At 42.8% G+C, this 57,671-nt stretch carries 45 protein-coding genes and 1 pseudogene (2 of these 46 only partly in view); 19 read left to right on the top strand and 27 right to left on the bottom strand.

All coding sequences use genetic code 11. The features are described 5' to 3' along the window. The 5 genes from BVU_RS03580 to BVU_RS03600 form a co-directional block, all read right to left on the bottom strand. Positions 1 to 472: the start of a GumC family protein gene (locus tag BVU_RS03580; RefSeq protein WP_011964866.1), read on the bottom strand. 1,907 nt of this gene lie to the left of the window's left edge; the window shows 472 of its 2,379 coding nt (coding positions 1–472); the start codon lies at positions 470 to 472; the stop codon falls past the left edge of the window. Between the two features lie 41 nt (positions 473 to 513). Next, entirely contained in the window at positions 514 to 1,308 is a 795-nt protein-coding gene (locus tag BVU_RS03585) for a polysaccharide biosynthesis/export family protein (protein ID WP_007219036.1), read from the bottom strand. 24 nt (positions 1,309 to 1,332) lie between these two features. After that, on the bottom strand, positions 1,333 to 2,439 hold the full coding sequence (locus tag BVU_RS03590; RefSeq protein WP_007219035.1) for an MraY family glycosyltransferase: 1,107 nt from the start codon (positions 2,437 to 2,439) through the stop codon (positions 1,333 to 1,335). 24 nt (positions 2,440 to 2,463) lie between these two features. Beyond that, a complete protein-coding gene (locus BVU_RS03595; RefSeq protein WP_005636842.1) occupies positions 2,464 to 3,012 on the bottom strand; it encodes a UpxY family transcription antiterminator in 549 nt (182 codons plus the stop codon). 496 nt (positions 3,013 to 3,508) lie between these two features. Continuing rightward, positions 3,509 to 4,732 carry a tyrosine-type recombinase/integrase gene (locus BVU_RS03600; protein WP_005656940.1) on the bottom strand — a complete coding sequence of 408 codons (1,224 nt, stop codon included), beginning with the start codon at positions 4,730 to 4,732 and terminating at the stop codon, positions 3,509 to 3,511. Between the two features lie 852 nt (positions 4,733 to 5,584). Between BVU_RS03600 and BVU_RS03605 the strand changes: the two genes are divergently transcribed. The 10 genes from BVU_RS03605 to BVU_RS03645 all read left to right on the top strand — a co-directional run bounded on the left by BVU_RS03605 (position 5,585) and on the right by BVU_RS03645 (position 14,361). Next, complete coding sequence (locus BVU_RS03605) at positions 5,585 to 7,420, top strand: DUF3945 domain-containing protein (protein WP_005828772.1); 1,836 nt, start codon at positions 5,585 to 5,587, stop codon at positions 7,418 to 7,420. A gap of 54 nt (positions 7,421 to 7,474) precedes the next feature. Continuing rightward, the gene (locus BVU_RS03610) at positions 7,475 to 7,750 is read left to right on the top strand and encodes a DUF4099 domain-containing protein (protein WP_007219032.1); all 276 of its coding nucleotides are present in this window, start codon (positions 7,475 to 7,477) and stop codon (positions 7,748 to 7,750) included. A gap of 73 nt (positions 7,751 to 7,823) precedes the next feature. Beyond that, the gene (locus BVU_RS03615) at positions 7,824 to 9,584 is read left to right on the top strand and encodes a DNA topoisomerase (protein WP_005828774.1); all 1,761 of its coding nucleotides are present in this window, start codon (positions 7,824 to 7,826) and stop codon (positions 9,582 to 9,584) included. A gap of 311 nt (positions 9,585 to 9,895) precedes the next feature. After that, positions 9,896 to 10,108 (top strand): hypothetical protein, encoded by a 213-nt coding sequence (locus BVU_RS21265; RefSeq protein ID WP_005828779.1) that lies wholly within the window; start codon positions 9,896 to 9,898, stop codon positions 10,106 to 10,108. Between the two features lie 19 nt (positions 10,109 to 10,127). Next, positions 10,128 to 10,337 (top strand): hypothetical protein, encoded by a 210-nt coding sequence (locus BVU_RS22650; protein ID WP_007219029.1) that lies wholly within the window; start codon positions 10,128 to 10,130, stop codon positions 10,335 to 10,337. A 20-nt stretch (positions 10,338 to 10,357) separates the two neighbouring features. Further along, positions 10,358 to 11,428 carry a PRTRC system protein E gene (locus tag BVU_RS03625; protein ID WP_005828784.1) on the top strand — a complete coding sequence of 357 codons (1,071 nt, stop codon included), beginning with the start codon at positions 10,358 to 10,360 and terminating at the stop codon, positions 11,426 to 11,428. A gap of 19 nt (positions 11,429 to 11,447) precedes the next feature. Then, entirely contained in the window at positions 11,448 to 11,669 is a 222-nt protein-coding gene (locus BVU_RS03630) for a PRTRC system protein C (RefSeq protein ID WP_005828787.1), read from the top strand. Between the two features lie 42 nt (positions 11,670 to 11,711). Next, positions 11,712 to 12,839, top strand: a complete 1,128-nt coding sequence (locus tag BVU_RS03635; RefSeq protein ID WP_011964868.1) for a hypothetical protein — start codon at positions 11,712 to 11,714, stop codon at positions 12,837 to 12,839. A 32-nt stretch (positions 12,840 to 12,871) separates the two neighbouring features. Further along, positions 12,872 to 13,573 carry a prokaryotic E2 ligase family D protein gene (locus tag BVU_RS03640; protein ID WP_005828792.1) on the top strand — a complete coding sequence of 234 codons (702 nt, stop codon included), beginning with the start codon at positions 12,872 to 12,874 and terminating at the stop codon, positions 13,571 to 13,573. Then, positions 13,570 to 14,361: a PRTRC system ThiF family protein gene (locus tag BVU_RS03645; protein ID WP_005828794.1), complete on the top strand. Its 792-nt coding sequence runs from the start codon at positions 13,570 to 13,572 to the stop codon at positions 14,359 to 14,361. Before BVU_RS03640 ends, BVU_RS03645 begins: the two co-directional genes overlap by 4 nt. A 22-nt stretch (positions 14,362 to 14,383) precedes the next feature. Here the strand turns inward: BVU_RS03645 and BVU_RS03650 are convergent, their stop codons facing one another. Together BVU_RS03650 and BVU_RS03655 are read right to left on the bottom strand one after the other, a co-directional pair. Beyond that, on the bottom strand, positions 14,384 to 15,106 hold the full coding sequence (locus BVU_RS03650) for an NYN domain-containing protein (protein ID WP_005828796.1): 723 nt from the start codon (positions 15,104 to 15,106) through the stop codon (positions 14,384 to 14,386). A gap of 56 nt (positions 15,107 to 15,162) precedes the next feature. After that, the gene (locus BVU_RS03655) at positions 15,163 to 15,456 is read right to left on the bottom strand and encodes a helix-turn-helix domain-containing protein (protein WP_005828798.1); all 294 of its coding nucleotides are present in this window, start codon (positions 15,454 to 15,456) and stop codon (positions 15,163 to 15,165) included. A 409-nt stretch (positions 15,457 to 15,865) separates the two neighbouring features. On the opposite strand from BVU_RS03655, the gene BVU_RS03660 reads away from it, so the two are divergent. Both BVU_RS03660 and BVU_RS03665 read left to right on the top strand, forming a co-directional pair. Then, on the top strand, positions 15,866 to 16,165 hold the full coding sequence (locus BVU_RS03660) for a helix-turn-helix domain-containing protein (RefSeq protein ID WP_011964869.1): 300 nt from the start codon (positions 15,866 to 15,868) through the stop codon (positions 16,163 to 16,165). Next, positions 16,162 to 16,464, top strand: a complete 303-nt coding sequence (locus BVU_RS03665) for a helix-turn-helix domain-containing protein (protein ID WP_005828804.1) — start codon at positions 16,162 to 16,164, stop codon at positions 16,462 to 16,464. The genes BVU_RS03660 and BVU_RS03665 overlap by 4 nt, the downstream gene beginning before the upstream one ends. Before the next feature lie 281 nt (positions 16,465 to 16,745). On the opposite strand, the gene BVU_RS03670 is transcribed toward BVU_RS03665, so the two are convergent. Beyond that, positions 16,746 to 18,044 (bottom strand): ATP-binding protein, encoded by a 1,299-nt coding sequence (locus BVU_RS03670; RefSeq protein WP_005828806.1) that lies wholly within the window; start codon positions 18,042 to 18,044, stop codon positions 16,746 to 16,748. A gap of 748 nt (positions 18,045 to 18,792) precedes the next feature. Between BVU_RS03670 and BVU_RS03675 the strand changes: the two genes are divergently transcribed. The 3 genes from BVU_RS03675 to BVU_RS03685 are packed head-to-tail and all read left to right on the top strand — an operon-like array spanning position 18,793 to position 20,952. Continuing rightward, a complete protein-coding gene (locus tag BVU_RS03675; protein WP_005828812.1) occupies positions 18,793 to 20,037 on the top strand; it encodes an AAA family ATPase in 1,245 nt (414 codons plus the stop codon). An 8-nt stretch (positions 20,038 to 20,045) separates the two neighbouring features. Continuing rightward, positions 20,046 to 20,588 carry an RloB family protein gene (locus tag BVU_RS03680; protein WP_005640372.1) on the top strand — a complete coding sequence of 181 codons (543 nt, stop codon included), beginning with the start codon at positions 20,046 to 20,048 and terminating at the stop codon, positions 20,586 to 20,588. Positions 20,589 to 20,598: 10 nt separating this feature from the next. Next, the gene (locus BVU_RS03685) at positions 20,599 to 20,952 is read left to right on the top strand and encodes a hypothetical protein (RefSeq protein ID WP_005828814.1); all 354 of its coding nucleotides are present in this window, start codon (positions 20,599 to 20,601) and stop codon (positions 20,950 to 20,952) included. A gap of 192 nt (positions 20,953 to 21,144) precedes the next feature. Here the strand turns inward: BVU_RS03685 and BVU_RS03690 are convergent. Continuing rightward, positions 21,145 to 21,318: pseudogene (locus BVU_RS03690) on the bottom strand (DNA primase); the annotation flags it as partial. A gap of 236 nt (positions 21,319 to 21,554) precedes the next feature. Here BVU_RS03690 and BVU_RS03695 point away from each other — a divergent pair. From BVU_RS03695 to BVU_RS03700, 3 genes are read left to right on the top strand one after another with little or no spacing between them, the layout of a single operon-like run. Beyond that, entirely contained in the window at positions 21,555 to 22,136 is a 582-nt protein-coding gene (locus BVU_RS03695; RefSeq protein WP_005828819.1) for a type IV toxin-antitoxin system AbiEi family antitoxin domain-containing protein, read from the top strand. 59 nt (positions 22,137 to 22,195) lie between these two features. Next, the gene (locus BVU_RS22655; protein WP_250802612.1) at positions 22,196 to 22,477 is read left to right on the top strand and encodes a nucleotidyl transferase AbiEii/AbiGii toxin family protein; all 282 of its coding nucleotides are present in this window, start codon (positions 22,196 to 22,198) and stop codon (positions 22,475 to 22,477) included. Beyond that, the gene (locus BVU_RS03700) at positions 22,363 to 23,016 is read left to right on the top strand and encodes a nucleotidyl transferase AbiEii/AbiGii toxin family protein (protein ID WP_007219022.1); all 654 of its coding nucleotides are present in this window, start codon (positions 22,363 to 22,365) and stop codon (positions 23,014 to 23,016) included. The genes BVU_RS22655 and BVU_RS03700 overlap by 115 nt, the downstream gene beginning before the upstream one ends. Before the next feature lie 703 nt (positions 23,017 to 23,719). Here the strand turns inward: BVU_RS03700 and BVU_RS03705 are convergent. From BVU_RS03705 to BVU_RS03740, 8 genes are all read right to left on the bottom strand, one after another. Beyond that, positions 23,720 to 23,986: a hypothetical protein gene (locus BVU_RS03705; RefSeq protein ID WP_041174402.1), complete on the bottom strand. Its 267-nt coding sequence runs from the start codon at positions 23,984 to 23,986 to the stop codon at positions 23,720 to 23,722. Continuing rightward, positions 23,967 to 24,797, bottom strand: a complete 831-nt coding sequence (locus tag BVU_RS03710) for a porin (RefSeq protein WP_011964873.1) — start codon at positions 24,795 to 24,797, stop codon at positions 23,967 to 23,969. The genes BVU_RS03705 and BVU_RS03710 overlap by 20 nt, the downstream gene beginning before the upstream one ends. Positions 24,798 to 25,030: 233 nt before the next feature. After that, positions 25,031 to 26,068 (bottom strand): alpha/beta hydrolase family protein, encoded by a 1,038-nt coding sequence (locus tag BVU_RS03715; RefSeq protein WP_011964874.1) that lies wholly within the window; start codon positions 26,066 to 26,068, stop codon positions 25,031 to 25,033. A 32-nt stretch (positions 26,069 to 26,100) separates the two neighbouring features. Further along, a complete protein-coding gene (locus BVU_RS03720) occupies positions 26,101 to 27,543 on the bottom strand; it encodes a RagB/SusD family nutrient uptake outer membrane protein (protein WP_011964875.1) in 1,443 nt (480 codons plus the stop codon). Between the two features lie 30 nt (positions 27,544 to 27,573). Next, positions 27,574 to 30,870 (bottom strand): TonB-dependent receptor, encoded by a 3,297-nt coding sequence (locus BVU_RS03725; RefSeq protein WP_005850680.1) that lies wholly within the window; start codon positions 30,868 to 30,870, stop codon positions 27,574 to 27,576. Positions 30,871 to 31,026: 156 nt separating this feature from the next. Then, positions 31,027 to 32,025, bottom strand: coding sequence for a FecR family protein (locus BVU_RS03730; protein ID WP_011964877.1), 999 nt, complete (start codon positions 32,023 to 32,025; stop codon positions 31,027 to 31,029). 60 nt (positions 32,026 to 32,085) lie between these two features. Continuing rightward, positions 32,086 to 32,676 (bottom strand): RNA polymerase sigma-70 factor, encoded by a 591-nt coding sequence (locus tag BVU_RS03735; RefSeq protein WP_005850675.1) that lies wholly within the window; start codon positions 32,674 to 32,676, stop codon positions 32,086 to 32,088. An 895-nt stretch (positions 32,677 to 33,571) separates the two neighbouring features. Next, positions 33,572 to 35,728, bottom strand: coding sequence for an alpha-galactosidase (locus tag BVU_RS03740; RefSeq protein WP_041174512.1), 2,157 nt, complete (start codon positions 35,726 to 35,728; stop codon positions 33,572 to 33,574). 187 nt (positions 35,729 to 35,915) lie between these two features. On the opposite strand from BVU_RS03740, the gene BVU_RS03745 reads away from it, so the two are divergent. Then, positions 35,916 to 36,812 (top strand): AraC family transcriptional regulator, encoded by an 897-nt coding sequence (locus BVU_RS03745; protein ID WP_011964879.1) that lies wholly within the window; start codon positions 35,916 to 35,918, stop codon positions 36,810 to 36,812. Between the two features lie 12 nt (positions 36,813 to 36,824). On the opposite strand, the gene BVU_RS03750 is transcribed toward BVU_RS03745, so the two are convergent. From BVU_RS03750 to BVU_RS03795, 10 genes are all read right to left on the bottom strand, one after another. After that, a complete protein-coding gene (locus BVU_RS03750) occupies positions 36,825 to 38,762 on the bottom strand; it encodes a sialate O-acetylesterase (protein ID WP_229095257.1) in 1,938 nt (645 codons plus the stop codon). 32 nt (positions 38,763 to 38,794) lie between these two features. Further along, on the bottom strand, positions 38,795 to 40,741 hold the full coding sequence (locus tag BVU_RS03755) for a RagB/SusD family nutrient uptake outer membrane protein (protein WP_011964881.1): 1,947 nt from the start codon (positions 40,739 to 40,741) through the stop codon (positions 38,795 to 38,797). A gap of 28 nt (positions 40,742 to 40,769) precedes the next feature. Continuing rightward, entirely contained in the window at positions 40,770 to 43,907 is a 3,138-nt protein-coding gene (locus BVU_RS03760) for a SusC/RagA family TonB-linked outer membrane protein (RefSeq protein WP_011964882.1), read from the bottom strand. Positions 43,908 to 43,987: 80 nt separating this feature from the next. After that, complete coding sequence (locus BVU_RS03765) at positions 43,988 to 46,261, bottom strand: glycoside hydrolase family 3 N-terminal domain-containing protein (protein WP_011964883.1); 2,274 nt, start codon at positions 46,259 to 46,261, stop codon at positions 43,988 to 43,990. An 11-nt stretch (positions 46,262 to 46,272) separates the two neighbouring features. Next, a complete protein-coding gene (locus BVU_RS03770; protein WP_011964884.1) occupies positions 46,273 to 49,215 on the bottom strand; it encodes a discoidin domain-containing protein in 2,943 nt (980 codons plus the stop codon). Between the two features lie 29 nt (positions 49,216 to 49,244). Then, positions 49,245 to 50,267, bottom strand: a complete 1,023-nt coding sequence (locus BVU_RS03775) for an aldose epimerase family protein (RefSeq protein WP_011964885.1) — start codon at positions 50,265 to 50,267, stop codon at positions 49,245 to 49,247. 89 nt (positions 50,268 to 50,356) lie between these two features. After that, positions 50,357 to 51,976 (bottom strand): RagB/SusD family nutrient uptake outer membrane protein, encoded by a 1,620-nt coding sequence (locus BVU_RS03780; RefSeq protein ID WP_011964886.1) that lies wholly within the window; start codon positions 51,974 to 51,976, stop codon positions 50,357 to 50,359. 45 nt (positions 51,977 to 52,021) lie between these two features. Then, the gene (locus BVU_RS03785; protein WP_011964887.1) at positions 52,022 to 55,075 is read right to left on the bottom strand and encodes a SusC/RagA family TonB-linked outer membrane protein; all 3,054 of its coding nucleotides are present in this window, start codon (positions 55,073 to 55,075) and stop codon (positions 52,022 to 52,024) included. A 39-nt stretch (positions 55,076 to 55,114) separates the two neighbouring features. Next, entirely contained in the window at positions 55,115 to 57,142 is a 2,028-nt protein-coding gene (locus tag BVU_RS03790; protein WP_011964888.1) for an alpha-galactosidase, read from the bottom strand. 203 nt (positions 57,143 to 57,345) lie between these two features. Further along, positions 57,346 to 57,671 carry the final stretch of a hybrid sensor histidine kinase/response regulator transcription factor gene (locus BVU_RS03795; RefSeq protein ID WP_011964889.1) on the bottom strand. It continues 3,712 nt past the right edge of the window, so 326 of the gene's 4,038 nt are visible here — the last part of the coding sequence; its start codon lies off the right edge, out of view; it ends in the stop codon at positions 57,346 to 57,348.

The following is a 57,671-nucleotide window of genomic DNA, read 5'->3' on the forward strand; positions in this document are numbered from 1 at the left end:
AAAACTTGTTTTGTGCACCAACTTCTATATCAAAACTTACACTTTTTTTATCATCAAAAAGATAAGTCACCAATATCGGGCTTGATTTATACAACTCTATTCTTTTTAAGCCCCTACGAACAGTATATATCTCATTTAGCCCCAAACGCTTCACCACCTCTGTCATCAGCGTAGGAGATTTCAAAGTGAGCAGTTCGTTGTTGATATTGGTGTTTGATTTAAAAATACCCATATCTGCAAACTCATTCATTGCACTTGCCGAAGAATTGTTCTTGGAGTCATCTTTAACCAAAATGGCTGCTGTCCGGGTATAGACATTAGGAGTACTCAACAAATATAATGATGCCGTTGCCAATGCAACGAATAATGAAAGGGCAAACCAATACCATTTCTGGAAAAACATACCCCATAAATCTTGTAACCGTATAAAGTCTTCGGCAGATTTGCCTACACTCGTTCTATTTTCTATCATTTTGGCTCTCTTTTATAGCTTATGAAATAATATTAACGACATTACTTGAACAGTAAAACTCCCAACGAGGAAAGGAACGAACCGATACTGATCCACAACGATACCGATTTCACGCTGTTCTCATTAATGGTGCTTTGTCCGGCACGCACCTTGTTGGGCTGTACATACACCACATCATTCTGTTTCAGATAATATACCGGTGAATTAAACAGATCTTTCGAGCGGATATCCACCCAATGGGTTACACGCTCGCCGTTTTCTTCACGGATGACAAATATCGCATCCCGCTTTCCGTAGATGCTTAGGTCACCCGCCACGCTGATGGCTTCCAAAAGAGTAATCTGGTCTTTTGTTATGGCATATTTACCCGGAGTTTTCACCTCGCCCAACACAGAGAAATAAAGGTTCATAAACTCAACCGTGACCACCGGGTCGTTTACCAGATTCTCTTCCATCAGCCTTTTCTTTACCAGGGCGGCAATCTGGCTCTTGGTCATACCGGCAATATGCAGTGTCCCGATAACAGGAAAATCAATGTCTCCCTTATCATCCAACGTATAACCGGATATTTCACCACTGTTACTTCCGGTACGCAAATCGGTAGATCCGGCACGGTATTGTACCCGTGTAAGATTAAACAGGGCCGCCAATTGCGGATCCTTGCTGGACACCATAATGGAAATCTGGTCTTTGGGTTGCACGGTAATATCCCGTGCCCCGATAATCGCTTCGGGCTGATTAACTACGATATCTTGAAAATAGACAATTTCTTTGGAGGTATTGCAGGACACCAACAACACGCATAAGAAGCACAATTTAATTAAATGAAATTTCATACCTTATTTTTTCTGTACAGTTAATTATTCTACTTTATGTTTTCGGTTGATTTTCATAGTTATGTAACAATGAATCACCGTCCAAACAGCCACATCCAACAGAAACAAGTTTGTTACGGAAAGGCAATGAATCAAAAAACAATTTCCCAATGCAAAAAGAGCTGCCATAATAACAATGCTTACCATCGCTTTACGTTGGGACATTCCTAAGGCTATAAATTTATGGTGGATATGATTCCGGTCTGGAAGAAATGGATTTTTACCGTTACGCAACCGGTGAATAACCACACGTATCACATCAAGCATTGGTACAATCAAAAAAGAAAAAGCTATCACAATGCTACCGGGAAAGGCACTCTCTTTCACTGGATCGGACATACTCAGACGGATGACCATCACTGCCAGCAGCATCCCGATAGTGAGCGAACCGGTATCACCCATAAAGATCTTGCGTCCCCGATATATCTTACCGTATACGTTATAATAAAAGAACGGCAATAACACACTGAAAGCAGCTAGACTGATAAAGGCATACATCCACCATTGCAAATGGATGAACATGCAGCTGAAAGCGAGGAATGAGATAATACTCAACCCAGAGGCAAGTCCGTCAATGCCGTCTATCAAATTGATGGCGTTCAGGATATAGACGATGACGAATACTGTGAACGGCACTCCTATGTAATAAGGTATGACATAAATACCGAACAACCCGTATAGGTTGTCGAAGCATAACCCGGAAATCACCAACAGTATGCCACAAAGTATTTGCACTACAAATTTGGAACGGTAACGTACACCGATAAGGTCATCCATCATACCTATAAGATAAAGTATGAACAGACAACAGAGCATGGAAAGCAGACGGTTCGTCAAGTCCATGTCGAGTATGTTATAGCCCTGCCAAAGGTTGTAACCGATAATGGCAAGCGAAACCGTAACTGTGATACAAGGGAAAAAGGCGATACCGCCTAACCTTGGTATATGGGCAGTATGCAACTTACGTTCGTCCACTGAGTCGAACAGGCGACGTCGGAAAGAGACCAACGAAATGCGAGGCAGGACCATCGCACTCAATGTCCAGCCGACTATGACTATAAAGGCAAATTCGATAAAATGAAGAATGTCCACTATATGATTCTTTTGATGATTTTCTTAATCTTGCCCTATCCGTTGTAGAAAGGCTTGTGGAATATAGGAAGTAGCCACGGCGCATACGCCTTGGACGGTGACCACCAAACGGCGATTCTTCCTAATCCGGCAGATAACCCCTTCCGCTCCCTTGAACTTTCCGTCAATGACCCGTACACGTTCTCCCTGTTGAAACTTGGAATTGTCCTCCCCGAAATATTCCATTCCCTGCTCGCCGGACGAGGTGACCAGCATGAAAATGTTCATTTCCCGATCAGGAATGGCAAGGGGAAGTCTTTTCAATCCCTTCTGTCTTGTATATAGGATTACCTTATTGGTGAATTGTCGCTGTACTTCCAAAGCACGACAAACGGTTGAACGGAAGAACATAAGCGAATTAATGACCGGACGACGGAGTTTCTTCTTTATGCCGTTACGTTCCATCAAGGTTTCCTCACAAGGAATGTAAGTCTCGATCTTGTCTTTTTTCAATATATCCTCAATCTCGAAAACTTTGTTATAAAATACTTTTAGGGCGAACCAATGTTCGTGTGTGTGTGTTTCTATGTTCAACGAAAAGTAATGTTACCGGGTTGATAAAAAGGATATAATTTCCATTCCTGCACCTTCTGCTTTTTCAAATAAGGAAGATACAGCAATCAAGGTTAATCCGGTTTTTTCCTTCATAGGACTTCCGGAATGCGGGCCGCTCCTGACTACAGTGAGCGGATACCGTAACCCCGTATTCGTACCGTTTCTATGTAAGAGAGGGTACACATGTTGTTTTTTTCTGATAATCAAGAATATACATTGCTATAAAAGTACATTTTTGCTCGGTTTGCTCGGTTTTAGACTCGAAAATACGCTCGAATGGAAAATGCAACGTTCTCCTTTTATTTTATATTCTTATTACGGCACTATTTTGATTCATATTAAATTAGTAATATAAATTATTGATAATCAGCTGTTTGCAAATGGGGGGGGGGGTAAAATAAGGAAATAAAAACGTTTATTTTACTTTTCAGTTTTACTGAGAATCATTACCTTTGCAGTGTGTTTTTACCCTCTCTTACATAGAAATGGTATCGTTCAAACCCTTCAAAATCTTCTCGTTCGCATTATCTATTATGGCATTGTCCAAAGAATCCAAGTAAATAAGCGTAGTCCTTTCGCTGCTGTGTCCCATCCCCGCACTGATGACGGCAATCGGTACGTCGTGGTTGCGTGCGGCGGTAGCCCAGCTGTGGCGTGGCGTATATGAGGACAAAGGTAATGGTTCGCCAAGCAATTTGCCCAACCGTTTCAACTTTCGGTTATGGTAGTTCAATCCGGTCCGATATTGACGGTAAGCCAGCTCCGGCTGTTCATCGGTAAGGATGGGGAAAAGATATGGACTTTCCGGACAAGTCCGCCCATACCGTTCCAATATCGTTACCATACACGGCTCTATGCGGAGTGTCAGGTATTGCCCGGTCTTATGACGATAATAGGTGATTCGTCCTCCACCTACATCCTCTTTTTTCAAATAGGCCATATCCACAAACGCCATCCCACGGGCGCAATAGCTGAACACGAACATATCTCTTGAAAGTGCCAGAGCCGGTGATCCGGATAGGTCAAGCCGCTGTAACTTCCGAATGGTTTCCTCATCCACGGCACGCTTCGATGTGCGAGCCACTCCTGTATAAACCTCACGAAACGGAAAGGTCTGCACCGCAAGACCTTGCTTTACGGCCTTGTTATAGACGGCACGCAGAATCCGCATATAGAACGAGCTGCTGTTTCTCGCTACCTTTTGTTGCCACAACCATGACTCATACCGACACGCCAGGGCGGAATCCAACGATGAAAAAGGAATGTCGTCACCGTCCAGGAAAGCGGAAAAGCTGTTCAGTGCACGCCGGTAATTACGAGAGGTGCCGTATTGGCCATTCTCCCAAAGCGTTTCCATCTCTTTTTTCATGTAGTACAGGAAACCGGGCTCGGAAGGCAGGGAGCGATAGCGGTTGAGTATTTCCGACAAGGTGTATGTTTCTCCGCTACAGTCCAGCTCGCGGATAATCTCACGGATGTCACGCATCTCCTTTTCCGCCCGTTTCCGGTAGGCGGTCAGGACCCTCTCATTGCCGGGGACAGCGACAAGCTCACGTTTCGTCTCATTCCACCACTCGGGAAATATCCTCATGTCGGTGGTAATCTGCCTGTTCTCCTGACGGTGGCAAAGCTGGTAACAGAGCGTGCCGGCCTTACCCTGTACCGTCGACGGACGGAATTTTAATTTAATGGTAGCCATATATAGTCTGTTTTATGATGAATAATAGGTACATAGATACAACCCGTGGGCTATATTGTTGAAGGAAGAAAATATTTAGTCATGGATTCCGCTTCTCCACTTGGAACACCGAATATCACCTGATGCCGATGCCAAACTCTGTAAATCTTCTTGAAAGACAGTCCAAATAGCCTCGTAAAGAATCAAAGTCCGAAAATGAAAAGCGACGTTTTTTCCGTGGAACAAGTCTAGAAATATTTATATCGCATAAACAACAAGACAGTATATGTTTTCTGGGAAATTCGTAAAAACAGACGGATACCAGCGAGTTCCCTATAATCAAAGATAAATCAAAACCGTATTGTCACGGGCGTTCCGGCTTCGCTTTCCATGAGTATTTTCCTTGCGACAAGTCGCGGAAAATACACATGGAAACAAACGCCCGGACAATGGTTTTGATTTCGGGAAAGATTATAGGGACTCACTGCGACCGACGCGACGCATGACCGTGTCATTGATGAAAAAAGGAGGGCCTCCTTTATATCCCTAATAAATTCGGCAGGAAGTACGGGATATATGGGCAGACCTGCAATGTCTTATGAAAAAAACGCCGCCCCATGAGAAGACAGGGACTTCAGCTCCCTCTGCTCTGCATAATCCTCCCTTTGCGCCCGTGCCGGCTTCTTCGCCCTTCCTCCGCATACCATATCCTTGTTTTCACGGCATGTTTCTCTCACGGAAAACTAGTCTTTCGGACATTTGACGACATCTGATGACATCTGATGACACCTTTTTGAAAATCAGTGTTTTATTCGGATTTAGCCCATATTTTTGAAGTGTCAAAGCAATTTATTAACCCCAAAAAGAAAAGGTATGGCACAAGAAAAGAGCCCAAACGAGAAGCCTGGACGGCCCCGGAAACCGAAGGTCATGAACGATGCCCCTTTGGTGGAACAGATCACCGAGCTGATGATGATTCATAACAAGAGCGATCCGAAAGCCGGTGTACAAGTGGTCAGCGAGATCGACAAGGACGGGAAGGTCAAGACGGTTCCAGCGGACGAGAAGAATGAAAACTCATTCCTGAAATTCGACAAGAACTCGAGCATACTCGAAAACTTCATCAAGAATTTCTGGAGCCAGTTCAAGGAACCGACCCATTTCCGCCTGCTCCGCATGACCTTCCACGACTACAAGGTGAACAAGCAGGCGATCAAGGACCTGGCGGAAGGGAAAAAGACGGACGTGGTGAAGGAGTTCCTCAAACGCTACGAGATCCGTCCGAGAGAGAACAAAGAGGAACAAAACATGAATAAACAAGAGACAGCCATGGCAAAAAAAGAAACGCAACCGCAGGAACCCCTGCAACAGAGTGAGGTACAACAAGCATCCCAGCAACAACAGCAACCGCAGGCACAGCAGGTGCCACAAGAGCCGCAAGGCCCGCGCTATCGTTACAATGAGAACATGATCGACTGGGAGGGATTGGACAAGATCGGTATCTCAAAGGCGACACTCGAACAGCAAGGACTTCTTGACTCCATGCTGAGAGGTTACAAGACCAACAAGCTGGTGCCGCTGACACTTAACATTCCCGGCGTGCTGACAGCCAAACTGGATGCGAGGCTCTCGCTCATACCGCAAGAGAACGGGCAGGTGGGGCTGGCCGTTCACGGTATACGCAAGGAACCGCAACTGGAACGCCCTTATTTCGGGTTTAACTTTAGCGAGGAAGACAAGAAGAACCTGCGTGAGACCGGCAACATGGGACGTGCGGTGGAACTCAACCTGCGTGGCAGCGAGTACACCCCCTGCCTGATCTCCATCGACAAAAACACCAACGAGCTGGTCGCCGTCCGGCAGGAACATGTCTACATCCCGCAGGAAGTGAGCGGGGTAAGACTTACGGACGAGGAGATCAGACTGCTGAAGGAGGGACAACCCGTCAAGGTGGAGGGGATGACCTCCAAGGCGGGGAAGGAGTTTGACGCCACGCTTCAATACAGTGCCGAGCGCAGGGGGTTGGAGTTCATCTTCCCGAAGAACCAGGTATTCAACGAGAAGTCCATCGGGGGCGTGCCACTCTCGCCCACCCAGATAAAGATGCTCAGCGAGGGACATACCATCCTGGTCGAGGACATGAAGTTCAAGAACAGGGATGGAGCTTTCTCCGCGTTTGTCACGATAGACCAGACGACGGGACGGCCGAATTACACCCGTCATAATCCGGAAACCGGAGAAATCTATATTCCAAAGGAAATCTGCAACGTGCAGCTGACAGCCGAGGACAAGGAGGTCCTGCGCAAGGGGCAGGCCGTCTATCTGGAAAACATGATCAACCGTAAGGGAGAGGAATTCTCCGCATTTGTCAAGCTGGACATGAATACCGGCAGGACGATGTACTCACGCACGCCGGATGGGTTCAACGAGCAGCAGGCACCACGTATCCCGGCGGAGGTTTACGGCCATGTATTCACGGCGCAGGAAAAGGCGAACCTCCAGGACGGGAAGACCCTCCTGGTCGAAGGACTGAAAAACAACGGGCAAACGTTCAGTTCCTACCTGAAAGTAAACCCTTATTCCGGACAGTTGCAGTATTTCCAAGAGAACCCTGATATTCGCAGGGATACTTCCCGTCGTGCAGCACAGGCGGATACCGCCCAAGGCCAGCAGCAGGAACAAAAGAAGGGCGCAAAACAAGCGGTATAACCCCAATCAGAGAGAAACAAAATGAATTTTACAAACATCAAATCCCCAAACCGTATGAATACGAATCGGAACATCCCTTATAATTATAATGTAAAAGATATTGATTGGCCCGGTCTGAAGGCCGTGGGTATCAGCAAGGAGCAACTGGAAGCGGACGGCAACCTTGACCTGTTGTTGCAAGGCAAGGAGTCGGAAATCATCCCGTTGAAACTCTGTACCCCGGTAATCAGCCTGACCATGGACGCTACACTCAAACTGGTACCCGGTGACAACAACAGGACAATCATGGAAATCAACGGCATCCGTCAGGAGGAATCTCCAAAGAAATAACAAAAAAATAAAATAAGTTTAACCTGTCCCTGTACTGCCCAATCCGGTACGGGGCATCAAAAAGAAAAAGAATATGATCGCAATAGTGACTGACAGGCCCAACGTGGGCAGAGAGATAGCAAGAGTGTTGGGAGCCGGCAGAAAAGAGAACGGTTATATGACCGGGAACGGCTACATGGTGACATGGACATACGGCAATATGCTTTCCCTTGCAATGCCGAAGGATTCAGGAACAGCCCATGTGGAGTGGAAGGACTTTCCTCTGCTGCCGCCTTCCTTCCTGACAGTAAGGCACGTGAAGACGGATACCGGGTGGAATCCCGACATCAATGCGGTGCTCCAGTTGAAAGTGATTGCCAAGGTGCTCAACGCATGCGACACCATTATCGCGGCAACCGATGCCTCCCGAGAGGGAGAGATGCTGTTCCGCCATCTTTACGGTTTTCTGGGATGTAAACAACCCTGCCTCCGCCTCTGGATCTCGTCTCTGACGGACGAGGCCATCACGGAAGGTATGGCGAACCTCCTTCCATGTGATCGGTTCGACAACCTGTTCCTTGCGGCGGACAGCCGTAACCGGGCGGACTGGCTCCTGGGGGTCAATTCAAGCTATGCCATCTGTAAGGCGGTAAGCTTCGGGAACAATTCGCTGGGCAGGGTACAGACCCCCGTACTGGCGGAGATATGCAGACGGTACCGGGAGAGGGAGAATTTCCTGCCAGCCGACAGCTGGCCGGTATTCGTCAGTCTCTGCAAGGACCGACAAATCATAAAACTGCGCCACACGGAAGATTTTCAGGAGTACCGGTACGCGTCAGAACTGTACGGTGACTGCAAGGCGGTACGGAACGCACGTATCGCGACGGTCAGCCGCGAGAGCGAGGACATCCGGGCACCGGCTCCCTACAACCTGACCGAACTTCAGAAGGACGCGAACCGTTACCACAACCTGACAGCCATACAGGTACAGGATATCACCCAAGGCCTGTACGAAAAGAAACTGATCTCCTATCCGCGTACCGCCAGCCGCCTGCTGACAAGGGACGTATATGACACGTTGCCCGCTGTCATGGAAAAGATTCTTTCCCGCAAGGAATTCCGCCAATACGCCAAAATGACGGACTTTGCCGCGCCGCCAAGCGACATCAGCGCACAGGAGACGACAGATCACCACGCGATCATTGTCACCGGCATGCCCCCCGGAACATTGAACAAGGAGGAACAACTGGTCTATACGCTCATTCTCGGCAGGACACTCGAAGCCTTCATGCCATCCTGCCGGGTGGAATATACGACCATCGACGTAGTATGTGCCGCACGGAAGTTCAGCGTCCAAACGTACCGCGTCCTGAAAAAGGGGTGGCTCAGCATCTTCGGGCGGGAACATCTTATCGCAAGGGGGGGTATGCCCTGTTCCGCACTACCGGATTTCTCCCCGGGAGAGCCGGTACCGGTAAGCGGATGCAATATCGTCCGCAAGAGAACACTTCCGGTATCCCCCTATACGGATGAGGAGCTGGTCGGCTATATGGACCGGAGCGGATTAGGGACCGTCTCCACGCGTACCAATATCATCCGCACACTGCTGGAGCGTAAATATATCCGCTATTCAGGCAAATATGTCATCCCCACCCCAAAAGGGCTTTTCTTCTATGAAACGGTACGTGGGATGAAAGTGGCCGACACCTCCCTCACTTCCGGATGGGAAGCGGAAGTGGCACGGATAGAACAGGGAAAACTCACGCAAGAGGAGTTCCTGGGAGGGGTACTGGAACAGGTGAAGGAGGTGACCGGTGAGATATTCCGGATCTATCAGGCTAAAAACAACCCGTAGGATATTACGCCACCGGCACGGGACGATTCTCAAAAGAGCAGGGAGTACAGGCTTTCAATGCCGTACTCCTTTTTTCATGGGAGATTGGATAGTTTTTCCGCTTTTAACCGGCAAAGGTCTTGGATTGCCTCGTTTTTGCCGCAAGGCGGCCCCCTTTGGGGGCTTGGTTGGTCAAAAGAAAATCATCCTCGCTACGCTGCGGTATTTTCTTTTGCCAAGCCTTGCGCAAAAAGGCAATCCAAGGGCCGGAGGCCTATAAAATCGGGAAAACATATCCCGATGGGATTATTCATTCTTAAAAATTTAAAGATATGAAACTGCGACTCATCGAAAACATCTGCAAGCGAGTGGTCTCACTGGTCCTGCTTACGGGAATATGCCTGCTCTACAGCAAGGGAATCATTCCCGTGTACCTGATCGTCCTGTTCCTTTTATCGGGAACAATCATAGGATTCCTCTTCAGGGCATTCCTCCTTGTGATAAAAGTCATCCTTATCCTGTCCGTCATGGGCATGCTTGCATAACTCCTAAAATACAAAAAACATGAGAACCGCGACATCCACCCCCTCAGCCCCGGTCATGCCGGTCGCATGGCCCGTCACAAAGCGCATAAAACCTGTCAAAAAACGGTTCCCCTGCATATTGGACGAACCGAAAACAATAGGCCACTACCTGGAGCCATTAAAGGACATCGCGTCCAATCCCGACAGGCAGAGACTCCTGAAAGAGTTTTTCCAAGAAACTTATGTATAACTTACAAATATTTTACCATTATGTTTTTTCAAACGATCAACCGAATGATTACGGCAGGCACAGACCTGAGTATCAACATCAGACAAGTGAATGACAAACTGACCGTGGCCGTCATGCCCCGGCGTGCGGGACTGAAAGACGAGGCCGGGGAACAAATCGTCCCGCTGGTATTGAACGGTACCCCGGAAGAGCTGGACATGGAATTCCTGGGAGCGATCACCGCGCCCGTACAGAAGGCGCAGGGCATCCTTACCAACCTGGAAACATTCGAGAAACAAGCGGAACAGGCCGTATCACAAAGCAAGGCGGCCAAGTCCGTAGCTGAGAAGGAATCAAAAGAGGTACGCGAGAAACGGGAGAAGATGGAAAAGCTGCTTAAAAAGGCGGAGGACGCCACAGGCGGCAAACGCTATTCCGAGGCGTTGACCTGGCTCAGACAGGCAAAACGGCTGGCCATGCCGGACAAGCAGAAGGAGATTGACGTGAAGATAGCGGAGGTACAGAAAAAAGCGTCCGAGGGCAGTCTCTTCGGAGCGGAACCGGTAATGCCGGAACCACAGCCCGCGCAGGTTATCCAACCGGTGGCGCCGCAACCGGTACCCGGTCATGCCCCCCGATATCAGGGAGGGGAACAGATACGGATGTTCGCACCCGAACAACCGTCCCGCCAATCTCCCCACCAGATTCCGCGGTCGGTACAAGGCACGCGACCACAACAGGTTCCACACGGACAGGCGGCTTCACGACCAGGAGCGGATGGTACACCGGCCGGCTGTCAGCAGCCCGTGAACCGACCGCAGACCATACAATTCCACCAGCCGGTACAGATGCCGCAATCACAGGTATACGACGGTCAATGGCTGCAACCCGTCCCTTCGCAACCGCAAACGGCTTCCACGCAAACCGTTCCCGATAACAAAGGGGAAAGCGAATACGGGGCACGAGCGCAGGACATGGGACAGTACGGCTTCGACAAGGACGACGAGCATGACAGGGAGCTCCTGCGTGAGGACCCTTACGCGGAATATCTCGACTTCCCGGAGGAATACCGCATGAAAGACGAGGCACAAATGGAAATGATATGTTGTTAAACCCTATAAAAATACAATTATGGCACTAGAAATTAAAGGATTGCAGAGAGTTTTCAAAATCAGGAAAGGCTCGTCGGAAATAGAGCTGGCCGATCCGGACAACAGCCTGTCCCCGAACGAGGTGATGGATTTCTATTCCATGACCTATCCGGAACTGACCACGGCGAGCGTACACGGTCCGGAATGCGAGGATGACAGCGTGGTCTACCGGTTCAAGACGACCATCGGAACAAAAGGGTAGATATATGGCAAAGAGAATTTCCATCAAAAAAAAGGAGGATACATGCAAAACGCTATCAGAATCACAAATGGCGGGACTGGCCGTATTGATCATCAGGGCCGCCGACCTCTCGTACATCGGACGGGGTACGATGGGCCGGGAAAAAAGAAGACTGCCGCCACCGGGGAGCGTAACGCTTTTTTGACAGGCAGATTCCTCCCCATCGCGGCGGACTATCTGGTGGAGGACGAAACGGGAGGGGCATGCGTCAACCTGACCACGTCCGAAAACTTTGACTATCTATACCGGTCCGCCCTGCGATATGCCGATCTCATGAATGTCAGGCTCCCTTTCCGCGCGAGGAAAGGGAGCGGTCCCCGCATCAACATCACCGCCTTATACAAGGCCCTGGACGAGACCTTGCCGGAACATGTCAATCTGGAGGAAAGGGCCGGGAGGCTCCATTTCTGCCTGTACAGGTTCCATGACTGGCCGGACCATACCCTGTTCTGGCTACCCGTCGATTTCACGGAGAACCTTCCTGTACCGTTACGGCGTATCGTCCGGGAATTCATACGGCAGTTCGTACGTTACCACGGGTTGAACGCCGTCACGGAAACATGGTATTATGAGCTGGCGGTGGAGGAACTGGATGACTGGAAGAACCGCGATCCCGAGGCTTCCCCTCAGACAATCCGTAAATACAAACGCCTGGCGGAATCCTACCAATCCGGGAAAATCGCAAAAACACTTAAACGAATGGAAGGGAAACCGTTCTGTACCGATCTGGAAGAAAAGGTCCTAAAATACCGGGCGGCAGTGAAGGAGGAACGGGAGCTTTTGGAACTGATACGGGAAGGGATGGGACTGATTACCCCAGGAAATCCGTGCATCATGCAATACGGTTACGATTGGGCGTATGAAAGATCACCGGATTTCCCCCCGATCGACCTGGACTGTCAGATCATGCTGGCATATTCCAACAATGACACCCTTACGGAGAACATGGAATGCTATTTCAACTCGGACTACCGGGAGACGTATGCCATCACCCCGGTCACAAGCATGTACCTGACACCTGAGACGGACAGACTGTTCCGGATGGACGACTATCCGGAGAGACTGTCCGGATGGATGGAACGATTCACGCAATGCATAAACTGGCATTTTAAAGTGCCCGTTTCCCAATAAATAAAGAAACGAAAACAAAAAAAATACAGGATATGAACGAACTTACCAAGCAACTGCAAGAGATAATGGTGCCCAAAGCGGCGCTGATCGCCTATGAGTACCAGGAAGGTCACTACGCAAGCGGAAGTCACTACCTGGAACTACGCCCTATCAACAAAAAGGGAAGAATGGAAGCCGGCATTCCGGTTACATATGAATTCATGGACTCCCTGGTGGAATCCTATTCGGACGGGAACCGGCGTATCCCGCACGGGTGGCTGCCACCCAACATGCTGTGGTGCGATACCCGCAGGGGGCATGAAAGCTATGTGTGGTATAATCCGCCGGGAAAACGGCGGATGTTTTTCAAGAACGACCTGAACATCGGGGATGGAATGTTCCACGTGCCGGGAGTCATTTATATCATTAAAAATGAAAGGATGGACATCTTCGCCTACAAGGGGAAAAAACCGGACGGGAGGACACCGCTCTATCTGGCCCCTTTTTTCAACGTGACCGGTGGAAACGTATGCCTGGGAAACTCCACACTGGAGAAACCGGAGAGCCTGGATTTTCACACCCTGTTGGAATATTGGGAGAAACGTTTCTGGCTCAGTGAATTTTCCCATCTTGGAGGAGGGAAGAACCCGACAAGAAACAATCTGGTCCTGGTTACTGAGCGGATGCGTGAACAGCCGTTCGACAACGACGAACTCCAACCGATCAACAAACGATTGAAAGACATCCTGCCATGAGAAAGATCCATTTCACAGACAAGTACCTGCTCAGTCCCTATCACCCCGTAACCGTCCTGGTAGCCGGGGCGGGTGGAACCGGCTCGCAGGTAATAACCAGCCTGGCACGCATGAGCGTGGCATTACAGGCTCTGGGACATCCGGGGCTGCACCTGACGGCTTTCGACCCCGACACTGTCACGGAAGCAAACATCGGCCGCCAGCTGTTCAGCGAGACGGAACTGGGGTTGAACAAGGCGACGGCGCTTGTCACCCGCGTCAACCGTTTTTTCGGTTATGCGTGGGAGGCCAGGGAATGCCGCTATCCGATCATAACCAAAGAAGGGGATAAAAGCGTCCCGCTGGCGAACATCATCATCACCTGTACGGACAACACCCGTTCCCGGCTCGACCTGTGGCGGTTCCTGAAGAAATACAGGGAATATAAAAAGAACGATGAGAAAGCGCCGATATACTGGATGGATTTCGGGAACGCCCAAACCACCGGGCAAGTCCTGATAGGCAATATCCGGAGCAAAATAAGCCAGCCCGCATCCAGCGAATACCTTCCCATGCCCAGGATGAATGTCATCACCGAGGAGGTCAGCTACTCCACCATCCGGGAGGAGGACTCAGGCCCGAGTTGCTCGCTCGCGGAGGCGTTGCGCAAGCAGGACCTGTTCATCAACTCCATGCTGGCACAAATCGGTTGCGACATCCTCTGGTGCATGTTCAGAGAAGGGAGGACATTCTACCGGGGGGCCTATCTCAACCTTGACACGCTACGGGTAAATCCCATTCCGGTATAAACGGACGTGGATTTATTCCCGGTCATTCCTGCCGTACGGTCCGACCTTTCATCCGTACGGCACTCGCCACTCCCTTTTCCGTCATGACCAGCTCGTACCGTTCCAACCTTTCATAGAGCTTGCCCAATGTCTTGCATCCGTATCTCTTGACCTTGAATTTGGGCATCATTTTCTTCAACGAGCCGCCTATCAGGGAAAGGGAGACCTCCTCCTTGCCGTCAGCCGCCTGCTGGAAAGCCTTGTCAAAAAACTCCATATCCCTTCGGATAAAAAAATCCGGGGTGTTCTCCAAGGTCTTGTTTTCCTTACGGTCGGCATACAGGAATACGGAACAGGAGCGTATCAGCGATACGGGAGTCTTGCCCTCCCCATATCCCAGTACCTTCAATCCCGCCTCCCGTATCCGTTGCGCCAACGGGTTGTAGTCACCGTCACTGGCGACCAGACAGAAACAGTCCACCCGGCCGTCACGGAGGATGTCCATGGCGTCTATGACCAACGCGATATCCGTAGTGTTCTTTCCTGAAGCATAGGAGGAGGCCTGCACCAACCTGAACCCATATTCCCGGGCGGTCTCCTTCCATCCGGAAAGAGCTTTCCTCGTCCAGTCCCCGTATATCCGTCTGATAACGGCATCCCCATAACGGGAAACAAAGCCCATGATATCCTCCATCCTCTCAAAGGACACGTTGTCACCGTCAATCAGAACCGCAATGAGATATTTTGAATTGGTATTTGTCTTCATAACAACCGTTTATAAGACAAAGTTAGCATAACTTCCGCATATCCACATTGCCCCGTTCAGTTTTTCTTTCCCCGTTTTTGCAAAAAATCCTGTATATCCGAACTCCTGTAGAAATTCTTGCCGTTCTCATCCGTCTGGTAATAACGGATCAGTCCTTTTTCCCGGTAACGGGCCACGGTCCGAAGCGACACGTTGAGCAGCCTGGCTATGTCATAGTTGTCCAAAAGCTCGTCACCGTTCAAGAACTCCTTCACACGGCCCATCCTATCCAGTTTCTTCTCTATGCGCTCAAATCCTTCCACTATGGTCATTATCATTTTCTCGAGCACTTCATTATCTATATACATCATGGCATGTATCTCCTGTATTTTTTAAAGGTTATTACTGAAATACCCTCGGTGCGCACTGTAAGAGTATATACCATTTTATTATGAAAAATGTATGCCATACCTCCTTTATGTCTTTTAAAACAGCAATATAACATATTGATAATTAGATATAAAGTATATTTTTCTTCCTTTTCGAATGTAACAGGTGTAAACAGGTAAAGTGTAAAACTGTAAAATACGGATTGTAAACTTTACATATTACCGGCCATCCGTTACCACCATGCCTTATCTTTCCGGGGAACAGGCTAAAAATATCATAAACCAATGTATATCTGACATCTGATGACATCTGATGACGTTTGCGGACACCTTTTTGGATATGAGTCCCCCTCTCCATACTTTCGTATCAAATCGAAAAAAGGAAAGACTTATGGAATTTGTGTGTATCGAGGCCAAGACATTCATGGAAATGAACGAGGCCCTGGAAGCCATCGCCAGAAGAGTGCATGAGACATGCGGAGGAAGCACGCGGGGCATGGATGAGTGGATCGACAACCAGGAGGCATGTACGCTTATGGATGTCTCGCCAAGGAAAATGTTACAACTCCGGAGAAGCGGGTCCGTCCCCTACAGTTACATAGACCGTAAAGTATATTACAAACGGCAGGATATCATCCGCTTTATGGAGGCGGAAATTCATCGGGTGACACCTCAAAATCGAATGATATGATCCAATCCATGCTGACCAAGGAAAGCCCGGAAATCATACGCTTTTTCCGGAATATTGAGAGCCTGTCCGAAATACTGGACACACAGGCGGAAAAGATGCGGCCGGTCCTGAACGGCGAACGTTATATGACCGACAGCGAGCTGGCCGGACACCTGAAACTGACACGGAGGACACTGGCTGAGTACAGGATAACAGGTAAACTGCCTTATTACAAAGTGGGAGGCAAATTATTGTACAAGGAAAAGGACATCCTCGTGCTGTTGGAAAGAAACAGGATGGAGGCTTTTGATTATAGATGATCCTGTCTGTGGCCACTAGTGTAGTATTCCTATTTCTTACCCGCAAAGGCCACCTTTTGCCCCGGTTGCGCAAGGCGGTCCTTTGGACCGGTTGCAGAAAAAATCATCCTCACTTCGCGAGGGCACTGAAAAATAAGAACTTTTTCAGATCTCTTTCGATTGAGTCCTAAAAAATGAGTTCGCCAAATCCGAGAATAGGGATTTGGCGAGCTTTTTGTTTTTATACACCCATGACTTCCAAAGTTCTTCATATGTGTATCTCATATCCATGAAAGTGCCATTTATCCAAAGAACTTCGTAATGGCAAATAACGGAATATTCTCCATCCATTCCTGATCTTGATACCCCATCATGGAGATGCGCAATCCTTTCAACTGATAATCGGGATGGTTTTTAATATATTCCGACATGGAACGCGCACGTACATTCTCTTCGGCTTTCACTTCCACCGGTATCACGCGATGCTCCGTCTGTACCACAAAGTCAATCTCCGCAGGTGTTTTGTCACTGCTCCAATAATAGGGCGAAAAGCCTTGGGCCACTAATTGCTGCAAGACAAACTGTTCGGTAAAAGCGCCCTTGAACTCCTTGAATACATTATCTCCTACCAGCATTTGGCTGGCGGGTGCCTCGGTCATACAACCTAAAAGACCGCAATCAAGCAGGAATAATTTGAAGGCACCCAGATCTTCATAAAATTTGACAGGCATCTGCAGTTCTTTTATCCGGCTGACTTTATGTACCAGACCTGCATCCATCAGCCACTGAATGGCGAGTTCATATTCCGTAGCTCTGGCTCCTTTCTTCAACACATTATAGATGAATTTCTTGTTCTCCTTGGCCAACTGCGAAGGCAAGGATTGCAGCACTTGTCCGATACGTATACTTTCAGTAGCTGTCGTATGCTTGGAGATGTCCCGCCGATAAGCATCCAGGATTTCAGTCTGTTTGTCACGTACTTCCTGCAAGTTTTGATGCTGAAAGAAACAATCCACCACTTCAGGCATGCCACCTACATAATAGTATTGGCGAAGCAAATCAACATATTTTAAACTGAGAATCTTTAAAATTTCCCAATCGGGCTGATGCAACAAATCGCACAAATCAGTTTCACCGGCAGCCATCAGAAATTCTTCAAAATCCATCGGATATAGATGCATTACATTTACCTTACCCACCGGAAAGGACTGACCTTTCCCCAAAGTAATTCCCAACAAGGAGCCAGCCGCCATCACATGATATTCAGGCGCATTTTCCTGAAAATATTTCAAGCTATGCAATCCCCGTTCCACTTCCTGCAACTCATCGAATACAATCAACGTTTTTCCTGCTTCAATCTTTGTTCCTGTGATAGCCTGAAGTGTCAGCAAAATACGGGGGATGCTATAGTCGGCTGCAAATAACTCCTTGGCCAGTGGCTCGACATCACAGTTTATGTAGGCTACATTCTCAAACTCTGTCTGACCAAAATGTTTCATCACCCAAGTTTTACCAACCTGACGAGCACCCAACAGTATCAAAGGTTTTCTCGCAGGATTATCTTTCCAAAGTTTCAACTGTTGTATAATCTTCCGTTTCATCGATTCCTTTAAAATAAGAATTATTCACTTGTCTCTTGCAAAGATACATTTTTTCGAGGATGAAAACCGATATATACAACACTTTTTCGATGATAACTTGAGAATAATATCACATTTTTTAGAGGATACAATCTTCCAGATAAAAAAATAAACTATAAATATATAACCTATGCTTGTTGTAAAAACAAGAATCTTTGCGAATTCATTAAAAAACATGGTGCCAATTGTGACAAATTCACAAACAGGTAGTCTTATCAAGAATAGAACGAGAAATTGAAGAGAATTATCCAAACGAAATAGTTCCAAATGAAAAGAGTCGAATAACTAGTAATTTCTGCGATAGTCTGACGGCAGTTCTCAAGACGTTGAACATACTATTTTTGTATCGTTTCGGACAATCTTTCATGTTTCAACTTGCTGCTTGTATGAACAGTGCTCCCTATGACAAATGTCAGTCGGGGTATTGGCAATCGGGCTGTATAGCGGATAAATACGTATCAACCATGCAACTGGCAGATAAAGTTAAACCACTGTAAGTGTGTCATATTGCGTTAGCCAAAAAGGTTTATGAGTTGCAAGCAGTGAATGAACACACAGATATAGAAACATCATTCTTTGGCTTGTCGAACGCCCCCTATATAACAATACTTTATGCAGGCTACCTCTAATCTATTAAAAATTGTCCGAATTATGATTTTGTCATTTAATTTGCTATATTTGCAAAACAATTACAAATTTAAGGGATGAAATGATACTTGAAATTCGTTTGAGCAACTTCTTCTCAATTAAAGATGAGGTGGTACTGGATATGCAGGCAGCAAGCATACAGACAAAAAAGGCAAAGGAGCTTGAAGAAAATACATTTGTATGCGGTGATGAGCGGTTGCTTAAAACTGTTGCCATTTATGGTGCAAATGCGTCAGGAAAGAGCAGCCTTATCAAGGCTATTCGCGCTTGTGTGGGAATGATATTCTCATCTCATAATTACAATGAGAATACGATATTTGCCTTTACTCCGTTCAAATTCGGAGGCATTGGCAAGCCAAGTACATTCTTCATTCGCTTCCTCCTTGAAGGTATCGAATATGAATATTCTTTTGAACTCAATAAAGTTGAGATACTGAAAGAGGCACTTTACTATTATCCGAATGGCCGTCGTTCACTGGTATTTTCCCGTGATGAAACAAAGGGACCCGACAAAAAGAATATCTATGAATTCCGCTCGGTGATTCGCCGCCCTATGGATGTTGCTGCCAATACATCCAAAAAAACGCTTTTCGTGTCACGCGCCAGTCAGATGGATCGAGATACAGCAAAAGATGTTTTTCGATATTTCAATGAGCGTTTTATTCTGAATTATTTCGGATATAATTCGTTCTCTGTCGAGCGCTTGTTGAATGAGAACAAAGAACAGTTCCTTAATGTGCTGCGAATTGCTGATAGCGACATTGTCAAAATCGACAGCAGGCACGAGAATAAAGTATTTTCGACAGCAGTGATTGACCCTGCAGACAATCAAATATTGTCGGTAGAAGATATTCAGAAACCACAGTTGGTCATTACGACCTATCACAGAAATAACCCGGATGTTCCTTTCAACTTTTTTGCAGAAGAGTCTGATGGAACACAGCGTTTATTCAATATGATGCTGACAATCCTGGATATCGTCAAGAATAATAAAATCTTGTTGATAGATGAAATCGAAACGCAGCTGCATATAAAACTGGTAGAATATATTATCGGTTTGTTCAATAAAAGCGAATCGGCGCAGTTGATATATACTACACACAATACATACCTGCTTAATACCAACAAGTTGCGTAAGGATCAGATATATTTTGTCAACAAACGGGATGACGGGTCCTCGGATTTGTATTCGCTGTTTGATTACAAAGATTTCCGTGACGGGCTGGATGCTGAAAAGGCATATCTGCAAGGTCGTTTTGATGCCATCCCGTATATTGACGAACAGACGGATAATTTTCTAAAATAGAAACTGATATGGGACGACAAATAAGAAAATCCAAAGGCAAAACAATGAAGCCGAACTTCTTTGTTTTCTGTGAAGGGGAGTCTGAGGTTGCTTATATCAGCCACCTCCGTTCACAATACCGTGCGCCTATTCAAATTATCCCAAGAAAGAGCGATTCGAACATATCCGTTCGGTATATAGAGAATTGTAAACGGGAATATGTTGTAACCAAAAATGATAAAACATTCCTAATGTTTGACCTAGATGTGGACGGAATGCTGGAACACCTGCTAAGTATTCCAGATGCGATATTGATGGTGTCGAATCCATGTATTGAGTTGTGGTATTTGCTGCACTTTGAGAAGTGTCATGCCGAACTAACGCAAAACGTCTGCATCAAGAAACTGAAAAGACATCTTGAACACTACACAAAGGGAACTTTGGCATTAAATGAGAAACAGCAACTGTCTGAAAAAACATCAGAAGCAACGGCAAGAGCCAAGATGCTGGATACATATAATAATCCATCAACTACCATCTATAAAATGATAGAACTGCTGGAAAGTTTGTAATTTGAAGATTATGGAGAATAGGGAAATAACATTAGCTGATATCTTTCTTGACATCTTGTCAGAATCACAAGATAAAGGTGCAAAACTAATGGCAGAGCGAATAAAAGCAGCTATTAAATCGCCAGAGATATTGGAGCTGGTAAATATATGTGTTATAAATGCATTGGGATATAAATCAAAAATTAGCAGCAAAACCGTAGATAATGCAATTGATAGTATTGTCAGTTTTGTACACTCTGAAATTGATAGTAGTAATTTATCGGATAATGATAAAGAGAAAGAAAAGAATTCATACAAACACTTTGCAAAAAGTCTCGGTAAAATATTAAAAGAGAATTTACAGGTGGCGCAACAGCTAATATAAAAGAAGTAATTATGGACATCTATAATTGGGGATAATATTATTCAAGCAGTGGAATATTGGTAAGTAATCGGAGGACAGATTCGTATTCGTTGAGGCAAATCCATGCGCAAGACATCATATATCAGAATTATAGCACCATTAATAGGCAATACATGTAATGCATTGGAATGAGATTATCAGAACCCTCATGGCCAGTCCGAAGTCATACCACAGTTCCTTATGAAGGTCTACCTTGAAAGAGGCCTTCTTTTCCGCCCTAAAAGGTGATTTGTACCACACGCTGTTTCTACGCTGTATTACCGGTTCATATCCGAATCCGGCTAAAAAATCAACAAGTCTGATGTTCTTTGCTTCCTGTATGTTCATAACATCTCATTTTCATGGATTTGGGCAAAGAACCGCTTTTTCTTTGAAACATGAAAAGCAATGGCATCAGATGTCATCAGAAATCATCAGATGGCACAGGGCTTCTTCTATAGATATGAAAAACGGATACTGGTAGTATTATACGGTGTTTTTGCGAATTAACCGTAGAATATTACCTGTTATTCGGAAAATAATCGTATTTTTGTAGTGTGAAAAGAACTTCTAAGGTGGATTATATGAATGATATAGTTAATAAAGTTGCGTCTCTCGGAGGGACTATATCCACAACGGATATATCTCACCTGTCGGAATATAAACAGGTGTTGCGAGCTAAAGAACGTGGCGATTTGATAAGATTGCGTCATGGGGTATATGCTGCTCCCGAGGCATTGCTAAACACGATGATAGATGTGGAGAGGATAATACCGAATGGTGTTGTATGCCTATACAATGCCTGGACATATCATCAACTGTCTACGACAGTCCCGCCTGCTTTTTGCATAGCCATTGCCAATAAAAGGAAAGTAGTGCTTCCACACGCCCTGCCTATAGAACTTTATTATTGGAAAAAAGAGAACTTGGAGTTTGGGATTATGGATGCGGATATATCGGGATATAAAGTTCATATTACTGATATGGAACGAAGTGTTTGTGATGCGGTGAAGTATCGGAACAAGATTGGTCTGGACGTTTGCGCGGAAGTAATACGTACTTATCTGAAAAAGCCGAACCGTAATCTCGCCCGTTTGCAGGATTACGCCAAGCGCCTAAGAGTGTTTAACACGTTGAAAAACTACCTCGAAATCGCAATAGAATAAGATAATGGGAAGGAAAAACTATGGAAAGTCTGTAAAGACACGCTTGCTCAACCTCATGAATGAGACAGGCTATAAATACATGGTATCTTCTGGCAAGATACTTCAACGAGAGACTGCTTTACAGGGCTTCTGTAAGCCGGTACAAGGACAAATTCTTGTTGAAAGGCGGTTCTTTGCTTTATGCCATGAATGGACTTGAGGCTCGTCCTACGGTTGATGTGGGTTTATGGCGGACAGGATCAGTCGTGGCAGGGATTTCCTGGCTCGTGTATTCCAAGAAATCCTGGGTATCGTATGCCATGAAGATGGGGTATCTTTTGACGCAGGAAGTATCAAAATAGAACCGATTACAGTCGAAAAGAAATATTTTGGTACAAGATTCTATTTTACTGTCCATATGGATACCATAGCTTATAATATGTCTGTAGATATTGGCTTTGGCGATGTCGTCATTCCACATCCAACAACTATAGACTTTCCTCTGCTTTTACCGGATATCCCTTCTGTGAATATACAGGCATATTCTTTAGAAACCGTTATTGCCGAGAAGTTCCATACGATGATAGATCGTGATGTCCTCAACAGTCGCATGAAAGATTTCTTTGACTGTTATCAGCTCCTGACGAAGAGAAATTTGAATGACGACGCTTTGTATGACGCTATCGAAGCGACGTTCGACAATCGAAGACTTGCATACAACCCCGATTTGCAACTGTTTACGGATAGTTTTGCTACAGACGGGGCACGCATAAGCCGTTGGAAGGCTTTTCTTAGAAAAATTCAATGGAAAGAGGCACTTGATTTCGATACTGTGATGAAGGCAATAAGAGACAGGCTACAGCCTATGGCTGAAAGATATTGGATAAAACTCTCAAAATAGAATTGAGTAAGATTAAGACAGGCTCTTAGCCATCTTTTAGGAACATTATCAGGTTTGAGCAAAAAATATTTCATAAAAATCCCTATTGACATTTGCGGAAATCGAACTTTTTATCTACCTTTACGTTGTCAAAGAGATGATGATTGTAAAGACAATTACGAAAAGCGATGAATTTAGTGTAGTGCTAATTCAATGGCTTTCATAAAAGACAAAGTAGTAAATGTGCAGTCAATCAGGGATTTAGAATAAACCGAAATAAAAGGTTCGATTCCTGGTGGCACCACCAAAGTAAGTTTTTCACTTTAAAGCAGTTACAGTAAAATGTAACTGCTTTTTTTATGCTTTAAGCCCTCGTTTACAGGGCAGTAGACAAATAGTAGAGATGAAGACTTACCCGATAATTATGGGGAAAGGTTGTCCAAGGATCCTTGTCCGGTTTCAAAAAGCTGTATTTTTCCCTACCATAGTATCTGGAATCTTGATACAAGTTCTGCCGGATCCTGCACCAAGTTCTGTGAAATCTTGTGCCAAGTTCTGCTTCACGCTCTCACTATTTCAGTCAAAAGATTCAATATTTACTTTCAGAAATAGTGAAAAAAAATATAGAAAAAGACCTAACATCCAAAGTCTTTATGACTTTGAGCAACCTATAAAACACGACAAGGTATAAAAAGACACAATACAAACATTGCATATTGTACTATCAGAAACCTATTTGAGACATCGCCCAAAGTTCATTGACAGAAACACTCTTTTCATAACTAAAATGCGCATAATTCAGCATGATACGCGTTTTCGGCGTTATATAATAAGCGCCTCCCACTGTATAAATCATTTCTGAATCAGAAACTGCCGTATCAGCTTCATAGCGTTCCAATTTTGCCACAACCGCCAATCGGGAGGGAATGGCAAACCAATATCCTAAAGCATAAAAAACTCTGCGGTTGATACTACCATCTTTTCCCCACAAATATTCCCCCCCTGCAAGTCAACCGATGGGTCTGATAACAGGTACTCAGCGCCATGCGGTTACGTTTCATATTTGTATTATAAATGGTTTCTTCCCCCGTTTCATCATTTACCACCGTATAATCATCATTCAATTTTCCGATATAGGCAGACGCACCCATCTTCAATCCTTTGACAGGCTGCACAGTGAACCATGCGGCAAAATCCTTTGCATCATTATGATCTTTCATGCTGAGTCCGGAACCATTGTATACACCTGCCCGATATTCCAGAAAATAATCGTCGACAGAGGTCTTGAACAACTCACCACCCACCTGCAAACCCATATCACGGCCACCCTGGTTCCCACATACATCTCCACTGAAACCTGCCAGACGCTCAATGACACGACTGAAGTTTACCGTTTCATAAACCGAAGGTGACATCTGGTTCTCTAATGTAAAACAGGTCTTCATCCGACCTATCTTGACCTGAAAAAAAGAATACGGTTTGTAACAAGCATAGAGTTCCAGCAGCTGTGAAGTAAACAGTTCATACTGAACCATCCACGACAGTTTATCCGTGATATCTCCCGAAAGGATCAGCATCCCCAGCCTTCCAAAAAACTGATTGTCCGCCTGCCTCACATCCAAGTCTTTCCAGTCCGTATAGCTATAACCGAACTGACCGTAGGCAGTCAGCTTCACATGTTTACTCAAAAAGCCGTTCACTTGCCCCAATACGGATGAATCTTCCTTTTTCTCTTGTGAATACCCCTGAGGTAAAACCAAGAACAACATCCAAATAACAAATAATAAGCGTGTGTTTTTCATGATCTATTTCTCATTACCAATGTATAACTACGTTCTAAAAGCTAACAAGCCGCCAAGCTATTCAAAAAGTTTAATTATCACTTATTATCCGTACACTTTATCCATATTTCCACTTATCTTTTATACAAGATGAATATTCACTCATTTTTATCCATCCGAAGAGTCATAAAAAGGCCGGTTGCCCCATTACATGAAGCAACCAGCCCTCCATTATCCTGTCACCAAGTTAATTATCAGAACTTATAAGCTGCTTTACGCAATTCTTTCACTGAACCGAATGGTTTATTGGGCTTCAGGTAACGCCCCATGAACTTATAAATGTCCAGACGAATCTTGCTTGACTCATAAGTATCTAACCGATCAAAACTATGCGCACCGGGAGCACGCTCAAATATCTTATATTCAAATTTTTTGCCTTCTGCTTTCAAGGCACGGATCATTGATTCCACCTCGACTACATTCACATCATCATCACTGGTATTAGTATAGATAAGTAACGGGTCTTTCAACTTCTCCGCATGCCACACAGGAGAGCGCCGTTTGTATTCCGCAATATTGTCCTTGGCAGTCTGCCCGATATGATTCTTGGCCGAGAAGATTTTGCGATAACTGTCGCTGGCATACCCCATACGCATGATTACATCCGAAACCGGAACGCCTGCAAAACCACATTTATATTGTCCCGGATAATTGAAAAGGTTCATCAGTGTAATCATACCACCATGACTCCATCCCATGATACCCACACGACTACTATCCACAATATCGAAATTATCCACCATATAGTTACGGCTGATGTACACGTCTTCGTTTTCCAATCCACCATAATCTATATTATTGTATGTTCCCGCTCCGTATCCGGTGCTTCCCCGGTAGTCCGCTGCCACCACGATGTATTCCTGCGCTATCAGCTCACGGATGATATGGGCATAATAGGTGTCCATATCGGCATGTACCCCACTGTGAGGAAATACGATCAACGGATATTTCTTGTTTTCCTTCACACTTTTGGGAATAAAAATGTATGCTCTGAATTTAAGTTCGTTACCGGCACTCATCGAAGTGGGATTGGACTCCTTCCAACGCGGTGGTCCACATAATATCACCTTATCTACATGGGCAATATCACCCACTTTCTCGTACCACAGGACATCATCAATCTTTTTCATTAACTGGTCAAACTGATGAACAGACAACTGCGCCCGTACTATTCCCGGCATAGTCCATAAGCAACACACAAATACCACAAATATTACTATTCTGTTTTTCATACGTATATATTTAAATAATGATTAATAGCATGTCAATTCTTGGGATATCCCGGATTCTGTTCCATCTCAGGACTAAAGATAAACTGGTCTTCAGGTATCGGCAGCACACACTTGTAAAAATCCCAATCCACCTCTTCGTCCACACTGGGAAGATGATATCCTCCTTTACGGACAATAGTCTTGCCATTGCGCAGCAAATCAAAGAAACGATGTCCTTCACCTACCAGCTCCTTACTTCGCTCATCCAACACACGGTCCAAGGTATAGTCAGCCATTGTCACTTCGTTATCGGGATTGCCCCGCTTCACAATCTCATTCAAATAACCAAGTCCCTGAACCGCAGCATCACCGCCCAACTTGCAACCAGCCTCAGCGGCAATAAGGTACACCTCGGACAGACGAAGTACCACATTGTTACATTCCAGCGGTGCAGTCTTCAGGTCCGTCCCTCTCAGTTTGTACAACCACCATACCGTTTTCCCCGCATATTTATTCTCCTCCAGCAAATGCCCGCGCACATCTCCGGGATCAGCCAGCATTTGCTCCGCATATTTCTGAGTGACAAACCCCTTCTGATAGCCATACCAATTCAATAAATATCCCCATGAATCCCGTCCTGGAGTATCATCCACACTATTGGCTATCTCAAAAAACGATTCTGAACCAAACTTGGCTTCTACCGACCAGGCAGCCACATACTTCTCATGCGGATAAAGTGCATAACTTCCCGATGTATCCGCATCCTTAATCAGTTGGTCCGCCAAATCAAATGCTTTCCGGTTATCGTCATGATACAAGTAGATACGAGCCAGCAATGCACGAGCCGCATACTTATTCATACGTCCGTTATTTTTCTCTTCGGACATCAATGTAACCGCCTCTTCCAACGTTTCTATAATAAAATCATAAGCCTGAGCAACAGTAGAACGGGGAGGATTCTCATAGGTTCCCACCAAATGGTCTATCAACGGAGCACCCAGTGACGCACCTTTATCTTTTGTATAAGGATAGCCAAAGCAACGAGTCAGATCAAACTGGCAAAGCGCAATCACCGCCATCGTCTCGCCTTTCAAAGCATTCAACTTCTTTTCATCCCCGCTTTCAATTTTTCCTTCGGCAATAGCATTCAGAATATTCCATGCCTCACGAAGAATATAAAAAGGTCGTCCCCACAATGAACCGGCATTCAAACTATTAGGACGATGATTGAACATATAGCATGTATTGCATACCCCACTTTCCTCAGAACTCTGCATATCATCTCCTTTCATGTCTCCATAGGCAAACATAGCAGCCCCGTAATATCCGGAGCCCGACATCAGATCATACAATCCGTTCACCGCATTATCCACATCGGTTACTGTACGGAAAGCCATCGTAGTAGGAATTTTATTGCTGGGAGCTGTATCGAAGAAATCACTACAACCGGCAACGAGCAGTGAAACGAATCCTAAAATAAAAAGTATTTTCTTCATAATGGTTCTGTTTTTTAGTGTAATTGATGATTAAAATTTAAGTTCCAGTCCGAAAGCATAAGTTTTCAACGGAGGCGTGTAGAATCCTACCACCCCACTCATTTCAGGATCATATTGGTCGTATGCAGCCCATGTCAACAAATTCGTACCCGAGAAATAAATACGGGCATTCCCTATTCCTAATTTCTGCAACCATGCTTTAGGAGCATTCAATCCCAATATCAGACTTTTCAGACGAATATGATCCGTAGAATGGATGGCACGTGAAGAATTATAGTTACCCCCCTTTTTATTCCCATATACAAAACGGGGAACATCCGTTATATCACCCGGTTTCTGCCAACGGCGGCGTTGCTCGGTACTTTTATTGCTTATCACTGAATAACCATCATCTTGCAGAATGTAGGATGCATTATCATACGAATAACCACCGAAACTATAAGATAGATTGAATGACAGGTCAATGAATTTATAATTAAAGGTATTCATAAAACCTCCCGATATAGTAGGCGTAATATCTTTCAACGGAATAGGACTTGCCTGCCCCGGATCGGTCACTTTATTTTTTGTATAATTGCCATTCTCATCCTGTTGGTTATCATAATACAAGGCACTTCCGGTCTCAGGATCCACCCCCGCATACTCACGCAGATAAATAGTATTAAATGGATAACCTTCCTTACGTACATACCTGCCATCCACAAACCAAGGCAGATCTGCCAGTTTCAGAATCTTATTTTTATTATGGCTCAAATTGAAGGCGGTAGTCCAGCTGAAATCTTTCGTCTTGATGTTATTGGAACGAACTTCAAGTTCCACACCGGTATTCCGCATCTGCCCCACATTGGTCAGCAGAGAAGAAAATCCGCTGATGGAATTCAATTGCTTGCTCATCAACAGGTCTTTCGTTGTACGCGTGTACCAATCCAAAGAAACATTCACACGACTGAACAAGCCGATATCCAGTCCCAAATTCAGTGCATAATTCTTCTCCCAGGTGAGTTCCTCATTCCCCAATGTACTTTCCCACGGAGAAGGTTTCCCACTATAAAACGCCCCCGTGGTATAAGTACTCTGATAACCATAATATGAAGAAGGGAGATTTCCATTCACCCCATAGGAAGCACGAAGTTTTAAATCACTTAATACTGATTTCAACGGCTGCATGAACCTTTCCTGAGAAAGTCTCCATGAAGCGGACAAAGACCAGAAATTACCCCAACGAGTATCGGGAGACAAGCGGGATGAGCCATCCCTGCGAAAACTGAAACTGGCATAATATTTATCATCATAAGAATAGTTCACACTGGCCACATAGGACATTAATGCATCTTCCTGCAATTTCTGGTCAGCATCTATCGGATCGGCCGCATTTCCTAAAGAAGTGTTTATATCCTGCCCGTAAGTTTTCTTTGCAGCATACAAATCCTCATAATCATACTTCATCACCTCGAAAGCCGTGACCGCACTGACAGAATGCTTGCCGAAAGTTTTGGAGTAAGTTAAATTGTTCTGTGAAGTATAACGTATACGGTCAGTCATCTGCATACGTCCCCGTCCTTGATAAGTTGCTCCATCACGTCCATCCGGAGACTGAAAGAAAAAGTCCTTTGTCAACGAATAATCTACCGTAAACACACTGGATACCTTCAAGTTATCCCAAACATTATAAGCTATTTTAGCCGTACCCATAGCACGTACCGTCCGAGCGTAATAATCATTCACCTCAGCCTCCAATATCGGATTATACCCATTGTTTTCACGATACCCGCTGGCATAGGTCCCATCCTCATTGTAAATGGGAGTAGAAGGCGTCAGATTCACTTTTGATGCATAAATGGCACTTCCATAAAATTTACCTTCGGGTAAATGAACGTTCTTTGTCCACGAAAAAGAAGCGTTCATTCCAAATTCCACCTTTTTATACTTGTTACTTGCATCCACACGCCCCGTAAAGCGCTCCATTTCTGAATTCAGGGAAACACCCGTCTGTTTAGTATATCCCAAAGAACCGATAAAACTGGAATTTTGGTTGCCAGCACTGGCAGACAGGTTATAATCCTGTTGATAACCTGTCTTAAATAAAGCACTCTCCCAGTCCGAATATCCTTGAGGCAAGCGTTTGGCATACTGGTCTATATTCGCATCCGCATACTGCTGTGCCTCTTGTTCGCTTACTCCCTTATCCAGTTGAAAATTAACCAATCCTTCATGAATTAATTCCCTTCTTTCCTCGCCTCCCATTAACGGACGATATGTATAAGCGAAATCTGTGATTCCGTATTTCGCCGCCATATTGACACGAAGCTTGCCTTCCTTTCCTTTTTTGGTAGTGATAAGCACGACTCCATTAGCACCTTTCGCACCATACAATGAAGCAGATGCCGCATCTTTCAAAACGGTGATACTCTCAATATCCGCCGGATTCAGCGTTTCAATGAATCCCATTCCTCCCGCTTCGGACATACTGGTAAAGTTACTCAAGTCATAAGATGGAATAGGTACTCCGTCCAATACATACAAAGGTTCGGTAGAAGCATTCATGGAAGCAACTCCCCGTACCCGTAAAGTTGTTTTCGCACCGGGCTGCGAAGAAGTACCGGCAACCACACTGATGCCCGGTATATTCGATTCAATCATCTGCCCCACGGAGACAACAGGTAAAGCCTCCAGCTTTTCTGTAGTCAGAACAGAAGCTGATCCAGTATAAGTTGCCTTCTTGAAATCTCCATATCCGGTAACGACCACTTCGTCCAACGTATTGGTATCCTCTTTCAATATAATATGAAAATCCCCTTTCCCTTTTGTCGGAATATCTTGTGCCAAATATCCTATATAGCTCACAACCAACGAAGCAGATTCGTCCACTTCCAACGTAAACTTCCCATTAAAGTCGGTGATAACCCCATTGGTACTTCTGCCTTTTTCCACAACATTAGCACCAATCAGAGGTTCTCCCATTACATCTTTCACCACTCCCGTCACTCTTTTCTTTCTAGAACCGGGTTGCGAGACAGCTTTCTTCTCAATAAAATAGATTTTGTTATTCCTGATTTCAAAAGTAAGATTAATTCCTGAAAGAAGTCTTGTCAATGCCTCCTTCAGTGTGACATCTTTGAGTTGCATGGTTACCTTACGATTCACATCGACCAACTGGTCACTGAAAACCAAGCTCATACCGGTCTGGCTTTTAATAGATGCCAGAACTTTTTCCACCCTCTCATTCTTAAAATCTAAAGAGACTTTTTGCGACTGTGCTGAAACAGTAAAGCCAAATAAAAGGACTCCCAACAGCAGTAATGTCTTCATTTTGGTTCTTGCTTTCATTTTCATCAATAGTATTAGTTTGAAACAAAAGAATTTCTTATATAGGCTAACACATCATCCAGAAAAAGGTATGAGTCCTTTTTTTCGTTTTCTCAAAAAAAATAGATGCAAGTGTATTCACTCACATCTATTCCACATTTACCTTTATAGTTCCCATTATTTGGTGCCTACTTCAAACAGACCGTCTTCCACCTCCGTAAAACAGATATTAGAAACAGTTTCCAAATCATAGAGTACATCCGACGCGTTTACTTTTCCTGTTGACAAAGTAAACCTGTTCTTCAGTACCGTAGAATCTTTCACAATAAAATGAACGTCATAATGCCTTTCCATCACCTTTATAATCTCATTAAGCGGAGTCAGATAAAAATTAAGGCTGTTGGAACGCCATGCCGAAATCTGCTCCATATTATCCGGGCGGGAAATCAGGCATTTCCCCGACTGACGATTATATTCCGCACTCTCCCCCGGAACAAGCCTGTACTCTTTCTCATTATGATCCCTGAAAAGAATTCCTCCTTCATCCAAAGTTACCCAAATATTGGGTTCGGCAGCATATGCTTTTACATTAAATCTGGTCCCGATCACTCTCACTTCCACCCCTTGCAAATCCACCTTAAAGGGACGGTTTTCATCTCTGGCAACATTAAAATACCCTTCTCCCCAAAGCTCCACCGTACGATTGAACAATCCAAATTGCTTGGGATACCTCAAACGGGAATCCGAGTTCAAGTGTACAATACTGCCATCCTGCAAAATTACCCGCATCTGTTCACCATAAGGAACACTTATTTCAGCATATTCCGTTTCAGAGAAAATCCCCGTCCGGTTCACCAAAAATAACAAAGAAACGCTTAAGAGAACAAATGGTAACAATACAGCCGCCACCCACATCCACTTACGGCCGACCGATCTCCTTCCACGCTCACGTTTTATCTCACTCATAAACCGCTGTTTCATCTTCATGCCGGAAATAGAAGGAAGTCTAACATCTTCCGGCATCTCTTCTGCAAGCTCTTCCATCTCACGGTCCAATCGCCCAGACAAATACTTACGCCCTTCTTCCGTAACGAACCAACCGGCAACTTTCCGAGCTTCTCCAGGAGCAGCTTTGTTGTCAAGTACTTTATCTATCACCGATTCATCTATCTTCATAATCTATTTTTTTCGTATATTTATAATAACACCCTACTCCGATAAAAGTATGAGTGCATTTCAGTCTATTAAATAAATCCATATTACAGGAAACCACATAATCAAAGATTCAATCGCATTACGAAGCGCCTTTATAGCCTGTGTGTAATGAGATTTCACTGTAGGAACAGTTATGCCCATCCTGTCGGCAATCTCTTGATTGGATAACCCATATTCTATTTTCAGCAAGCAGATTTTTTGTTTCTGAGGAGGAAGTTTGTCAATGGCAACCCGCAAGGATTTTCTGAGTTCACCATGTTCAAACCGGGTTAAAAAAGCATCTTCGTCCTCATCATTCACCTGTTGGGCCATTTCATACAACTTCTCAAATACCAGATTGCGATGCCTCAATTCATTCAGTATATAATTCTTCAAGATAGTAAATAACAAACTGCGAATACCCGACTCAAAACTAAAAGTTTCCCTCTGCTCCCACAATTTCATAAAAAGATACTGAACTGCGTCCTCCGCCTCTTCTTCCGATTTCAAAAAACGATAGGCTATGGTGTACAATAACCGATGGTAACGGTCAAAGACAGCAGCAAAGGCATACTCTTTACCACGGCGAAGATCGTCATATAACTTTTGGTCAAAATCCGGATATTGATTCATAATAAATGCTTTTCCCAAGTTTTCTTAAAAGACCAACTTATTACAAAGATAGTACAAATGTGGGTATCTCTTGTTAGATTTCTCAAAAAAAACGGTTCGTTTTGTTTTTGATTTTTAAAATATCTTACACAAGAAGACAAATATCACACATAAAGACATCAATTCAACATCTATAAACAAAGTATATACAAAGAATATCATTACCATGATGGAACGCAATCATGACCGGCCTTTGATTTCGTCGAAAGAAACAAACCCATCTCATATGCTTTGGTTTCCGTCCTATTTACGAGGAATTCTTTATCGGTACGGCTACATTCGTTAATCATCGTCCAATAACGGTAAAAAGCGGACTACCATGATCCAGAGTTAAAACTTCAGTATTTTCCTTTTTCATTTTATTTATGGACATGAAGATACGACAGACTGTTCAAGAAAAAGTTGATTATTGTAGATGTGCGCAGGTTAATGTAATTCAGAAGGTCAGATCTGTCTTCTGAGTAAAAAATATTCTGGTACGGAAGGGAAATTGGATGTGAAGGAGCCTATATATAAATATATACCTCCCCCAAGATATAAAACCCGCCCCCTGCAACAGCCCTGCTTGAACAAACTTGTTAGTCCCCTGTTCCAACCTCCGGAGGCTATGAATGTTTTTTCTTAACAAGTAACAGTCCGCTCTGATATAGAACCTAAACCCGAAAGATTATATATCTTACAAGTGTAACATATATAACGATGACACCTGAAGATCTATCATGTGTCACGGCATCTTCTATGATTCATAATCAAACCGATCAAATATCATTCATCTATAGAAAAGAAAATTGCCTTCATCATTCATAAAAACAAATAATGAAGGCAATACACTAAATTATATACAATCAATCCCTAATCATTCAGCTACTACTTCAATTACACGACTGTTGAGTTGCTGTGTAGTAAATAGATTCAATCCTACATTCATCAAGAATTCTCCAGAGAAAACCTCACCATTGCCTGATAAAGAAGAATTGGCTCCGGGCATCAAGTTGATTTCTTTCACACGATACATTTTGTCTGCATCAAGCCCCTGCAAACGCACCGGCAATATTTTTTCCGCATAACGGGGATGAATATCGAAAGCAAATACAACTGCTTTATCCTTATCTTTGCCCACATACATAGTAGAGGTATGATTACTGCCATAAGGAGATACCAAACGGTACATATCGCCTTCCAGAACGACCGGTTTCAAACGGTTATAATTCTGTACAGCAGTACGGCAATAAGTTTCATCATCCTTACTCATATCCGCTAATTTTATATCAAAACCGAGTTTGCACATCATAGCCACATCCGTACGGAATTTCACACTGCTATTCTTATTCCATGTGGTAACATGAGCGCACATTGTCTTGGCTGGAAACACCTGTGAAAATCCCCACTGAATAAATAAACGTTCAATAGGATCGGTATTATCACTAGGCCAGAATTCTGTAAAATAGCTCAAAGCCTCATAATCCGAACGCCCACCGCCACCGGAACAAAGCATCATCGGCAGATCAGGATATTTTGCTTTCACACGTTCCAATACATTATACAAGCCACGCACATAATCAATATATAAATGTGACTGCTTGTCTTTCAAATAAACAGAGTAAATATTTGTAATAGGGCTATTGCAATCCCATTTGAAGAAAGCGATATCAGGATATTTTGTCATCAAATTGTCCACAACTCCGAACACATAATCCTGTACTTTCGGATTACTCAAATCCAGAACCAACTGGTTACGGAAATAATACTCGTCACGGTTCGGAAGATGAATCACCCAGTCTTTATGCTTTTCATACAACTCACTCTTAGGATTCACCATTTCCGGTTCAATCCAGATACCGAACTTTATACCTTTTTTCTTGGCGGCTTCCGTCAGATAACCAATGCCATGAGGAAGCTTGTCAGCCGTTTCATCCCAGTCACCTAACCCTTGATGATCACCACTGCGCGGATACTTGTTGGCAAACCAACCATCATCCAACAAAAACATATCCACACCCAGTTCTACTGCATCATCCATCAACTTCACCAATTTCGCTTCATCAAAATCAAAATAGGTGGCTTCCCAATTATTCAACAAAGTCATACGAGTCTGGTTCCCATCCTTTACCTGATACTTACGGGCCCAATCATGGAAATTACGACTAGCCTGTCCTTTACCTTTAAAACTGTAAGTAAAATAAAAATCGGGAGTACGGAAGATTTCATTCGGTTTCAGACTATATTCCGAAGCATACGGATTAATACCCGAAATAACACGCAGTTCGTTCTTATTATCTACTTCGAATACAAAACTGAAATTACCTGTCCATCCTAATGTTCCGACCAACACTTCACCTTGGTTCTCTTCTGATTTTCCATCCAATGCAAGTTGGAAGAAAGGAGAGCAGAACATATTGGCACGTGCTCCCAATTTAGTATCAATCGTTTTCTTGCCAAATTCCAAAGGCTGTTCCTTCACATGCGCCTCACTGGCCCAGTCTCCCGAGAATTCAGTCAGGAAATAGTTGGCACGATTCAAGTGCAACATGGAAGACGCGTACTTATGAAGCTGCACAGGTTTCTTTTCCCGATGACTGATTTCAGTGAAAGTCTTTATTAGATTTTCTTTCTGGTAAGCCACATAATGAAGTTTTACAGTTACAGGATATTTATCATCCTGCATAGTAATCACTACTTCATCTACCCCCGGCGACACTTGATTCCGAGTATGAGATACATATTTTAACAAAGTAGAAGGATTGCCGTCATTATGCACTATATGAATAGCCGGTTCAAAATAATCTTCCATGCCATGAGTAAGATATGCTTCGCTGCCCTGCGGCAAGTGGGCAATATCTGTAGCATGATTCAACCTCTTTCCCAAATAACTTTGATATAGACGTCCATTATCACCAACCCGGTAAATAAGGTCTACATTTTCTGTACTAATTTTAATTACTGGCTTATCCGCCGCCTTTAACATAAATGATATGCATAAAAAACATATCAAGAAGAGCAATCTTTCTTTCATGGTATTATTCATCGATTAAAATTATAGTGCAAAAATAGAGAGAGAAGCTCAAAAATCCCTACTCAAATGCGCCATAAAATAAGAATTTTGACGCTTATACCCTCAAAATCATCGAAATCAAGCCTGTATTGTAGGTAAAATCAAGGAAATATGCTATCTTTGTTATCCAATTCTAATACATGGATATATGCCACGAATTAAAGATGGATTTAAAGGAGAACGCGCTATCGTACTTCCTGCTTTTCTGATTGAAGAATTAAAGCAAGATCCGTTAGGCAGTGAACTTTACATCACAGATATAGGATATTATCCTCATGCCTATTTTCATTACCGGAAACGCGACACCGAGGAAGTAACCGAGTTTATCCTCATTTATTGTATGGAAGGAGAAGGGTGGTTCGAGTTAGACAAACATCAATATGCAGTTACCGCCAACCAATTTTTCATTCTACCCGAACACCAAGCACACGCTTATGGCAGTAATGAGGAAAATCCCTGGACTATTTACTGGATCCATTTCAATGGAACAAAAGCTGCATTTTTCAGTGCCGGTTTTGACCGTCCGAAAAGCATCACTCCACAAGAGGATTCACGAATCAAAGAAAGATTAGTACTCTTCGAAGAAATCTACTCGTCCATCAGTTTCGGATATAGCAAAAATTATATGCTTTATGCCACTACTAGTCTCTTCCATTTTTTAGGTTCCATGAAATTTATTGGCGAATATCGGGATTGTGGCTCTATGCGCAATAGTTACAGAAACAAAGATGTAGTGCAAATAGCGATTCATTTCATGCAAGAAAATTTGAGCAAGACCATTCGTCTGGCAGATATCGCTGCGGAAGTAAACCTCTCGGTTTCCTATTTCTCTAATCTGTTTGAAGAAAAGACAGGCTCCTCTCCTCTTCGATATCTTACCTATCTCAGAATACAGGAAGCCTGTCATTACCTGGATTTTACCAACCTGAAAATTAACCAAATAAGTCCCTTGGTAGGCTATGAGGATTCTCTTTATTTCTCCCGGTTATTCACTAAGACGATGGGAGTGCCTCCATCAGCTTACAAAGAGAAGAAAAAAGGTTAAGACTTACGCCATCTACCAACAGTCGGTCCGGAAAGGAGCAACCGGGAGGCCGTTCTCTCCGTACAAATTACAATCCGGATTATCCGCCCAGCCATAACGTGCAGCAAGAGGGATAGAAACTTCAGGAGAAAAAACTATAATTTTCCCATTCTGGACCATCGCCTCTGCCGGATAAAACACACGGTCCGGCCCTGCAATGGTAAAGCCTTTTAAAGTTGTACCTTTAATCTGAAATCCATCTTGCTTTTGTCCGAAATCCAATTCCATTTTATCCCCTTTGATTCTATAATTCCGGAATACAGGAGCCGAACCGGAAACATTTTTTCCATAACTACCGGCCAGGGCAACCAAGGCCAAACGGCGTCCCACCTCTTGCTTATTCTTAGGATGAATGTCATCAGCCAAACCAATATCAATGGTCACAGCCATACCAACTTGGTCAAGTTTTAATGCTTTAGTTTGTGCTTCACGCAAAGCCGCCCATTCGGAATCCGGCTGTATTTCCTTGGATTCCATAAAATTAGCCAATTGTACAAAATAAAAGGGGAAATCACTCCGCCATTGCCGGCGCCAATCCGTAATGAGAGCAGGAAACAAATCCCCATATTGTTCCGGACGGCCTACATTGGCTTCACCTTGATACCATATTACTCCTTTAATGGGAAAAGCAGTCCATGGTTTGACCATCGCATTGAACAGCACCGTAGGGTAACTGGAACTTTGAATGGGAGAAACCGGTGCGGGTGGAAACCCTTTTAAAGAAAGTCCGATACGATATTTCCAATCTCCTGCCAAACAGATCCGCTTTCCATCAGCTTCTACATAAAGTTCCTCCGCCTTGCCATGAATACCGCCCTCTCCACCAAAATCAGAAACACGAACAGCAAGAACCGCCTTACCAGCCTTCACTAATTTTGCAGGAATGGTATAAGTACGCGGTGTCATATAACCTGCCCCTCGGGCAATCTCCACCCCATTAAAATAAGTAATATCTTCATCATCAATCATCCCCAGTCGCAGCGTAAGCGGTTTTCCCGCCCACTCGGCAGGAATTTCCAAGGAACGGCGAAACCAGATGATGCCGTCAAAATCTTTAAGTCCTTTGCCCTCCCAATAACCGGGTAGGGATATGGTCTGCCAGTCCTCTTCACTCAAGGAAGGTGCCGTCCAACAAAGTTTGCCGTTCTCCATTCCTTTGTCTTTTTCGGTGAACAGGGACTGCCAATGGGCGCGTTCTTCCGAGTAAGCTTGTTCCATCCGATTGGGATCAAAGCCGAGCCGCTCCAGTTTGTCCATTTCTTCCCGAAAGCCCATTACTTGCCGCAAGGTTTCATGGCTCGTCCATGCTTCGGCGGGCGTGCCTCCCCATGTACAGTCAATCACTCCTATCGGGACATTCAGTTCTTTCCACAACGCACGGGCATAGAAATAAGCCAATGCGGAGAACTCGGGCACCGTAGCGGATGAGCATTCCTGCCAGCCTCCCAGGGTAGATTCCACTTCTTTGAGTGGAGCCAAGGAGGTATTCTTCTTCACCTGAAACAGACGGATGGCGGGATAAGCCGCCTCTGCTATCTCCTGTTCATAGTTCATTACCTTTCCCCAGCCGGCTACCGGCATTTCCATGTTGGATTGTCCGGAGCAGAACCATACTTCGCCTATCATTACATTTTTCAGTTGCAGTTTCTTGCCGTCGGAGAAGGTGATCTCGTAAGGTCCTCCGGCTGCCGGGGTAGGAATCTTCAAACTCCATTTTCCCTGTCCGTCCGCCTCCGTATAATACTCTTTTCCGTTCCATCCGGTTTTAACGGTCAACTGTTTATTCTTTGTTGCATCTCCATAAAACGTGATATCCGTTTTTTGCTGCAATACCATGTTATCTGTAAAAACAGAAGGTAATACGACTTTTGCTTGTAACACTCCGGTACAACCCCAGAGTGCCACAGCCATACATATACATTTCCACATAAATATAAACATGATTATTCAATTCCCCATCCCGGATTCTGAACCAACTTCTCTACACGAAGAATATCTTCCTGCGGAATGGCAAAAAGATAATTCTTCTTTTCAAACTTACGGGTATCAAACACCACTTTCTCAAAGAATGCAGGCGCATCGCTCCGATAGTTCATGCCATGCACTTCGCCGCCTTCTCCACCTTTGTGATAAGTAGGATAAACCCATCCGTCGCCCACTGCCATATCTGCAACCTTCCAACGGCGCACATCAAAGTAGTGATTCCACTCAAACATCAATTCCACTGTCCGCTCACGGCGAATGCGGTTGTCTACCTCTTCCCGATTTTCAGGATAGGCAATACGTTGGAAACCGTTATCATCCTGTCCCACCCCATATTCTGGAATGCCTGCACGGTGACGTACTTTATTGACATATTTCATTGCTTCCTTGTAATCTCCCGTAGCACTCAATGTTTCAGCATAATCCAAATAAACTTCTGCCAGGCGGAGCAAGATATTGTAATAGAGTTCCTGTCTTCTATCTTCTCTAGCCATCTTACGTATACCATATCCACCCATCGGTGCATTATCCAAACATTTTTCATAGCCGGAATTTCCATTATTGGTCAAATCCGTTGTAATTTTACCAAATTCAGTACTTGTATTCAACCAAGTAGAACCGTTAAAAGTAATATTGGCATAAAAACGAGGTTCCCTATTAATCCATTGTTTCAAAACCATGTTATCATTCTTTAAAAAATAATTACGTGAAGGCACTAACGGATCATTATAGTCTTCGGGCCACCCATACATTTCGGCGGATGGAATTCCCGTATACTCAAATTTCTGATACTCAGGATCATCATCTATTCTTAAGCCATTCTTGGTGAAATACATATCTACCATTTCCTGAGTAGTAGAGAGCCCCATATCTCCCCTGACCGCATCATTATTCACATGACGGTGTCCAGGTGTCACATCAGAACTGCGCTCAATATCCTTTCCTTCACGGAACCAAATAAGTTCGTCAGTAAATTTTTCACCGGCAGTTGCCTGGCGATAAGACTCATAGAAATCTATTTTCTCCTCTGCTGTATTCACAGTATGCAACTTGAATATTGTTTGGTCAAACTCTCCCAAGAAATCCTGATAAGCTTTTTTTGCAATCTCCCATTTTTGGGCATCTTCTGTGGTAGGAATTAATTGGGTACCATCATGGTTTTTCAAAGAAGCCATATCTTGATTCCCATTGAACAACGGGCTGGCAGCAAACAATAATGTTTTCGCTTTATAAGCTTTACAAAAGGCTTTATCTACCCTACCCTTATTTACTCCTATAGCACGTTGCCAAGCTACTTCTGAGTATGCTATGTCAAGTTGCTTAGTAATAAAATCCACACATTGGTCTATTGTTCTACGTTCGCGCAATACTTCTTCAAGTGGCGCATCTACCGGAATAGGTTTTTCACCCAGTAAAGGCACAGGTCCATACATACGCATCAATAAAAAATAATAGTAAGCCCTCAATGCACGTGCTTGCCCTCTCATATTGACACGTTCTGTTTCTGGTATTTCTAGACAATTATCCACATTGGCAATAAACGTAGAGGCACGTTCTATTCCTTTGTAAAGTTCTCGATAAAAATACTGAAACTGTCCACAGGATGCATCCACCTTTCCACGAGCAACATCGTGTGATGAATGCCAATCATATGTATAATGTCCTTCTAACGAAGCAACAGTCCAAAAACCGCCATGGTACTCTCCGTCCCAATAATATTTTTCTCTTGATTCAGCCGGAACAAAGCTATATACATTTGCCAAAAAAGCCTTTGTCTTCACTTGATCTTTAAAACTCATTTCAATATCATACCGTATTCCCGGCATTTCGGCAAAAAAACTATCGCAAGAACTCAAACCTAACATTAGTCCTAAAGCAGCAACACTTACTTTAACTATATTTCTCATAATCTTTTTTTATTGTTTTCATCTTTGCTTAAAAACTAAAATTCACTCCCAAAGAACAACTCATTACATTCGGATAAGCTGCTCCATTACTGGAATATACTTCCGGGTCCCATAGCTTGAACTTAGAGAAAGTCAGCAAATTAGTTCCCATCAAATAAATTCTAGCACCTTTTACACCAACTGATTTTAACGTATTTTCCGGCAGATTATAAGCTATATTAAACTGTTTCAACCGTAAATAGTCCATATTTCTTAACCACCATGTGCTAGCACGGTAGTTATTACTATTATTTGAGTTACCATAATGCAAACGTGGATAAAATACATCTTCATTAGTAGGATCATCAGGAGACCAGCGATCCTCTATGTTATCAAACAAGTTATCTATACCAGCCTGACTTGAAAATGGAATAATTGAATTTCCCGAAAGGCAAGTAGTAACATCTGCCGCTCCTTGAAACAAGGCACTTACCGAAAAATATCCAATTTGCACATCAAAGCCGAATCCGTAATTATATTTAGGAATAGTTCCTTGACCAATACGGCAGATATCATTTGAATCAATTTTCTTATCGTTATTTAAGTCGCGATATTTAATATCACCTATGTATACTTGACCAAACTGTGTGGCATGCTTTTCAATTTCTTCTTCACTAGTAAACAAGCCATCAGCAATAAGACCCCATTGTGAGAACACATTAGTGCCTCGTTTTTCCATCCAAGGATAAGGTTTCGGCGCTTCATCATTCTCAATAATCTTATCTCTATTCCAAGAAGCATTTCCACGCAAAGTAAACGAAACCAAATCATTCACTTGCTGATTCCATTCTAACTGAAATTCAAATCCACTATTATCAACAATTCCCAAATTACCTTTCGGAAGAGAAGATAGACCTAAATAAGTAGGCAATGTCTGACGATTTAAGAAAATACCTGTACGATGTTCTTTAAAATAATCCATCGTGACAGACAAACGGTCATTTAAAAACTTAATATCAATACCCCAATCTTGCTTATGTGATTTTGACCAAGTAACATTGGAACCATAAGTATAAACCGCCCATCCTCCAGGACTACGCCAATCACCAAAATAATAATCCTGCGCACCTCCCATGGTTGCTTCATACAAGAAACGTGCTCCGGCATCATCTGAACCTACCCAACCGTTAGTATATCTCAACTTCAAATAAGATATATACTTTTGTACTGGTGCCCAAAATTTTTCATTTGAGACAGCCCATCCCACACCAAAAGCAGGAAATACCCCAAAGCGTCTGCCTGGCATAAAGTTCTCCGAACCGTTATAGCCTACATTAAATTCAGCAAAGTAACGGTCATTCCAAGAGTAAGTGGCACGTCCAGCAATGCTTTGGCTATTATAAGGTAATGTAGAAGCCATATCGCCTCCAGTAGTATTACGATAAGTCTTCTGGTTATAAAGGAACAAGCCACCTACCCGGTGCAAACCGAAAGCACGATCATAGTTCAATGAAGCTTCAAAATAAATGCTACGGTCACTACCGGTATCACCTCCACCATAATTCAACTGATCGTCACCACTAATATAAATTTGATTCAAACGATAGGTCCCGTCTTCATTAAATACATCATTATTCCATAATCCGGTATTCGGGTCCTTAGAACCTGCATACCAATAGGTACTTTCCATTTTATTGTACTTCAACGTACGTCCAGTCCATGTATCAAATGCCAACGTCGCAGTTACAGATAAGCCCTTGCTCCAATTCCAAAAGTCCAAGTCATGAGCAATACGTAAGTTAGTATAAATCTTTGAATTATATTCATTTCTATAGCCCCGACGAGTAAGCATACCGTAAGGATTAGGATTATAGTTATTACCATCTATCCCGGGAATGCTTCCATTTTGCATTAAGGTAGGATAATAAACAGGATTAATAGCCATAGCTGCTTCGTACAAAGTACCCGAATCTTCTTGTGGATAATTTGTTTCTGCAATGTATCCATTGACCCCCATATCAATACTTAACCGCTTCGTCGGCTTCAAATTCAAGTTCGAAGTAAAATTAAAACGATTATAATCCGTATTGATATTATAGTTCTGTTCATCCATTGAAGTTGTTTTCAATAAACCGGTTTCATTGTAATAAGACAATGATGCATAGTAAGTGGCATTGACAGAGCCGCCGCGGACATTGATATTGGCATGACGGTTATGCCCCATATCTCTAAACAGTTCATCCATCCAGTCTACTGCCGGATACAAATAAGGATTATACATTTTCGGATTATCATTTGGCAACAAGCCATTCGCTTTTTTAGTTGCTTCAATATATTGAGGTGTATAAAGAACCTGTCCAGAATGGTCATTGCCATATGCCTCATTGGCAGCATCCATGTATTGATAAGCATTAGCTAATTTTACCTGTTTGGTCAACATCGTTACCCCTTCATAATAATCCACAGAGAATTGGGGTTTCCCCACTCTACCTGGCTTTGTCTTTATCAAAATAACACCATTCGCACCCCGAACACCATAAACAGCAGTAGCCGAAGCATCTTTTAAGATAGTAAACGATTCAATATCCTCAGGATCAAGTTGATTAAAAGTACGCTCCACCCCATCTACCAATACTAACGGAGAGGAAGACGTGAACGTAGAAATCCCACGAATCCATATTTCAGAACCAGACTTACCCGGTTCTCCTGAACGTTGAATAGTCACCACACCTGGAATGCGTCCGGCAATAGCCGAAGATATATCTCCCGTTGCTGCTTTAATATCAGACATTTTAATAGAGCTCTGTGAACCAACTACTGAAACTTTACGCTGCGCCCCATATCCAACAACCACAACTTCATCTAATGCCGAAACATCTTCCTCCAATACAATATCAACAACATTCTTTTTTCCTATCCTCACTTCCTGAGTTTTATAACCAATATACGAAATTACCAATGTCGGTTGAGCCGATGATGTACTGATGGAGTACTGCCCATTTATATCGGTTATCACTCCATTTGAAGTACCTTTTTCTAAAATAGATACCCCAATCATCCATTCTCCTTTTACATCTGAAACACGTCCTACTATAGGGGCACGACTTTGCGCATCCACATATATACAAGCGCATACTAACAAGATACTTAACAAGTATCTTCTCAATTGATTTACTACTGTTTTCATACTATTATTATTCAAGCAATCTGTTATTCTACAAGAGCAAAAACCATCCTTTTTTTATTCTTTACAAAAGTTTAAATTCCCTACCTCACTATTATTGTCCGCCTTATTCGGATATCATCAGAAGCTGATCCTATCTGTAGTTCAAACTCCCCAGGTTCTATAACTTCCTCCATATCGGCATTATACAAAGCAAGTTCTGCTATTGGAAGTACTAATTTAACTTCTCTAGTATATCCTACAGGAACAAGCTCTTTTTGAAATGCCTTCAACTGTTGAATGGGAGTAGCCACCGTGCTTACTTTATCACGTACATAAAGCTGCACAACCTCCTTGCCATCGCACCTACCCGTATTCTTGATCATAACGGATACTTTCAATGTATCACTTGCAGCCAATAACGTATCACTCAGTGCACAATCCACATAATCAAACGTAGTATAACTTTTTCCATGTCCAAAGTTCCATAAAGGTTCCGGTTTATCAAAGATATAATGACCTTTAGGTTCTTCAGGAGTACCCGGCTGGTCAAAAGGTTCTTCACGATCTGTCACGAAATGATTATAAAAACAAGGAGTATTACCTGTGCTACGCGGGAAAGATACATTCAACTTACCCGACGGATTCACCTTTCCAAGCAAAATATCTGCCAATGTACATCCTTGCTGCTCACCTGCATACCATTGCACCAACAATGCATCAGCATTTTCTTTCACCCAAGGCATAGCAAGCGGTTTACCTGCAATCAGAACGACAATCATAGGCTTACCCGTTTTCTTTATCTCCTTCAACAGCTCCTCCTGCACCCCAGGAAGTTCCAATGAGGAAAGATCAAATCCTTCACCTGCCGTAGAATATTTAGGACTTCTTCCCAAATAAGTGCTTCGTGTACCTACCGCCACCACAGCTATATCACTGTTACGGACAACTTCCACAGCTTCGGCAATATGTGATTTGTCCTGGCTCCACCAATCACATCCTTCAGCATGACGAATCATTATTTTATCACCTGCACTTTCCTGCAATCCTTGCAACAAACTGACCGCCTCTTTAGTATCCCCCATCGTCCAAGCGTAATCGCCCAACACGGCTTGATTACTGTTAGGCCCCACCACTGCAACAGACTTGTATTTATTCAAGTCTAAAGGAAGAATATCATTTCTGTTTTCCAATAATACGGCACTCTCGTCAGCCACTTTCTTAGCCAATGCCACCTTTTCAGCATTGCGAACGACCTTCTTCACCAGTTTAGGATCACCATAAGTTTCATCAAATAAGCCCAATTCAAACTTCACCGTCAATATTCTGCGCACAGCCTGATCTATATATGCAACATCAAGCCTTCCCTCCTCAACTTGTTTTTCCAATGTTTCGTAAGTCGAATCAATGTTCAAGTCCACTCCGGCCATTAATGCCATACGCGCAGCCTCCTCACGGCTGCCTGCTGCATGATGAAAAGTCATCAGACGCTCCACCGAACCCCAGTCAGAATAAGCGTATCCTTTAAAGCCCAGTTCTCCCCGAAGAATATCAGTCATATAATAAGAAGAACCTGTAACCGGCACTCCATCATACGCACTGTAGCAAGTCATCACCGCCCACGGAGAAGTTTCCCTTATAGCTTTACGGAACGGATAAAGATAGAGACTACGCAATTCACGTTCTCCTCCACTTACTCCCGCACAATTCAAGCCTCCAGACGGAGTACCATGGGCTACAAAATGCTTGGGCATACAAGTAATTCTGTATTTTTGATACCCTTTAATAAACGCCACTCCCATTTCCGCTATCAGATAAGGGTCCTCTCCGTATGTTTCTTCAATACGTCCCCAACGTAACTCGCGGGCAATGTCAAAAACCGGAGAAAGAATTTGATGAATACCTATCGCCTTAGCCTCTTCGCCAGCCGCCTCAGTCATTTGTTGTATTAATTCAGGATTGAAAGTGCTTCCCTGCGCCAAAGCATGAGGAAACAGCGTACAATTATTCTGAATAATACCCTGTATGCCCTCAGCAGAAGTTAACAACGGAATTCCCAAACGGGTCTTAGTACGCATATAATGCTGTAATTCTTTATACATCACGGCGCAATCATAAGCAGACATACTCATTTCATGAGTTGTCCCATAACTTTCCCCCAAGAAGATCCGGTCAATCTCATCCAACCGACCAGACGCACGATTCTGCAATTGCAATACCTTTTCGTGCAATGTCATTCTAGACATAAGGTCGTCTACACGCTTCTCTATTGGAGCTGTTCTGTCTTTATAGAGAGGGGGGGCATCTCCAGCCCAAGCTAAAGATGATACACTCATCACTATCCCCATACAGAACAGAATAAATTTATTAGTACACATACTAATCTGAATTATTTGTTATTATAAGGAGTTACCACTAACTTATATTTGTCGCCCTGCAACAAATTCTCATCAAATGTAATGCTCAAATTCTTTGTTTCTCCTGGCATCAACGTAAAATAGTTGTCATTCATCAATGCCGGCAGTATGCGTTCGCCATCCGAAGCACGAACAGCCTGCACATGTACAGCAAAAGCTACCCCCTTAGCCGATTTCGGAAGTGTTATGGCTGCTTGTATCTCCGCCTCACCATTTTTACGAATTAATTTGGAAGAAGTCTTCAGTTCAGCTTTTGGCAAAGTATTCAAAGCCGTAAAATCCAAACGGTCGTTGCCACGCCAGTAATTGTTTTCTGACACGATCTTTCCTGATTTATCTTTCAACGTCAGGCGGATAAAATGTACATCACTCAAACCCTCACTAGGCTGCGTTCCGCCCAACACATCAAAACTCCATAATGAGTAACCAAACCACCAACCTAGTTCCGTCCCAAACATACGTACATAACGGGCATCAACTTCGGGGAAAGTAATTTCATCTATTCCTCCACGTCCTTCATCAGTTTTATATACTTCTTTCCAAGTCTCGGTGTCATCTGACACCTGAATCTTATATCCTTTACCAAAAGATGCCTCCCAATCCAAGCGAACCCCACCTATGGGTTGCACACTGCCCAGATCCACATAAAGCCATTCATTTTCCGCTTTTGCCGCTGCCCAACGAGTATCTTTTTTCCCATCCGTAGCATCTGAAGGCTGTCCATAAGTGGTACTTGAAGCAAAGGTCGGCTTATTTAATGACAGATTTTTACGTTCTTTATTGAAATCTATCGTAAAACATTGCACAGTAGAATTGCTAGGAGAGTTCACGATAGCTGATTTTGTATAAGCCTCCACAGACTTTCCATCCAGATTGTAAACTTTTACTTCAGCAGTCAAACCTTCCATATCACATGCTGTGGTATTAGCAATCTTCACACCGTCCGTCACAGGATTCCAAAGAATATGCACCGGTTCACAGGCTGATTTTGCTCCCCAAAAAGCTCCTGTCAAATCATAATAATAATCATAAGTTTGCCAAACCATAGACGGATATGCCGACTGTCCCATCCAAGTCATGATACCTGATGCATCCTCCCACATACGATCCAGCCAACCCTCATACATAGCCTTATTAGATTCAATATTGACAAGCTGAGCCTTACGGCAATAATCTTCAATCCCTTCGGGCTTGCCAAAACCTTTGGTTATAGAAGCATCATAACGATCGGGAGCTGCATTAAAAGCATTTTGGCCAAAATAGTGCTTGTTCCACATTTCATCACGAGGCCACCAGTTCTCCTTGGGCATAAATTTCTTGAAGCTTTCAAAGGTAGGAACTACAGCTGTGCCGATTTCTGTACGAAATCCCCAGCCACGCGCCGGATCTCCTTCCAAGCCATCAGGATATTTAGTAAAATAAAAGCGAGGCTCAAATGCTCCCCACGGACCACTACCGGTCAAGCCCTGAGCATGGGAATTTGCTTGAAAATAACGATCACCTCCATCAAAGGTCCTGATATTTTCCGCCATCCATCCTTCTAAAGGAGGCTGAGGATTAGATTCATTATCGCCACACCACACGGCTATACTAGGGTGATTACGCACACGTTTGATTTTCTCCATCATATTATTATTGAACACATTGAGGTCATAAGGCAAATTCGGATTAGAGTTTATCCAAAAATCATCCCATACCATAATACCATATTTGTCACATGCCTCGTAGAATTCATCATCTGTAACAGAGCCGAGCCAATTACGTATCATATTAAAGTTCATTTCCTTATGCAGGCGGACTTTGGTATCATATTCCGCGCCACGGCAACGAAGCATATATTCAGACATCCCCCAATTCGCTCCCTTAACAAATACCGGAATATCATTAATATAAATATGGAATGTATTGCCCTCTTTATCATAAGAATATTTCTTTATACCAAAAGAAACATCTTTAGTTTCCGAAACTCTTCCATCCACCATCACCTCAAACTTACAATGATAAAGATTGGGGTCTCCATACCCATTCGGCCACCACAGACGCGGCTGGTCTATACACAGTTGTGGGAAATAGCGTTTGTCAAACTTTACCTGTTCAGTAGTATGGGCATTCACGTCTAATTCTTTTTGAAAAACAATGTTTCCTGGGGTAATTGTTCCGCGCACCAATACCTTCGTCTTTTCTACTGAATTATTCTTGACATCAAGCGCCACACTCAAATCCGCTCTGGCACGGGTAGGTAAATTAGTACGTATCCAAGGATCAATTAAAGTAGCTGTTCCCGTATTAGTAAGAAATACCTTATCGGTTATACCACTATTCAACCCCGGCACATAAGGCATCCAATCCCATCCGCCACTAGACAAATAGGTTGGACTACCCTGATTAGCCAATGGAGTATCAGGCATATGGACAAGTACAGCCAATACATTTTCTTTATCACGATTTACTATTGAAGTAACATTAAAATGTCCACGATGCATAAACCCATCCAGTTTACCTAATAATGTTCCATTCAAATAGACTTCCGCACGACGGTTTACCCCATTAAAATTCAACCATATTAATTCTTTTGTAAAATCAGCAGGAACACGGAATGTAGTACGATACCAAAAGCTACGGTCGTATTTGTCGCGATTTACCTGATGAATATTGTCACCAAAGTTAGGATCTTTCTCCAGCCCTGCTATTACATACGAATTAAAAGCTGTTCCAGGCACAATAGCATCTACCCAAGCAGAAACATTGTATCCGTTTCCACAAAGTGACTTCACATCCGTTCCGACTTCAGCCTGAGGCTTTAACTTCCATTTCATTTGTGGGTTATCGCTATGTAAATACACAGTTTGAGCATGCAGTACTTGCATACATCCCAGTAGGGCTAATACAGCCCATGTTTTTTTTACGTTTTTCATATTATAGTCTTTTCATATTTATCAATCATCTATTTCTCTTTTTGCACCTGAAAACTAAACAAGGTGCAATGTTCATAAGCTTTCTCCGGTAACACCAGGCAAGAAGGAAAATCCGAATGAGAAGGAGTATCCGGATAAAATTGTGTTTCCAAACAGATGGCTGTATCCGGTCGTTCATAATATCCCGCTGTATACAAAAGAACAGCAGGCAAATCAGTCATCACTGTCATTTTTCTTCCTGTAACAGGTTCATATAAAGAAGCAGCCTCTAACATTTCCTCAGACATTTTATCTTTCAAGATATAGCAATGATTATATCCTTTATTCCAAAGTAATTGCTCATGATCAGCATACAAGTCTGCACCTATCATTTTTAGAGAAGTAAAGTCAAATGGAGTATTTTTCACCTTCATCTTTCTCCCTGTAGGAATAAATGCCGAGGTCGTATCCAATATCCGGTCGGCCGGAATATGCAACCGATGCTCCGTTATCTTTTTTCCCTTTCCACACAAATTGAAATATGCGTGATTAGTCATATTGATGTAAGTAGCACAGTCAGTTTCCACATAATGCAGTACAGAAAGTTCATTGTCCTCATTGAAACGATAGTCTGTTATCACGCGGATATTTCCCGGAAAACCTCCTTCTCCGTCTGGCGAATACAGACTAAAACGGATGCCATCCGGTAATTCTTCCCACTGCCACACCTTGTTATGAAAGCCGGAAAAACCGCCATGATTGGTGTTATTCCCATCATTAGCCTCCAAATGGAAGGTTTTCCTATCTATTGTAAAAGAAGCATCGGCTATACGATTGGCAAATCTGCCGATGGTTGCCCCCATATAATAAGAATCTTCCAAATAACCGGCCAAGGAATCATAACCAATCAGCACATTGTCCAATGCTCCTTGAACATCAGGTACTGAAGCTGTAATCCAACGAGCCCCCCAATTCGTGAATTCCATATAGACTCCTGAAGAATTCATCACAGTAAATCGTAATACAGGTTCTCCGTCAGAGGTATAAGTTTCTATTTTATGTGTTATTTTCATATTATTCCAGATTTCAGAAAAATTAGAAGTATCAGGTAGGAAGCAGATGTTTCCTACTGATGCTTCTAATTTATATGGATAGAAACAATTTATTTGCTATATCCCGGATTCTGGTCTTCAGGGCCGAATGCATCATTTGTTTTAATTTCAGTATCAGGAATAGGATAGCGCTTATGGAAATCTTGAATTGTTCCTGATTCTTTTGCCCAACGGTTACGTTCTTTTATCAATTCTACAAATTTATTAGTACGAAGCAAATCAATACGTCTCCAGCCTTCGAAGCAAAGTTCACGCAAACGTTCATCCATTACCTTATCACGGAATTCATCTTTGCTCATTCCCGAATTCCATTTCTTATCTTCTGGCAAGTTTCCTCCCCATGCACGAGTACGAATTTGATTATTTACGATCCGTACAGCTTCCGAAGTCTGTCCTAATTCATTCAGACATTCAGCATGCAATAATAATACATCAGCATAACGAATCATTGAAAAGTTCTTACCAGAATTCCACATATTATTAATGCCAAGCCCTGAAAGAATATCTGTACGATAGTCTTCATATTTCTTTATATGTGGTTCCAATTCATCTGTAGTTCCCGTCCATTGAGTCTTTGACAAATCAGGAGTTACATATTCAAATGTACCATCCTCCGAATATTTATTAGTATAATACGTAAAATCATAACGCAATGCTTCTTCTTTACGCAAATCTCCATCTTCCCAAATGCCACCTTCTTCTACTGTCTTATAAGCAAAAGGAGTCGGAACTAGAAAATCGTAACCAGAGAAAGAGCATCCCTGACCAAACCAAGAGTCACATGCACGAGAACCACAATCAAACTCCCAATAATTACAATCAGGATATACATTATTAAATTGCAACTCAAATAATGACTCTTTTGTATTAGGATTATCATAACGATACAAGTCAGCATAATCATTTAGCAATTCATATCGTCCCATATTGATAATAGTCTTAAAACATTCATCAGCCTTGGCAAAATCCCGCAATCCTGTCTCTTCCGGAGCTGCCATATAAGCCTTTCCTAACATGGCCCATGCAGCCCCAACAGTAGCACGCTGCGGTTCACTATTATAAGACTCAGGCAAATTATTGGTAGCAGTAATAAAATCATTAATAATATATTCCCATACAGTCTTTAAAGGTTGACGTCCCAAGCCCAATTCATCAGTACGGTTCATATCTATCACAGGAATTTCACCCCAATACATACTTAATTCAAACATTAATAAACCACGAATAAAGCATGCCTCTCCCATCAACTGTTTAGCACGTTCCGGTTCTTCAGTGGTCATACCCAATGCATATATAGCTTTAGCAGCTGAAACGACAGCCGGCCAACGGTTGTTCCAAATAGAACCAACCTGAGTAGATGTAGGATTCAACTGTCCATTATATTTATCCATACCAGCTTGATCTCCTGAAGAAATCAACTGATAATTACCCTGCTGTGTTTCATCTGTCCCCAAATAAGGCATCAATCCATTACGCCCTTCTTTACAGCCCCTATAACTCTTATACAATCCAAGAACTAAAGGTTCTACATTATCTATTTTTTCAAATACTTGTTCCTCGGTCAAAGATCCCGTAGGTTCTACTTGCAGAAAGTCTGAGCAAGAAGAAGTATTCAGTGCAAAGGACAAAGCCAAAGCATATATCGCACTATATCTATATATCTTTTTCATTGTTGTGTTTTCTTTTAAAATTAGACTATTTATTCTATCCTTCCATTAAAAAGCCAAATTAAGACCAAAAGTATACATACGTGTAGGAGGATACCAATCACCGGTTTCCGGATCATAACCATTATAATTAGTTAAACAAAAAAGATTAGAACCGGTGGCATAAACACGCAGGTTAGTCAGTTTCAGAGCATTTATCACTTTAGTCGGGAAAGTATAGGCCAATGTCAAAGCAGACAAACGCAAGAAAGAAGCTTTCTGCACACTAAAATCCATAGAACTTGCACCATAATGATTATAATCAAAGCCAGCCAACACACGTGGAAATTCAGCATCTGTATTTTCAGGAGTCCAACGATCCAACAAATCCGTTGATGCGACTCCAGATCCAGTACTTCCAATCAAAGTTTCATACCAAGGGCTCAATTTTTTAGCCCCATAAGAATAACTGAAGACTGCATTTAAAGACAATCCCTTCCAAGAAAAATCTGTAGAAAAACCGCCATAAAACTTAGGATCAGTGGAACCAATTACAACACGGTCATTTTGATCTATCTGTCCATTATTATCATAATCCAATGGATACAAATCACCGGGATTCACATTATATCCATTCCAATTTATTTTATTCAAACGATCCATATCAATTTCTTGGGCAATTCCACCTGTTTTCCAAATATAAATTGTGTTACGAGACTCACCAAGGAATAAATTACCTTCTTTTTGAATATTACGATCACTATCTACATTATATACAACATCATTATCACCATATAATCGAGTTACCTTATTTTTATCCATAGACAATGTAGCTGCAAAATTCCATTCAAAATCTTTAGCTCTTACCAAATTGGCATTCAAAGCAAATTCCAAACCTTTGTTTTCAATCGCACCTATATTTTCAATAGTACTACTGAAACCAGTAGTCGTAGGTAACGAATGACTCATTAACAAATCCTTATTTTTTATCAAGAAAGCATCAACAGACAAACGTACTCTATTCTGTAAGAAAGCCATATCTACTCCTAAATTCCATTGTTTTTGTTTCTCCCAACTAATATCCGGAGTACCACGTCGCCCATTGGAAACAAAAGAATTTGTATAACCTGTATCGGAAGTACCCGTATAGCTGACATTATATAAAGATAAATAGGCAAAATCATCAATATTCTGATTACCAACAATACCAAAACCAGCACGTAACTTTAACTGATCAAAAATTGTCTGATTTTTCATGAACTTTTCTTCTGTAATATTCCAAGCTGCAGACACAGACGGGAAAAGACCCCACTGATTTCCTTTAGCAAATTTAGAAGAACCGTCGTAACGCGCAGTCGCCGTTAATAAATATTTACCCGCATAGTTATAGTTAACACGAGCGATATAAGATAATAATGTTTGCTCGGACCAAGCTGTACTTAAGCCACGCTGATCTTTTTTATAACCAGATCCCAAACTATGATATCCAAATAAATTAGTGCCAAACCCTGTTGCCGTAGCATTAATATAATTATACGTAGTCCGTGTAGCACTGGTACCAACCATCGCATTCAACTTATGTTTACCAAAAGAGACTTCATAAGACAATGAATTATCCCATTGCCATACAGTACGTGTATCTCTATCATCTTTGGCTTCACCTTGTGTTCCATAACGTTCCGACTCATAAATATCATTCGGGGTATATTTATTTTGCTGCTTTTGAGCATAATCAATAGAAAAAGTAGAACGCAAGTTTAATCCTTCAATAGGATTGATATTAATATAATTAGAGCTCAACAAGCGATTATACACCAAATCATTATCGACTTTCAAAGAATGTAATGGATTAAAATTATTTTGGTCAAAAATACCTTGCCAATTTAAAGTTTCAATCTCATCAGAAATTTCCAACATCGGATTAGCACAACGTGCACGATTCATTACTCCATCATCAACCAACGTGTTCTCGGTACGTGTAAAAGTTGTATTAGTACCTACTTTCAGCCAGGATTTAATCTGTTGATCCGCATTAATACGTCCTGTGTATTTTTCTTGTTCAGACTTCTCAATTACACCTTTATTATCTGTATAACCAAAACTAATATAATAAGAACCTTTATCATTGCCATTCGAAAGACTTACTACATGATTGTGTTGTACTCCAGTACGGCTCACAGCATCCAGCCAATCATAATTTTTATTATTGTCGTAAGCATCGAATTCATAATCAGCAAAAACAGTATTCGATCCCATTATCACATCATTGACATAAGCATTGACATCCCCGTCAGGATTTGTTTGCATATAACCATTCGTATAAGCTTCCTTTCTAAGTTCAAATAATTGACGGGTATTCATTGTTTTTGGAGTATTAGCGTAGGTCTGAAAGCCAATCCAGCCATCATAAGAAACTTTACCTTCGCCTTTTTTACCCTTCTTTGTTGTAATAACAACAACACCATTGGAACCACGTGAACCATACAGAGCTGTAGCTGATGCATCTTTCAAGACCTCAATAGAAGCCACATCATTCAAATTGACTGCATTAAATCCAGAGAATGAATTATCCATAACCATACCATCTATGACATAAATAGGGTCCGTAGATCCATTTATGGTATTAATACCACGAATTTTAATAGATGCATCATCCGTAGGACGTGTAGGCTGAGAAATGAACACACCTGCGACACGGCCTTGAAGAGCCTGATTTACATTCGTCACCGGTTTTTCTTCCAAAACTTTAGAACTAACACTGGCAACAGCTCCTGTCAAATCACTCTTCTTCATCGAAGTACCTACAACAACCACTTCGTCTAATGTTTCAGTATCTTCCGCCATCACCACTTTGACAGGCTGATTACCCATTACTTTTACATCTTGGGCAACATATCCTATATAAGAAATATGTAATGTTTCCCCTTTCTGAACTGATAATGTAAAGTTGCCATCAAAATCGGTAATAGTTCCATTGGTTGTACCTTTTACCACTACACTTGCACCAATGATAGGTTCGGATGTAACATCCACCACCTGTCCTGTAACCGTTATGTTCTGTGCCAACATATTACAGCAACAAAACATGATAAGGATTAAATTAATAAGCCTAATTCTTTTCATAATTTGTAAATTTAAGTACGATTTAAAGTTTATATTGGTTTATTCTTCCACTTTGAAAATTGCGACATCATATGCAGGAACCGTTACGTCCAGGTTAGTTTTAGCAATACTTTCAATACCACTCCATAATTCTTTCAACCTATATTCCTTTGACGAATCCAACCCTAGACGCTCTAAAGCTGTAGTCATCTTCAACTCTTGATCCATATAGTTGAACACAGCATAATAAGCCTTACCATCCTTATCCATGCGTACAAACTGATTTTCTGACTTTTCACCATTTCCATCTACAGGATGAAAAGATTCCCCATTGGCTATGGCATTGATCTCAGCATTCGTCAAATATTTCATCGCTTTCTCTTTCACCTCTTTAGAACCGCCTTTGCTGAAATCATCTCCAGCAATGAAAATTCCAGTGATAACCCCCGAAGTGACACGCGCTCTGTTCTCACCATCTGTAGCATCACGCAATACAATATGGTCAGGATCATTAAACTGATAAACCTTATCCTGCCACCAACCGTATGAAAGTGCATTTAAGGTATATTCGGTATCCTTCATCTTGTTCCATGCATCACACGCAATTCTTCTGGACTGAGCATAATGAGCAGGAAAAACAGGAGAAATAGAAAGATTGATATACATATCACCAAAATATTTGTCAAGCAATTGCATTCCATAGTTGTATCCCTGAATACCTGTTTGTATTTCCGGATTATACCATTTGTCGGCTTCCATTGCTCCATGTGTCATAAAGTCCATTTTCACATATTCAAAGCCAGCCCGATGGAATAGCTCCGATGTGTGTTTCATCATAGCTTCAATAGCCGGATGGGTAGGATCAACAGCATAAGCTCCGTCTAATTCCTGCGGTTTCCCATTTGCATAGAGATATACATCTTTATATTTATATCCCGGCATTTCTTTTATTTCACGTTCAGGATTTTTAGCCCAATCAGTAAACGGAGTCCAATAAACGCCGGCTACCTGACCGTTTGCCTTACATTTATCCACAAAAGCTTTCAACTCCTCTTCTGAAAAACTGTTCCAACCAGAATCCAAACCTGTATAAACCAAATTATCCGAATTCACAAAATGACGGGACTGCAAATTCTCTTTGTAAAAATCAGAAACTTCCAATGCTTTCGGATAGGTCAGATTAAATTGCAACGCTCCCCAGCTGTTCCAGCCAAAAGGAACAGCTTTACCCCAAGCTTTGGGCGGAGCAATCACAGCATTAGCCTGAGCGTATTCTTCCATACCTTCACGCCAGTCTTCAAAAAATCCTACTAAAATTTTAGGTGACTTGATTTTTGTACCTTTCAATGCACCGTGAGGTTTCGAGTCACGTGTTGTTTTATCGGCAATACCGCCATAACATACCAACGAACCTACATTATATATATTACCTTTACCTATTGTTATACCTGTTTTCCAAGAATCATGTTCTACAGAACCTACCACCACAGCTTCACGGTCATCATTATTAAATATGGCAGTGACTTCATAACTAGTCAGTTCTGTAAATGTGAGCGGATGAGATTGATATCTGATCCAACAGTCATTATCGAAAGGAATGAAAAGCGCACGATTATTTTCTCCCTGGTTCAATACTTCAGGCATTCGGTCCACATTGACCGGTGCCATATAATTCGAAGCTATTTCAGTCGTACTCTCCAAAGTGAAATCTGTCAGCACATAATCCTTTGCCGGATATACATAAAAAGATTGAACCAGTGCAGGCAGATTATTCCCGGTATAAGTCACCTCATAATGATACCCTTCTCCAAAATAATCATTGATTTTTTTTGTAGAAACATGATGCTTTGCATAATCACGAGTCGAAACAACACTGTCTGCCAACTTATAAGCTGCATATACATTATCATAAATAAGCTTAGAGCCTTTGCTGATATCAATACCATTAGCGTGAGCATCATACTCCAAAGACCATTCACCTACATTTAGATTTGCATTTTCAGTACACCCGGATAAAATAAGACCGGAAACGCTCAATGCAGAAACACAGAGAAACAATGATTTTAAAGTTAACCAATTATTCTTCATAATATTATTAGTTTGTCAAAAAGATAAATCTACTTAAGGTTTGCTTTACTGTTCGGAATTCTTTTCCTTTCAAGCATGGTTAAAAGTAGGCATATCTTGACAACCTGTTAATATACAAACGCTGCAATAAATAGGATTTTTGCAGCAATGACGCATCTGCACCCGCAGAATCCGCAAATGCATCATTTTTTGCTGCATTTCTTTCAATCAGAGATTCCCGTCAGATCTATTTTAACTTTTTCCTTGGATGTTTGATACTGTTTCTCAAACTCTTTCGGAGTCATTCCAAATTGTTTTAAAAATAATTTGCTGAAGTAAGATGAAGAGTTTATTCCTACCATATAACAGATATCCCCAATACGATACTTACCTTCCTGAATCAGTTCGGCTGCTTTTTTCAAACGAATCAACCGGATGAAATCTATGGGTGAAAGATTAAATAGAATCTTTATTTTCCTCAACAAGCTGGAACGGCTCATACATAAGATATCAGCCATACGTTCCACATTGAAATTTTCATCCGAGATAT

Source organism: Phocaeicola vulgatus ATCC 8482 (assembly GCF_000012825.1).
Taxonomy (GTDB): domain Bacteria; phylum Bacteroidota; class Bacteroidia; order Bacteroidales; family Bacteroidaceae; genus Phocaeicola; species Phocaeicola vulgatus.

Excerpts from the sequence above, each read along its gene's own strand:
- BVU_RS03585 (WP_007219036.1), bottom strand. The coding sequence starts at position 1,308 with ATGAAATTTCATTTAATTAAATTGTGCTTCTTATGCGTGTTGTTGGTG.
- BVU_RS03600 (WP_005656940.1), bottom strand. The coding sequence starts at position 4,732 with ATGGCTACCATTAAATTAAAATTCCGTCCGTCGACGGTACAGGGTAAG.
- BVU_RS03605 (WP_005828772.1), top strand. The coding sequence starts at position 5,585 with ATGGCACAAGAAAAGAGCCCAAACGAGAAGCCTGGACGGCCCCGGAAA.
- BVU_RS03610 (WP_007219032.1), top strand. The coding sequence starts at position 7,475 with ATGAATACGAATCGGAACATCCCTTATAATTATAATGTAAAAGATATT.
- BVU_RS03615 (WP_005828774.1), top strand. The coding sequence starts at position 7,824 with ATGATCGCAATAGTGACTGACAGGCCCAACGTGGGCAGAGAGATAGCA.
- BVU_RS21265 (WP_005828779.1), top strand. The coding sequence starts at position 9,896 with ATGAAACTGCGACTCATCGAAAACATCTGCAAGCGAGTGGTCTCACTG.
- BVU_RS22650 (WP_007219029.1), top strand. The coding sequence starts at position 10,128 with ATGAGAACCGCGACATCCACCCCCTCAGCCCCGGTCATGCCGGTCGCA.
- BVU_RS03625 (WP_005828784.1), top strand. The coding sequence starts at position 10,358 with ATGTTTTTTCAAACGATCAACCGAATGATTACGGCAGGCACAGACCTG.
- BVU_RS03630 (WP_005828787.1), top strand. The coding sequence starts at position 11,448 with ATGGCACTAGAAATTAAAGGATTGCAGAGAGTTTTCAAAATCAGGAAA.
- BVU_RS03635 (WP_011964868.1), top strand. The coding sequence starts at position 11,712 with ATGCAAAACGCTATCAGAATCACAAATGGCGGGACTGGCCGTATTGAT.
- BVU_RS03640 (WP_005828792.1), top strand. The coding sequence starts at position 12,872 with ATGAACGAACTTACCAAGCAACTGCAAGAGATAATGGTGCCCAAAGCG.
- BVU_RS03645 (WP_005828794.1), top strand. The coding sequence starts at position 13,570 with ATGAGAAAGATCCATTTCACAGACAAGTACCTGCTCAGTCCCTATCAC.
- BVU_RS03650 (WP_005828796.1), bottom strand. The coding sequence starts at position 15,106 with ATGAAGACAAATACCAATTCAAAATATCTCATTGCGGTTCTGATTGAC.
- BVU_RS03655 (WP_005828798.1), bottom strand. The coding sequence starts at position 15,456 with ATGATGTATATAGATAATGAAGTGCTCGAGAAAATGATAATGACCATA.
- BVU_RS03660 (WP_011964869.1), top strand. The coding sequence starts at position 15,866 with ATGGAATTTGTGTGTATCGAGGCCAAGACATTCATGGAAATGAACGAG.
- BVU_RS03665 (WP_005828804.1), top strand. The coding sequence starts at position 16,162 with ATGATCCAATCCATGCTGACCAAGGAAAGCCCGGAAATCATACGCTTT.
- BVU_RS03670 (WP_005828806.1), bottom strand. The coding sequence starts at position 18,044 with ATGAAACGGAAGATTATACAACAGTTGAAACTTTGGAAAGATAATCCT.
- BVU_RS03675 (WP_005828812.1), top strand. The coding sequence starts at position 18,793 with ATGATACTTGAAATTCGTTTGAGCAACTTCTTCTCAATTAAAGATGAG.
- BVU_RS03680 (WP_005640372.1), top strand. The coding sequence starts at position 20,046 with ATGGGACGACAAATAAGAAAATCCAAAGGCAAAACAATGAAGCCGAAC.
- BVU_RS03685 (WP_005828814.1), top strand. The coding sequence starts at position 20,599 with ATGGAGAATAGGGAAATAACATTAGCTGATATCTTTCTTGACATCTTG.
- BVU_RS03695 (WP_005828819.1), top strand. The coding sequence starts at position 21,555 with ATGAATGATATAGTTAATAAAGTTGCGTCTCTCGGAGGGACTATATCC.
- BVU_RS22655 (WP_250802612.1), top strand. The coding sequence starts at position 22,196 with ATGAGACAGGCTATAAATACATGGTATCTTCTGGCAAGATACTTCAAC.
- BVU_RS03700 (WP_007219022.1), top strand. The coding sequence starts at position 22,363 with ATGGCGGACAGGATCAGTCGTGGCAGGGATTTCCTGGCTCGTGTATTC.
- BVU_RS03710 (WP_011964873.1), bottom strand. The coding sequence starts at position 24,797 with ATGAAAAACACACGCTTATTATTTGTTATTTGGATGTTGTTCTTGGTT.
- BVU_RS03715 (WP_011964874.1), bottom strand. The coding sequence starts at position 26,068 with ATGAAAAACAGAATAGTAATATTTGTGGTATTTGTGTGTTGCTTATGG.
- BVU_RS03720 (WP_011964875.1), bottom strand. The coding sequence starts at position 27,543 with ATGAAGAAAATACTTTTTATTTTAGGATTCGTTTCACTGCTCGTTGCC.
- BVU_RS03725 (WP_005850680.1), bottom strand. The coding sequence starts at position 30,870 with ATGAAAGCAAGAACCAAAATGAAGACATTACTGCTGTTGGGAGTCCTT.
- BVU_RS03730 (WP_011964877.1), bottom strand. The coding sequence starts at position 32,025 with ATGAAGATAGATGAATCGGTGATAGATAAAGTACTTGACAACAAAGCT.
- BVU_RS03735 (WP_005850675.1), bottom strand. The coding sequence starts at position 32,676 with ATGAATCAATATCCGGATTTTGACCAAAAGTTATATGACGATCTTCGC.
- BVU_RS03740 (WP_041174512.1), bottom strand. The coding sequence starts at position 35,728 with ATGAAAGAAAGATTGCTCTTCTTGATATGTTTTTTATGCATATCATTT.
- BVU_RS03745 (WP_011964879.1), top strand. The coding sequence starts at position 35,916 with ATGCCACGAATTAAAGATGGATTTAAAGGAGAACGCGCTATCGTACTT.
- BVU_RS03750 (WP_229095257.1), bottom strand. The coding sequence starts at position 38,762 with ATGGCTGTGGCACTCTGGGGTTGTACCGGAGTGTTACAAGCAAAAGTC.
- BVU_RS03755 (WP_011964881.1), bottom strand. The coding sequence starts at position 40,741 with ATGAGAAATATAGTTAAAGTAAGTGTTGCTGCTTTAGGACTAATGTTA.
- BVU_RS03760 (WP_011964882.1), bottom strand. The coding sequence starts at position 43,907 with ATGAAAACAGTAGTAAATCAATTGAGAAGATACTTGTTAAGTATCTTG.
- BVU_RS03765 (WP_011964883.1), bottom strand. The coding sequence starts at position 46,261 with ATGTGTACTAATAAATTTATTCTGTTCTGTATGGGGATAGTGATGAGT.
- BVU_RS03770 (WP_011964884.1), bottom strand. The coding sequence starts at position 49,215 with ATGAAAAACGTAAAAAAAACATGGGCTGTATTAGCCCTACTGGGATGT.
- BVU_RS03775 (WP_011964885.1), bottom strand. The coding sequence starts at position 50,267 with ATGAAAATAACACATAAAATAGAAACTTATACCTCTGACGGAGAACCT.
- BVU_RS03780 (WP_011964886.1), bottom strand. The coding sequence starts at position 51,976 with ATGAAAAAGATATATAGATATAGTGCGATATATGCTTTGGCTTTGTCC.
- BVU_RS03785 (WP_011964887.1), bottom strand. The coding sequence starts at position 55,075 with ATGAAAAGAATTAGGCTTATTAATTTAATCCTTATCATGTTTTGTTGC.
- BVU_RS03790 (WP_011964888.1), bottom strand. The coding sequence starts at position 57,142 with ATGAAGAATAATTGGTTAACTTTAAAATCATTGTTTCTCTGTGTTTCT.